Below are 57671 nucleotides of genomic sequence, written 5' to 3' on the forward strand. Positions count from 1 at the left end.
CTTTTCGAACTTTTCGAACACGAGCCTCCAGATCCACATAGCTGAAGAGTTCGCCTGTCCTCACATCGCCGCCACGCATCCATCAGCTCCAAATCGCAATAAAGCGAGTGAATCACGACAGGAGCCTTGCGCCAATGCCTTTTTCAACAGCCTGCTAGAAGGTGGCGGGCAATAAAGCACAGATCGCCGTCCCCTGAGCCGATAACAATCGTCGGTCTCATGGCATACTGTCGCTGTTGTTGTGTTTTGGTACCCCTACAATCTCACGAGAGAGGGTGCGCTTCAAACATTGATGTCCAGCGCTCGATTAAGAAATATTTCTTCGATGTTCACACGACATCTAAGAACGGGACGAAGCAGACGGCACCTGTCGGACATTACGCCTTGGTATCCCCAAGTGCTGGCTTTCCATTGATATGAATGGCCAATGAATTGATTTGTCGTGAAATTGGAGGCTGCAAAGGAGCGGCTGCATAATTTTGTTCTCACCCCGTCCCTCCGGAGAGCCAGATGTGTACCCCTTTGGAAATGCCGAACTTGTCGTCGGAAGAAAGCAGACTGAAGGATGAGGAGCACTGCAATGATCCCCATGTGGCAGCAAAACCCCTACCCTGCGTAACCTGTCGCAACCTCTCCTGTAAAGGACGCAAGGCTCAGCCCCAGCTGGACGGCACCGCCAAAGGCACGGCCCCAACGAATGAGCCCATCGAGTGATAGTGCCGATCATCTTGAGTTTAGTCTTCTCGACATAAGTAACAAGCAAAGGTTGTCGCTCGCCTTTAAAGATTAATCGAAATGCTTGAGAAGGCGGGATTAGCAATTATGCGAGTTGGCAAGAGTAAATATTGACCGCAACCTCAGAGGGATTGTCGTCGGACCTATCATACGCTTCCGACATGGCATTCAATCCATAAGGGCAGGCGGAGAGAACTCATTCAAGCGAAGATCATCTTTGCGGATAACGGCGGCACGGATGCTCATCCAATCATTGCTGCAATCGAAAAGGAGGCGATGGCTGTGTCGGTGGTACACTCCATCCTTCAACTGCGAAGGCATCTCTATCGATCGCAATATGACGCGGTGATCGTCGATGCCGTTTCATCGCCAAACGAAGCAATCGACTTCTGTCGCCAAATCAGGACCAGCAGCGCCATCCCGATCTTCCTTATTGTGGAGCCCTTCAAGGCGGATCTGATCGTGTTGGCGCTAGAAGCCGGGGCCGATGATTGCATGTCACCTCCCGTCTCGATCCCTGAATTTGTCGCCAGGATCAACAACCTTCTGAGACGTGCCTCATACGCCCGCATTCCCACACATCGGCAACCGCTAGCATTCACCTTCGCCGGCTTTCGTCTCAGCGTGCTTGAACGCCAGCTTTGGGGTCCGGACTGCCAGATCGTTGATCTCACCTCTGCAGAATTCGATTTGCTGCTGGCACTGTGCCGGAACCCGGGAAGGCTGATGCGACGCGAAGAGTTGCTGACATCGACGCATGCCGGTGTTGCAGGACCCGTGACGCGCAGCATCGACGTCCACATCAGCCGTCTGCGTCAAAAAATAGAACACGATCCGCCGAACCCTCGCCTGCTCAAGACAGTGAGACTTGGAGGATATGTTTTCACGGCCGACGTGATGGCGGGCTAGGTCATGTCCGCGAAATATTAAGTTTTGTTTCCGGACACCGTTCCAATTGATGCGCGAGAACCATGCAACTAATCGTATGCACGCCTGATCGTCATGGACGGGCTGAAAGCTGGGTTGGCGTCGCGCAGGCGACGACGGGGTTCATTGAATTGCGCAAGGGTGGTCGTCGATATCAGCGTCCACATGGAGCTTTGCGCATCCTGAGGGAGCTTATCGGCTATGAATATGCGCACTCTTTTTCACGAAATGATCGATTCGACCGCGACAACGTCCACGGAGGATTCGCTTCGCGCCGCCGTTGCGAGGATCACCACCAAGCATGGTTTCGAGCGCTTCGCATATCTCAATCTTGACGCCGTAAGCGCCAGGAGCTTTGCCGTATCGAACTATCCGCAGGACTGGCAGGCGATGTATTTCGGCCGCTCATACATGGCGCTGGATCCCGTCGTCACGATGGGCAAACGGATGATGCGGGCTTTTCAGTGGTGCGTCGATGAGCAACGACGACGGGCGACGAAAGACGAGCGCGGTTTCTGGGACGCGGCGTCGCAGTTCGGCATTCGCGCAGGGGTGACTGTGCCGATACGCGTGTGCTTCGGGCAGGTTGCAATGCTGACCCTGGCTTCCTCTCAAAATTTGCGTCCAAGAGAATTCTGCGAAACCGAATGTGCCGTCGCCGCAACCTCGGCAACGTTTCTGCATTCGCGTCTCGTCTCGACGAATTGTCCGACAACCCAGCGTCAGCCAGGATTGTCCGACCGCGAGGCGCTGTGCTTAGGATGGATAGCTGCGGGGAAGTCGATGCAGGACATCGCCGAGATCCTTGGCTTGAACTACCACACCGTTCGCTGGGATCTCGACAACATCCGCGCGAAACTCAACGTGAAGAACCTGAAACAGGCACTTTCCCTGGCGCTGCAACTGGGTTTGATCTGACAGGTCCTATCGAAGAACCTGTTCGGCCATAGTGGCCGAACAGTCGTGTGGCGTCTCTTGATGCCGAGATGAACACATCCCTCAAGTGCGGATGCGCCGGACGCCGATGCAATGTCTGCCTTACGCCACCTTCACCCTTTCGACGAATTCAGAATGGTAGTCGGCGGGACAGATCCGCTCGAAGGTTGCCTGGTCGGCGGCGAGAACACCCGCAACACTTGGCGTTTCGTTGATGAGGCGAGGTTCTCCCAGACGTCTCATCGGCCAACCGGAGCGATTGAGAAGTCGCTCGAGCCGGACATCGGTTACTGTGACGATCTCGTTGTAGCCGTTGAGAAAGGACCATTCCGCAATTGCAGCAAACATGGTCCGGGTCGCCAGATGCAGCGGACGCCCCTCTATTCCGTGACAATGGTCGATGTCGACACAGAAGCGCGAGCTTTCGATCATGGACGCATGAGGGTGGAACGCGTCACCACCCCCAAGCAAGCATGAAAATAGAGTTTGCAGCATCGTTGGGCCACAGGCAGGAAGAAGGCGCGCGCAGCCAACGACATTGCTTTGCTCATCGATTGCCAGAATGTAGGTCGGCTCAAGCGCGTCGAATTCGTCGCACTCGCGCTCGCCCTTACACGCGACCCAGCCTAAGCGTTGCGCAAAGACACGGGCGCGCAGCCGATACATTTGTTCAAGGAGATCTAGGTCACGGGATGTTCGGGGTTGACTGAGTGCGACTGCTTGCATGATCAAAATCCTCCGCAATTTGGGTTACGCAATCAGCGTGAACGGAGGTGACAGAGATTTGAACTCGCAGATTTGCGGGTCGAGACGGACGCCTGCGCCGAGACGGGAATCCGGACGAGCTATCTATAATAGCGGGAACAACTCTGCACAGTCCCGCCAATTGGCGCCGGAGAAGGATCGATGAGCATGGGCACCGACGCGGAGATTTCGTTCCGCTGATGCTTGCCTTGGGTAGCCTTGCCGCCCCAAACTCGTGCATCTCGGTCTGTTCTTTTTGGGATATGGTCTGGGCTGCGGCTTGGCACAGGTGCCTGCGATCGTGCAAAGAACCGGCATCTCCATGGCCTCCGAGCGGTCTGTTCATCGCCACACTCATCGTCGCTCCCCCTGAGAGGCTGGCCGTAGCGGGTGCTGACGGGTAGGCTCGGAGAGATGCTGAGCAATGTCCTGTGGTTCCACAGGCCGCTGCCTGTCGCTCTGGTCATTTATCCCGGCAACGCGCTTGAAGCGACGATCGGGACCTGGCTCTTGAGCCGGGTCTCAAAGCTGCCGGTTCGACTGGAAACCCGAGAGGAAGTCGTCGTCTTCGTCTTGGTATGAGCAGGGATTGCGCCTCTTATCGGCGCGGCCGTTTGAACGAGACCGCCGGGTCGCTCGGCCTTCAGCGGCGCCCTTGGCCGGATCACTATTGAATGCCGCATTACCTTTTGATGAGGCGATCAAACAGGTCACGAAGTGTTAGGGCGTGATCGAAATGGCCGTCGCGAATGAAATTGAGCGCCTGCGCGATGACCAGAGGATTGTTCATCATGAAGGTGTGGCTGGTATGAAGAACGATGTGATCAGCCATGCCTGCCAGTTTGGTGCTTTCCACTGACACCTTTCCGTCGTTGGGGCCGGCGAACACTGCCGAAAGTACAGGATTAACGGACCTGTCTCCTGCTATGATGCCAAGCTCGTAGTCTGCCGCGCCGAGATTATTAGGAATGCTGTCTGCTCCTGTGCCGAGTTGTCGGCCCGCCCGCCCGGCAAGAAACTCGAACAGTGCAAGATCGCCATAAGCATCGACCAACTCCGAACCGCCATTAGGTGGCGCAAGCATAACGACTCTGCCCAGATTTTTCGGCCTATTCTCTGTAAGCCATGCCCGCAGAAGAATACCGCCCATTGAATGCGTAACAAAATGTACATGGCCTCCCGCGGGACACTTCGCCACCGAAGTGCTGACATTCCCGATCAGATCCTGAACGAGGCCCCCCCTAGAGGGATAGCTCTCGTTCACCACCTTGAAGTCCGATGCCAGCAGCACCTCCTCCATCACAGCGAAGGATGATTGGGTCCGCCCCAGGCCGTGGAGCAGAACGACACAATCCCGTGCCGCGGCCACGGATGTCAGAAGCATGAATAGGAACGTCAACAGGTAACGCATCATTGAACCAACCCCAAGGTTGAGCGTCGATGAGCTCTGCGTGTGCGATCCAGAGCACTCCGCTTTCCGGTGCGATGTATCGGCAACCCAAGTCAAGCCTACGATGGAACGAGTCAAGCCCAAAGAAACTACTCGAGGGGACCAAGTCTGACCAGAGGTTGCGATCCGCCAGCGACACCACAAAGAGCCGGAACCGAAACGTGTGCAGATATTCTCCCAAAAGGGCAAGCAGCACTGGTCGCGGTGTGGCGGCCGCCGACCAGACATTGCGCGACCGAGGGCGGGGAAGTCGAACGTCGTAGGGAGCTTTGATCTGTTCCTGATCCCCCTCAATGCCGTCGTCATGGGCAGGTCAACCTACTCGGAAAGCCGGTGGCCGGCGCTAATGCTCGGCGACGCAATCACGCCAATTGCAGAGCGCGTAATCTGGTCGCTCCGGCATCGCCGGGAAATGGTCAAGAGTGACTGGATCAGGTCCGGGCGCGAACGTGATAAACGCTGGGTTCACCGAGTTTCGCTCAATGACTGACCGAAGCTGACTGGCGAGGTTGCATACGATGAACACGAGAAGTCGCAGGACCCCCTTGAGGTGACCCGTCCATGCAGAAAAAGTGGGGATACTGTTCGTCATCGAGAAACACCTGGCTTTGCATTGATGTAATGTGGGACGACCGCCACGTTCCAAAATGCGGCTGAGCTGAACGAAGGACTGAATGACCAACCAACTCGATATGTTTGCTTCGACGCTGGCGGCCAGCGAACTGCAAAGCGAGCGTATTCGCCGAACCGATCGAAAGTCGATCGGTTGGAGTGCAGAGGAAATGGTTGAATGCCTGGAGGCAACCGGGGACTACCGCGTGTTGCGCAGGCTTGCTACCCGTTCCGCTCCTACACTTCGCCGACTGGAATTTGGACGCCTGGGCGTTCTCATCGACACCGAGACGACCGGCCTTGATCACCGCAAGAACGAGATCATCGAGATCGGTGCGGTAAGCTTCACGTTCGATGACGAAGGCCAAATCGGGGACATCGTTGATGTCTATTCTGGACTGCAGCAGCCACAAACCGCGATTCCCCCGGGGATTACCCAGCTGACGGGGATCACCGACGAGATGGTGGCGGGGCAACAGATCGATATGGCGTCGTTGCGGCGGATAATCGAACCGGCAGATCTCATCATTGCCCATAATGCCGGCTTTGACCGCCCTTTCTGTGAGAGGTTTTCTCCGGACTTCAAAGACAAGGCCTGGGCGTGTTCGGTCTCTGAGATCGACTGGAGCGCGCGCGGTTTCGAGGGCACAAAGCTCGGCTACCTTGTCGGTCAGGCAGGCTATTTCCACGTTGGCCATCGCGCCGTTGACGATTGCTTCGCGCTGCTGGAAGTCCTCGACCATCAGAAAGCGGAAGCTGAGAAGCCCTTCGCCGAACTCCTCAGGGCCTCCGAGCGATCGCGCGCTCGCCTGTTTGCCGAACACAGTCCTTTCGACATGAAGGATCACCTCAAAGCGCGGGGATATCGTTGGTCTGACGGGAGCGACGGTCGTCCGAAGTCCTGGTGGATCGAAGTCGATGAGGATCTTCTGGCAGACGAACTTCACTTCCTGCGAACTGAAATTTACCGTTGGGACGATGCCGACCCGCCGGTCCAGCACCTGACTGCGCTGGAAAGGTATAAGGCGTAGGCTTCCACGCCTGGTTTCCTCTACCCGCCAGGCATGCAGCAAAATGCGCATCCCCCAGGATGCGTCAACAGGTTGTTAGGACTTTGTTGACCATAATTGCCTCTCGCATGCCTGGCTTTGCAAACCGTCTGCACGCCTGCCGGGCCAAAGGGTTGAGGTTGGCCATGTCTGATGATCCGGAAAGGAGGTTGACGCCGCGCATCTTCGGCGGTGTCGGCAGAGCGCTATGGTCGATCGCCAGACGCGTTCGGCAAGCGGCGATCGCAACACTCGCCGTTCTCCTATCAGGAATGACCGCCGAGGCAGAGGATCGTGCCTTGAAGCTCTTTTTTACGCATACCGGAGAGCGAACCACGATTACGTTCAAACGCGACGGAAGATTTGATCCGAGAGGGCTCGCGCAGATCAATCGCTTTTTGCGTGACTGGCGGAAAAACGAACCCACGCGGATGGATCCGCGTCTGCTCGATCTCGTCTGGGAGGTCTATCATCGCAGCGGTGCGCGTGACTATATCCACGTTGTATCAGCTTACAGATCTCCGACAACGAACAAGATGCTGCGCTCGCGTTCTCGAAGCTCCGGCGTTGCAAAGACAAGCCAGCATATGCTTGGCAAAGCGATGGACTTCTACATCCCTGGCGTGAAACTGCAGACATTGCGGGCGCTTGCCATGCAGTTGCAGATCGGCGGTGTTGGATACTATCCCCGTTCCGGGTCCCCCTTCGTGCACCTTGACGTCGGTCGAGTAAGGGCGTGGCCGCGGATGTCGCGACAGGAACTCGCAAGCATATTCCCGAATGGCCGCACCATGCATGTCCCGGCTGACGGCAGACCCCTTCCGGGCTACGCGCAGGCTGTCGCCAACCACAACAAGCACATTCAATCGGGCTCGATCGAGAATGCTGCAACAGCCGATGAGGAAGATGCTGTCGAAACCGGCCAGGCGAGCCCTTCGGCCGGCCCCATTGAGGTCGCACTCGTGCCAGTCCCATCCAGCCGCGCCGAGAGGGCCCTTTCCCAGCAGGCAGGCCAAAATTCGGTCACTGCCCGGGCGAACGGCCAGGCGCCAATCGCGGATCTTTCCTTGTATGCCGTTCCGATCCCGAATTTCCGGCCTCCGCAGAAGGCGGTGGGTGCAGCGATTGATCCAACTCAGACGGCATCTATCGGTGTCGCGGAACCGAAGCAAAATACACGAAAGTTCCTCCCCATGCTCAGGGAAGGTCCGACGTCTGGCTTCACGCTTTCCGCACTGTCGGCTGCCTCGTTGCCGATGTCCGGATCGTCCGAACTTCAAGCTGGTATTCGGAGCGTTTCGGCAAGGCGGCTTTTAAGTTGGGCTCTGCATTTGCCGGACAGGGCGCCGGGCCTTTCTGCACCGTATGGTCATCGACGCCTGATCATTCTCGGCTCGGATCGAGGTCCATACAACGCCTCCCTTGCGACTTCACCTTAGTTTGAAAGTGATCGTCCCAAACGTTGGGCTGCCAAGCATTTTCGGCAGCTTTAGCGAACGACGGTCATCATAGATCCCCATTCCGTCGCCCGTCTGATGAGGGCTGAGCGCGCATCGCAGGCGGACGCATTTCCGTTGATGTCAGGCATGCCGTGACGGCGACGATGTAGTCTTCACCACCGTCGATTGGCCAGGCCGACCGACAATGCCGCGGCGATTTCGCCAGGCGTATTGACCAGCCTGTATTTCCAGCGCCGGGCAAGCGTCATGGGCTGCTCCTACGACAGCAACAAGTCCGGGATCGTCACCATTCCATGTTTGACAAGCCGTCAATATCTGCATGTCGAACTCCCGACTACCGTGGTGACACGACGGTGCCGCTGCAACTCATGGATATCCCATGTATTGGCGCGAAGGTGGTTGCCAAGGTGATGTCGCGGAAAGCTGTTAACGAGAGCAGCTTCGCACATAGTTTATCGCGCGTATCTTTTAAAGTTGACGCGCGTTAATTTTGGAAGTATCTGTCCCGCCATCCGCCGACGACAGGAGGCCCGTCTCGCGGATGTGGCTCAACGGCCTTCGTTACACTGGGGAGGATCATGTCTCTTTCTTCTTTCGCAAAATCCCTGCTTGCCGGCGCAACCTTTGCCCTTGCGGCCGCATCTGCGCATGCTGACGGAATTGGTGTGTCACTGCTGACGCAGCAGCATCCGTTTTACAACGAGCTGGCAAAGGCGATTACCGCCGAAGCCAAGGAGAAAAACGTCAACGCCGAAATCGCCATCGCTAACCAGGATCTCAACAAACAGCTGGCAGACATCGAAGACTTTATAGTCAAGGGTGTCGACACGATCATCATGTCGCCGGTCGACAGCAAGGGTGCTTTGGCCGCTGTCATGCGCGCGCAGACCTCGGGCATCAAGGTTGTCACTGTCGACGTTCCCGTCGAAGGTGCCACGGTCGCCTCCTACATTGGCACCGACAACTATGCTGGCGGCGTCAAGGCCGGCGAACTCATGGCCGAGCAGCTAGGCGGCAAGGGCAATGTCGCGATCATTGACTACCCGCTCGTGCAGTCTGTTGTGAATCGCGTTAACGGTTTCAAGGACGCCATTGCCAAGCATCCCGACATCAAGATCGTTTCAATTCAGACCGGCATTACCCGCGCAGAAGCCCTGGCCGTCGCACAGAACATGCTTCAGGCCAATCCCGACATCAATGGCATTTTCGGCTTTGGCGACGATGCGGCACTTGCCGCCTCTGTTGCCGTCAAGTCGGCAGGCCTGACCGGCAAGGTGAAGGTGATCGGCTTTGATGGCATGCCCGAGGCAATCAAGGCGGTCGACAGCGATCCCGATATGGTCGGCGTGATCCAGCAGTTCCCGGACCAGATGGGCAAGCTCGCGGTCGATACCGCGGTAAAATTGAAGGCCGGCGAAACCGTTCCGGGAAGCCAGCCAATCGTCCCGGGCGTCTACGTCAAGAAGTAACCACGCCTCCTCCCGAGACGGCTCTTCCAAAGAAAAGGACCGCTCACTTCCGATGGCCCATGCCTTGCCGTGGGCCATCGTAACGCTCGACCTGAAGGATGACGTCATGGACGCCGCATGCGGTAGAACAATCCTCGAAATCAAGGGTGTGACCAAGGTGTTCGGCGCCGTCTTGGCGTTGAAGGACATGCAGCTCAGCGTACGAAGCGGCCGCGTACACACCATCCTCGGCGAGAATGGAGCCGGAAAATCGACGTTGATGAAGATCCTTGCCGGGGTTTACCAGCCAACGTCGGGTACAATTGTCCTCGACGGTGCCCCCTATCGTCCCGCCAATCCCCAGGATGCGGCCCATGCCGGCTTAACCATCGTCTTTCAGGAACTTAGCCTTTGCAACAACCTGACTGTCGCGGAAAACATCCTCGCCACGCGCGAGCCCACACGCGCCGGCTTCATCAACGACAAGGCGCTCGTGCGCAAGGCCGCCGAGCTCGTAAATGAACTTGGCTTGCCGGTCTCCGTTACCGATAAGGTCGGGGACCTGTCGATCGCCCAGCGCCAGCTTGTCGAGATCGCCAAGGGTCTCAGCATCAACGCCAAGGTCGTCATTCTCGATGAACCGACCTCATCACTCAGCGACAGCGAGGCGGAGATCCTGTTTGAGATCATCGCACGCCTGAAGGCGCAGGGCGTCGCCATCATCTACATCTCCCACCGCATGGAGGAGATCATGCGGCTGAGCGACGACATAACGGTTGTTCGCGACGGCAGCTATATCACCACCCGCGACAAGACCGAGACGACGATCGACGAGCTGATCGCGCTGATGGTCGGTCGCGACATGAACGAGATCTATCCGCCCCGCGCCGTGCCAGCGCCCGCAATCGACGTGGAGCCGGTGCTTGCGGTCAAGGGTCTGTCGCGCGAGGGTGAGTTCCAGGACATTTCCTTCGATGTCAGACCCGGCGAGATTCTTGGTTTCTTCGGCCTGATCGGCTCCGGACGATCCGAGGTGATGAACACGCTGTTTGGCGTGCACCATTCATCGGCAGGCTCCATCGCCATTGACGGTGCGGAGGTGAAAATTGCCTCGCCTGTCGATGCGATCAACAGGCACATCGGCTTCGTCACCGAGAATCGCAAGGAGGAAGGCCTGGTTCTGAGCCACAGCGTTGAAAGCAACATATCGATGGTGGCGCTCGATGAGTTTGCTGGTCGGCTCGGTTTCCTGGCGCGCCGGCGAGAGCGGCTTGCCGCTGCCAGCGAAATTGGCAGGCTCGCGATCAAGACCACCTCGCTTGAGACGATAACTGGCTCACTTTCGGGCGGCAACCAGCAAAAGATTGTGCTCGCCAAGTGGCTTTTGACCAAGCCGAGAATTCTCATCCTTGATGAACCAACACGCGGCGTCGACGTCGGCGCCAAATTTGAAATCTACAAGATCATCCGCCAGCTGGCGGCGGAGGGCACGGCAATCTTGCTTGTCTCCTCCGAACTTTCCGAAGTCATCGGCATGAGCGACCGAACGGTGGTCATGAGTGAAGGCCGCATGACGGCGATCGCAGACAAAAGCCAGATGACGCCGGAACAGATCATGAGCTTTGCGACGGGATTCCTATCATGAATGACAAACTCGCGGCCAACGCCGCCTTCATGCGCGTAATGAAACAATATGGCGGCATCTTCCTGTCGCTGATCGTTCTCTGCGTGATCTTCTCGATCACAAACCAGCGCTTCATGTCGCTGGCGAACTTCCTGAATGTGCTGCAGCAGGTCGCTGTGATCGCCATTGCGGCCTTTGGCATGACCTGGGTGATCCTTCTCGGCGAGATCGATCTTTCGATCGGTTCCATCATCGCGGTTGCCGGGATGGTCGGCGCGCAATGTTTTCTTTTCGGCCTCGGCTTCGTGCCAGCGGTCTTGCTAACGCTGTTCGCCGGCGCGTTTCTCGGTTTTGTGAACGGCGTGCTGACGGCAAAATTTCTTTTGCCGTCCTTCATCGTGACCGTCGCGACCATGGGCATCTATCGCGGCCTCGTCAGCCTGCCGACCAATGGCGCGCCAGCCATGATCATGGATCCGAGCTGGACTGCGATTGGCACCCAGAGCCTTCTTGGCATTCCCCTTGTCATCTGGTTCGTTGCCGTGCTTTTCGTCTTCAACCACATCCTTTTGTCGAAGACGACCTTCGGGCGCCGTGCCTATTTGACCGGCGGCAACCGCGAAGCGGCCCTTTATTCCGGCATCAAGGTGGACCGGCTGAAGATAATCATCTTCATGATCTCGGGGATCATGGCGGCGATCAGTGGCATCCTGCTCTCTTCCCGCCTGTTCTCTGCCCAGACGAATGCCGGCATGAGCTACGAGCTTGATGCAATTGCAGCGGCTGTTCTTGGCGGCACCAGCTTGTCGGGTGGGGTCGGCACCATGATCGGCACACTGATTGGCGCTCTCATCATCGGAGTGCTCAACAACGGCATGAACATGCTATCGGTTCCCTATTTCTACCAGCTCATCGTCAAGGGCCTGGTCATTCTCGTCGCCGTCTATCTCGACGTGCGCGCGAAGCGGGCGAAGCAATAAGAAAAGGGAAGCACCCGGCATGTCCAAGATTCTTACCATTGGCGAAATTCTCGTCGAGATCATCGCTACGCAACGCGGCGATGGCTTCCGCGAGGCTGTTCCACTTATCGGACCCTTTCCGTCCGGCGCACCAGCGATCTTCATCGACCAGGTCGGTAAGCTCGGCCAGGAATGCGCGATCATTTCCCGCGTCGGCGATGACGACTTCGGCTGGGTCAACATCGACCGGCTAGAGGCAGACGGCGTCGACATCTCCGGTATCGAGATCGTGCCGCAGGGCACGACAGGCAGTGCTTTCGTGCGCTATCGCGAGGACGGGAGCCGGGCGTTTGTTTTCAACATCCGTCACAGCGCCTGCGGCACCATCGAGTTGTCGGAGAACACGCTCGCCCTCATCGATACCTGCACCCACATGCATGTGATGGGGACGGCGCTCTATGCTCCAAGCGTCGTCAAGAGCATCCTGATCGCGACCGAACGGGTCAAGGCCCTTGGCGGAACGGTCTCCTTCGATCCAAACCTGCGGCCCGAAATCCTTGATGCGCCTGGCATGCGCGAGGCGCTGCAGGCCGTGCTCGCAAAGACCGACCTCTTCATGCCGAGCGGCGATGAGCTGTTCCTCTTTGCCGAGGCCAAGACAGAGAAGGAGGCCGTGGCCGAACTGCTTGCCAAGGGCATCAAGGCGATCGTCATAAAGCGCGGTGACAAGGGGGCCAGCTATTTCGACAAGGATACGCGGCTCGATCAGTCGGGCTACAAGGTCGAGGAGGTCGATCCGACCGGCGCCGGCGACTGCTTCGGCGCAGCTTTCGTGACCTTCTGGCTCGCCGGCTTGGAATCCGCAGCAGTCCTGCGCTACGCCAACGCGTCCGGTGCACGCGCCGTGACCAAGGCAGGCCCGATGGAGGGCGCCTCGACCCGCGCAGAACTGGACGCGCTCATCCAATCGCAAGGGAATGCCTAACATGCAGAAAAGCTACCTATCCGATATCGCAAAGTGGCGCGGACGCGACGGCGTCAAGGGCATTCCCTCTGTATGTTCTGCGCATCCTGCCGTCATCGAGGCCTCGATGCTGCATGCCAGGCGACGCGGCGTGCATCTGCTTGTCGAAGCGACGTGCAACCAGGTAAATCAGGACGGCGGCTATACAGGAATGACGCCCGCCAACTTTCGCGCTTTCGTCGAGAATATCGCCGCTAGAACGGGCTTTGATCTTGGAAGGCTGATCCTCGGCGGCGACCATCTCGGACCCAATCCGTGGAAACATCTGCCAGCTGACGAAGCAATGGCAAAGGCATGCACGATGATCGAAGCCTATGCGAAGGCCGGCTTCACCAAGCTGCACCTGGACACCAGCATGGGCTGCGCCGGCGAGCCAGTGGCCCTCCCCGACGCGATCACGGCTTCTCGCGCTGCCCGACTTGCCGCCGTTGCCGAAGAGGCATTGGACGGCGTCAACGGCATCAAGCCGGTCTACATCATCGGCACCGAGGTTCCAATTCCTGGCGGTGCGATGGAGGAGCTTGATGTTCTGGACGTGACGAAGCCGGAAGCTGCGCGCGAGACGATCACCGTCCATCGGGATGCCTTTGAGGCGGCCGGTGTCACGGACGCCTTCTCCCGTGTTGTCGGCGCAGTCGTGCAGCCCGGCGTCGAGTTTGGCAACGAGAACGTCATTTCCTATGTTCCGGAACGAGCCGCAGCTCTTAGCGCCGCCCTATCCGATCTTCCGGGTCTGGTGTTCGAGGCGCATTCGACCGACTACCAGACGCAAGATGCTCTGCGTCGCCTTGTGCTTGATGGCTTTGCCATCTTGAAGGTCGGGCCGGGGCTGACCTTTGCACTGCGCGAAGCTTATTACGGGCTGGACCGGATCGCCGAGTTCCTGTTTGCCGGCAAGCGCAAGGAAACGCTCGTGGCCACCATCGAGCGCGTCCTCACAGCCGAGCCGAAGAACTGGGAAAGATACTATCATGGCTCCGAGGCCGACCGGCATATTCAGCGCCATTTCAGCTATTCGGACCGTGTCCGCTATTACTGGCCCCATTCCGAGATAGACGCCGCGGTGACTGCAATGTTCACGCTCCTCGACGGCGTTGATATTCCGGAGACACTGGTCAGCCAGTACCTTCAGGCAACCTACGCTGGGGTGCGCGCAGGCAAGGTCAAGCCGCGGGCGCAAGGTCTGGTTATCGCCGCAATCGATCACGTGCTGGACGACTACTTCGAGGCCTGCCGCGCCTAGCCAGTGCGGCGGTTGCACGACGGGCAGACATCTGCTTGAAGTGTTCCATAGTTTAAATCGATTAAGCATGAACGAGGGTGGGACCGGCTTTGACAAGCAAACCGATCAGGACCATGGAGGATTTCTCCGAATATGTCGGGTTGTCCCGCCCGACGGTATCCAAATATTTCAACGATCCAAACTCGGTCCGCATCAAGACCCGCAACCTCATCGAAGCGGCGTTGAAAGAAAGCGGGTTTCGCCCGAACATCTTCGCTGTCAATCTGAACCGTCGCCGCAGCAACATCATCGGGATCATCATCCCGGACTCAACCGATCCGTTCTACATGGCTTTGACGCGGCGCGTGGAGTTGATCGCAAATGCCAGCGGCTTTCTGGCCTTCATCCTCTCCTCTGACGGCAACCCGGAGCTGGAAGCTCGGGCAATTGAGACGTTGAAGTCGATGAACGTGGCCGGTGCCATCATTGCACCACTTGGTGTTCAGTCTCATCAGGAAACACTGCTGACCCTTGCAGCCGCGATCCCTCTGGTTTTTGTCGACTCTCCACTTGATGACATTTCGCCCTTTGTCGGCACCAACAATCGCAAGAGCTTTCAGCTTATCGTCGACTATCTTTGTCGGTCAGGGGAGCCCCCATGCTACCTCGGAATGCCGCCAGTCAACACCAATGCCCGAACACGTGCAGCGGCCTACGTGGAAGCGATGCGTGAGTTGCAGATGGAGCCCGTCGTCCTGCCCCTTTCCGAGAAGGCGGACTGGGACTTCGAGCGCATCGGTTTCGAGGAGGCGCTACGCTGGATTGACGGGGGCGGGTTTCCAACCAAGACCGTACTTTGCGCAAACGATCGCATCGCTTTCGGCGCTATAGCCGCCGCCTATCAGCGCGGACTGAAGGTCGGCCGAACGGCAGACAGCGATCTCAGAATTGCCGGCCACGACGATCATCCCCTTTCACGCTACGCATGTCCACCGATCACGACCGTCGCCCAGAATTTTAACGAGATCGGCAGACTGGCAACGAAGCTTTTGTTCGAGATGATTGACCTCGACGGCGAATTCGCAGCCACTTCGGACAAAGAGCGGGTACTGCTCAATGCGGATCTCATCCTGCGGAGCTCCGCCTAACGCCTCGGCCCCGTTCAGCTGCGAGCGTCCGATAGTACTGTTCCGGATTTCGGTCCGATTGAGCTCAAACGGTCACACGGCGCGACCATCGTTGCAGCTTGGCAAGATATTCAAGGCCCCTGCCGATGTCCGGCAAATACGCAACAACAATCGATCGAAAAGTGAAGCTAGCGTAGCCGATCAGGATGCAGCTGTTCCTTTTTGCTGTCCGGCGATACCAACGGCAAAGCGCCGTCTAGTTTGAGTGCAAGCGTTTTTCCGTTCTGGCGTCGAACAGATGGATCTTGTCCAGGTCTGGTGCCAGCAGCAGTGAATCGCCCGGACGGACGTCAAGTCGATCCCTTACCGATACGATGACATTGTCGGAGCCGAGCTTGGCCGTGAGCTGCGTTTCGGCCCCTGTGGGTTCAGTCAGGATAACTTTTGCAGCAACCGAACCGACACCGATCGAGAGGTGCTCGGGTCGAACCCCGTAAATGATCTCGGATCCACGCGTCACACTGAGATTTTCGGGCAAAGGCAGCTTTGCACCACCACGAGCGATGAACTCAAGCGGACCCGATGAATTGACTTTGCCGTGGATAAAATTCATCCCCGGGGAGCCGATAAATCCGGCTACGAATAAGTTTGCGGGGCAGTCGTAAAGATCGAGTGGCGAGCCAATTTGTTCAACGGATCCGTCGCGCATGACCACAATGCGGTCGGCCATGGTCATGGCTTCAATCTGATCGTGGGTCACGTAAATAGTCGTTGTCTTTAGCCGCTGGTGCAGTTGCTTGATTTCGGAGCGCATCTGCACTCGCAGCTTCGCGTCCAAGTTCGACAACGGCTCATCAAACAGAAAGACTTGCGGGTTTCTCACGATCGCGCGGCCCATCGCTACACGCTGCCGCTGTCCGCCCGAGAGATTTCGAGGGTATCTTTCCAGTAGTGACTCGAGACCAAGAATTTGTGCCGCTTCCCGAACACGTCTCCTTGTTTCTTCTTTCGGGGCCTTCGCAAGTCTGAGCGAAAACCCCATGTTGGCTTCGACGGTCAAGTGCGGGTAAAGCGCATAGGATTGGAACACCATTGCGATGTCGCGCTCTTTCGGTGCTACGTTGTTCACGATTTTGCTGCCTATGGAGATCCTACCGCCCGAGATCTCTTCAAGCCCCGCAATCATTCGCAGGAGGGTTGATTTGCCGCAGCCGGACGGACCGACAAGAATAACGAACTCGCCATCCTGGATATCAATATCCACCCCGTGCAGCACTTCAAAATGACCATAGCTCTTTCGGGCATTCGCCACTGTTACTGACGCCATCATGTTCTCCGGCAGTTATTTCTGTTCGATAGTCGCCTCGTTCGAGGGTCGGTGCCGTTCGTTACCTGCTCGTTGCCATTGAGTAAGGGGCAAGCGCTGCATCGATCGCTGCCAGGCACAAATCGCGAGCGCTCGCACCGATCCGCTTTGAAACGACATCGGAGTAGACCCGGCCGAGGTATTGGCTGATCAAGGTCTGCGGGATATCGCCTTGAAAACGGCTGAACAACTCGTCTACCGCGGCGCTCGCTCGCGGATCTGGCCAGTAATAGCGAATTCGATCGCTGTAACTGAAATGACGTTGAAGCTTTATTTCTTCGGCGCTTCCACCGTAGTGCCCAGCCCAATTCAGAGGCCGATCCAACATGATGGATTCCATGGATTGGACCAGTGTCGTTTCGCGCTCCGCGCAAATAATCGAGGCAATGGCATCGAGGCCATACAACGCCTCCCGAAGGGCAAAGGTGAGACCAGGCCCAACCTTGAGGATAGCAAACCCGCCGTCAACAAGGGCAGCCAGGCCCTCGGTTGTCTGGTAGTCGGTGGAATGTGCTTCAAACAGCAACCCGGGCATTTCATCCAGGGCCGAAATCAGGCTCTTTGCTCGTTCGGGTTTGTAGAGCACAACATTTGAATTGCCGAATTCGACACCGGGTTGGACCACGATGCCGATAACGCGAGCGATCGCCGTAGCTATTCCTGCTTGCGCAAAGGATGCCTGATGGACCTTCAAAGTCTTAAGAGCGGCGTCACAACGTGTGATGTCGATGTCCGCGATTTCATGGGTTGCTCCACCGGGTGGTGGTACCTCAGTTCCGATGATGTAAACCGGCGGACGACGATTTGAACGAAGAGCAGTTTCCTCGGCTGCCTTGGCCAGCCGAGCCGCGCGTGCAGCGGTCAACTCGTCGTCAAGAGCGATTGGTTCACCCGCGCAACCCATCGATGTGTCTAGATGAATCTTCTCGAAGCCGGCCTCTACATAAGCGACGACCATCGCCTCGGCGCGCGCCATGGCTTCTTCGGCCGCCAGGAATTTCCAGGGGTTTGGGCCAAGATGATCGCCGCCAAGGATGATCCGTTCGGCAGGGAAATCCAGTTTCGCAGCGATGCCCTCGATAAATCGACGAAAGTCCGCCGGTGTCATTCCGGTATATCCACCCTCCTGGTTTACCTGATTGCACGTGGCTTCTATGAGAACCGGTTGCTCTTCCGCCCCGGCGCGCCGAAGCGCGGCCTCGATGACAAGTGGATGCGCCGAGCAAACCGAAGTGATGCCGCGTGGAATAGGAAGCGATCTTCCTCCAAAAAGCTTTCCAAGTGCGGTTTGCCGGTTTTCTTCGATCCGTGTCATGCGAGCTTCACGACTTTGGTCAGGTGTCTGGGAGAAACGGTATCGATTTGGCGAGCCTGAGCGACGCGCTCGCCGAGGATCTGCAACGCTGGAAGAACAAGCAGTCCTGTCAGCGAAAGGTCGACGTCAATGGGCAGCCCAACGTCTCCGGGTCCGCCAATTCCGATGACAGCAGCGCCCTTTTCCCTCAATTCCTCGACCAGCTTCACCTCAGCCTCCTTCTGGTCTGAGCTGTAAAGCATGACCACCGCGGTCTTTTCGTCGACGAGACTGATTGGGCCATGGCGATACTCCAGCGGATGAAACGCCTGTGTCATCGTCTGGCTCATTTCCATGAGTTTGAGCGCACCTTCCAGAGCGACACCAAACAACGGTCCGCCGCCGAGAAAGACGAAATGCGATCGGTCTGCAATGATTGTCGGAAGGACTGCATCGAGTGCATTGGCGAGCTTGCGGGCGGAAGCGCCAATGGAGCCCGGGATTGGCTGCCCAATTGCCTGCATACCGAGGAGGACCATCAGACTTGCCGAAACCGTCATGACGATCCCCTCCTGCGGATGAGTCTCGGATGTCACCAACCGATCGCAGTTCCTTGCGAGCGAACTTTCAGCCTCTACGGTTATGGCCGTCACGAAGGCGCCAGCTTTGCGGCTTTCCTTTGCGGCTGCGACTGTCTCGGTTGTCTCGCCACTGCGCGATAGCGCGATGACGTGTGTCGCTTGCCAATCCGGCCAGAAGGCGGACGGTCGGCTCTGCCATTCCGCGCCGGGCACGGCTATAGCTTTGCGACCTGACATGTTGGCATACGCCGCGAGCGAGAGCGCGAGATTATAAGACGTGCCGCAGCCAACGAACACCAACAACTCTGCACCCTCGACGGATGTGTTGGCGCCAATAGCCTTTTCCCAGTAGGGGAACTGTTCGAATATAACCTTCTCGGTCGTGTTCATGTGGACTCCGATTTATTTGACTGAGCCGGCCAGCAGGCCGCTGACCAGGTAACGATTCAGGAAAATGACGACGAGAGCGGGGATGACGATTGCAATCGATCCGCTTGCTGTGATGAGGCCGTAGTCGATGAAGTTCTTGGTGACGAACTCGGGAATGAGCACAGTCATTGGCTTCGTTGCCTGCGGCGAGAAGATCAGCGGCACCAAATACTGTCCCCACGCGCCAAGGAAGGTCAAAATCGCCGCTGCCGTCAATCCAGGGCCGGCAAGGGGCAGCACGATGTTGAAGAAAATGTAGAGTCGCCCTGCCCCATCGAGTTGGGCTGCTTCTTCAAGCGCAATCGGAAGGGCTTCGAAGACACTGCGAAGGAGCCACAACGACAGGGGCAGAAAGGCAGACACATAGATCAAAGAAACCCCGACATATGTATCAACCAGATGCAGTTTGATCATGATCTGGTAAAGCGGGATCAGAACGGCATAGGCAGGGACCGCCAGGGTCGCAACAACCGCCACAAAGAGAACTTTGCGACCGGGAAACTGTAGTCGTGTGAACGCGTAGGCTCCGAGCGCCGACACCGCCACGCACAGCAAGGTGGCAGCCACCGACGTCACCACGCTGTTGATCAATGCGGCTCGGAATTGTTTGAAGACCTCGACCCCACCGATCCGGGCAATATTAATACCGAGAAGCCTCGAATAGTGATCCAGGGTGAAGTGCTGTGGAAAGAAGCGGATCGGCCGGGTCGAAAAGTCTTCGGTTGGCGTCACAGAACTCGCAACTGTCCAGTAAATCGGTCCGAGGGACCAGAGCAAGAGCGCTGCTACGCCGACCCAAATCATGATGCGGTACTGAATTGTGGGCTTCATCAGTCGAACCGTGTGTTGCGATAGACCCGAAGGACGTAAACGAGGGAGATGAGCAGTGATACAAGCGTGATCACCACAGAAAGTGCCATGCCGTATGAGAAGCGCAGGTTCTGAAAGGTCTCGAGGTAGATCTGGACGAGAATCGGCCTGGTTTCCAGGCTGGCACCGGCGAGTACCCAAGCCTCATCGAAGAGATTGAAGGCGTTGACAGTGGCGTTGGTCATGGCAACGGCGATTGCGCTGCGAACAAGCGGAAGCGTGACCAATCCAAACATTTGTAAGCGAGTGGCCCCGTCGATGCGCGCAGCTTCGTAAAGATGAGCGGGTATGCTCTGCATCGCGGCGAGAACAATCACGACCGTCAATGGCATCATGCGCCACACGTGAACGACGGTCACAGCGATGATGGCACTTGTGCGATCGTTGAACCAGACATGATTTTCGAACGGCAGGCCGAGTGCTGAGAGAATGCCGTTGAGCAGGCCTGCACCAGGCTGATAGATCCAAAGCCATATCACCGAGTTCACGACACCTGGAAGTGCCCAGGGAAGAATGACGGCCGCCAGCACCCACTGGCGCCCCACCTTCACCTGGTTGATCAGCGCTGCGGCAAGGACGCCGAAGACAGTTTCCGCCGCCACCGCAAGGACGACGTACATGAGCGTGTTTGCCCACGTCGTTCCAAGCTGCGCGTCTGACAGCATCCGCGTGTAGTTCTCCAACCCCACGAACGGAGTTCCGGCTTGCATGGGGTTGACCCTGTGCAGGCTGTCCCACACGGTTCGACCCATCGGGTAGAAAACCAGGGCGGCCATCGTGATTGCAATCGGAGCCACCAGTAACAGGCCGAGTGTGGTGTCGGCGTTAAAGCCGACCCCACGCTTGCTGGTCACATCTTGCGATGCAAAAGCGGTCATTGCGCCATGGCCTGCTTGGCGGCATCGGCGATCGCCGCCACCGCTTGATCGACAGTCATCTGGCCCTTTGCTGCACTATTGATCGCGGTATTTACGCCGCTGGAGAACTGCGGGTACCATGGAGGCGTTCCCTGCGGGAACAGTGGCTCAACTGTCTTGGATTGCGCAACAAGTGCAGCTCCGCTGTTCAGCTTTCCAGCATCGTTGAGTTCCGACAGCGCCGAAGTGCGTGTTGGCAGAAACCCGTTCACCACATTCTTCTTTTGGAAGTCCTTGCTGGTAAACCACTTCACGAAGGCGATTGCGGCATCCTTGTTGGCAGAGACGTTCGGTATAGCAAGCGCCTCCGGCAGACCGAAACTGCGTGTCTCACCACTTGCAGTGGGCACCAGGATTGCTTCCACCTGACCGGCAACCTTCGACTGCTTCGGATCATTCATTTGCCCGAGACGACCGGGCTCGCCGGAAATCATGATACTGGTGAGACCCTGCGAGAACATGCTTTCGTTGATCTGACTGTCTTTCAGACCGGTCGATGCCGGATCAACCAGCCCTTCCTTCAGAAGCATCAATTCGAAGGCAAGCGCCTTGTAGCCAGCCGAATCCGGCTTCGTGAAAAGAGGAGTGAAATCCTTGTCGAAGAGTTCGCCACCAAAGGCCTTCGTCAACAGGTACCAGCTGGTCGAGGCGCCCTCCGTCGCGGAGACGGGAAGGCCGATCGGATATTCAGAGATGCCCTTTTCCTTGATTTTCCGGGCGACCGAAACCAATGCGTCAAGCGTCTTCGGCATTTCCGTAATGCCCGCATCGGCGAAGTGCTTCTTGTTGACAAGCATGACGCGGAAGTCGTTGGTATAAGGAACGCCAAGAAGCTTTCCGTCGACCGTGAAGATTTTCGCGACGCCAATATCCTTCACGGTATCTGCATCAATCACGTCGTTCAGAGGCAGGAACCAGCCAGCGGCACTGAACTGCCCCGTCCATGACCAGTCGAATTCGGTCACGTCAGCAGGCGCAGTACCCGCCACCAAAGCAGTGACAAGCTTCGGTCGAATGTCGTCCCACGAAAGTGTCTGGAGATCGACATGGATTCCGGTTTCAGCTTCGAAGTCTGCCGCGATGTTCGGGCCCTGCGGAGAGGGCATCAAAACCGTAATGGACTGGCCGGCGAGTGGCTTGGCGTCATCGGCATGAGCAGGCGTTACGATCGCCAGGGCTGCCGAGGCGAGTAATGGCAAGATAAACTTATGCATGTTCCCATCCTTCATTGTTTTTAATGCTCAGTTTATTCGCAGACGTGCCAACGCTGTCGGCGGTGGCAGCGACTTGCCCGAACCAGCTCTCATCGGGGAACCAGTCGAGAAGTTGGGCGGCGGCAAGTAGCGCGCCACCAATGGGGGGAAGCTTCGAGGGGACCGGGGACTTTCCTATTCGGCGCGCCAGAGATCCCAGGAGCAGCGCACTATTGAAACTGCCTCCGGCATAGGTCCACGATGCGTCGTTGTCACAATGTCCAGAGATTGCACTGTGATGCCTGGCGAGCTCGTCAGCGGCCTGTTCGATCAGCCCGATCGCCACCTCGTCGCCACAACGAGCAGCCTTATCCACCAATGTGGAAATCGCTGCGATACCCGCTCTTCGATTGGGTAGCAGGGTGACCCAGTCACCCAGCGCATTCATCGGATCGTCCGCTTCGATCTGCAATTCATCGAATAGAATCTTGGAAAGTGCTGTCGGGGGAGCGCGACCATCCAGGCTCTTGCTGATTACACTCAGCGCGCTCCTGCCAATCCAGTAACTGCTACCTTCGTCTCCGATTTGATCGCCCCATCCGCCGATCCGTGCAGATTGGCCAGAGGCGTTGCGCGCCCAAGCCATTGACCCCGTCCCCGAGAGGATAAGGATACCGGGCTTTCCGGCGAACGCACCAAGGTGGGCAGCATCGACATCGTTGAGGATGTGTCGGCGCGCGTTTGGAAACAGCCGCTCAATGGCTTGCTGCTGCAGTTCCGACAGGCGTGCAACTTCCCCGAACGCAGGCAGGGCCGCGGCCACTGCGGCCACGTTTTGGTGATAGAGGAACGGGCCAAGTTGCTCTTCCAGTTCCCGCAGCCAATTTGGATTATCCATCGGGTTAACGCCGCGACCGCGAGACGACTTCACAATGCGTCCGGACCTGTCAGCTAACGCGACCAGGACCTTGCTGCCCCCGCCATCAATTCCCAGGACAAACTCGTCACTCATTCCTTCCCCCCAACTCCGCGATTGTGGTCGCGACGCCGAGCTTAGCGAGGTCGTCTCGCCAATGTACCGCTAGTCCGGAGTCAGTGATAACCTGTGCGACATTCAGCGGCGCGACCTTGTAGGTGGCCATTGTCCCGAACTTTGAGGAATCGGCGAGGACGAAGCGATTTGCCGATCTGGCGAGCATGTGGCGGTTCAAGCTCGCCTCGGCGCTATCAACGCTGTAGATCGCGCCATCAGGACTAATGGCGCTGACACCGAGGAAGAGCTGATCGAACCATATGCCGTCCAGCATCGCCTCGGCCTGGGGGCCCACGAGCGAAGCGTTTTCACTCCGTAACTGGCCACCAAGCAAGACCACTTCGAGGTTCGGGATATTCAGAAACTCCTGGGCAACGGTCAGGCCGTTGGTGAAGATCCTCAATGGCAACGGATTAATGCGGATCAGGCGAGCAAGCTGAAGGACGGTCGTGCCCGCATCGAGGAAGATTGCGGATCGCGGATGAAGCAATTCATAGGCGGCCGTCGCGATGACCCGCTTAGCCGAAAGGTGCTGCTTTTCCCGCTCCTGAAATGCAATCTCTACCGACGATCCCTCGGCAATGCGGGCCCCCCCATGCACCCTGTCAATCGCACCTTCTTCCTCAAGGATCTGCAGGTCCCGCCGAACGGTCGCAAGCGATGAACCGGTTGCATCAGCCAGCGCCTGGATCGTCGAAAATCCGTTCGCATACAAATGGCTGCGAATAGCATCCAGACGATCGACCTTAACCCCGATTGGTTGGCTCATTCACATCTCCCAGGATACAATATCAATCACCCTCCCACCGCAATTGATCAGAGTCAATCATATTTTTGATCTTTTCTGATGTTTTTGCGGTGAAAAGCAGAGCAGTGGGAACTGCGTACGGTTAGCCGCTGAGCGGGAATCCCATTCAGTGATATGTCGGCAGGAGGTCTCCGTGTGCCTCGATCAAGTCGTTGACAAGACCCCAGATCTGATCGGGAGAGAGTTCCGCGGAGGTGTGGGGATCAAGCAGGGCCGCCTGGTAGATGCGATCTCGATTTTTTGTCAGCGCGGCTTCAACGGTGAGCTTTTGAACGGAAACGCTCAGGCTCATGACGGCCGCAAGCTGCGAGGGTATCCGCCCTATCCTGATCGGCTGAATTCCATTGCGATCCACATGGCAAGGCACTTCGACAATGCACTCGTTCGGCAGGTTCTCTATCAGTCCGTTGTTTGGAACGTTTCCATATATCAGGGCTGGACTGCCAGTTGTGGCCGCGTGAATGATCCCTGCGGCATACTCATTGCTCCGGCAAACCTCGATCGGCTTGTCGCCTTCAAGGTCCCTGCGCAGTGCGTGCCAATCAGCTATCTGAACTTCACAACGACGGATGTATTCGTCGAGAGGAATGTTGAGTTGATCAACCAGATCGCCCCTTCCTTCCTTGATGTACCAGGATGTGTATTCGGAAAAATGCTCGCTCGACTCTGTTACGAAGTAACCGAGCCGTTTGAGCACGTCGAAGCGAACGCGGTCATCCGCCGGAACACGCCCCTCACCTGCCAGGGATTTGAGGCGTGGGTATAAGTCTTCACGGCGCCCATCTTGATGAACCTTCTCGTAGCGCAGGAAGAACGCGACATGATTTATCCCGGCCGAAACGTAGTTCACGTCTGCGACGTCTTCACCGAGGCATTTCGCCAGGTGTCCGGCGGTGTGCTGGACGCTATGGCACAAACCCACACTTCGGATTTCCGGGGCTATTTCCTTGATCGCCCAGCAATTGATGGCCATGGGATTTACGTATTGCATCAAGATTGCCTGCGGGCAGACCTCTTGCATGTCACGGCAAATCGCTTCCAGCACTGGTATAGTGCGCAGCCCCCGGAAGATGCCACCAACTCCAAGTGTGTCGGCGATCGTCTGCCTTAGTCCATATTTTTTTGGAATTTCGAAATCGGCAACCGTGGCTGGCCGATAGCCGCCAACCTGCATCATCAGGATCACGAAGTCCGATCCGCTCAGCGCCGCCCGCCGATCTAGCGTCGCCTCCACTTTGACCCCGACGAGTTTGAGGGCGTCGCAAATCCGGCGCGCAACAATTTCCGATGTCTTTAAACGTTCTGGATCGATGTCGAACAGGCTGATCGTGAAGTCGCAGCCTTGCGATGAAAGCACGTCTCCAAGGATATTCTGAGCAAAAACGGTGCTGCCGGCACCTACGAGGCAAATCTTCGGCATTGCAATCTCCTTTCAGATCATGCTTCGTAATGCGCTTTAAAATTAGGGATTTCCTCCGTCGAAATGCCAATTTACTCCGAGAATCGAGCGCGAAAGATATTATGAAACGCAGAGGTGAGCGCGGGGAATGGACAGGATCCAGAGGCGCCTTTTTGGTGGAGCGTCATACCGCGGACGCTATGGCTTCCGCTCACTGGCACGACCACTTGGAAGTTAATCTGCTGTTGGAAGGGCAAATGACCTACCTTTTCAATGGGCGACAGGAAGTGGTTGAGGCGGGCAGAATGGTTCTCTTCTGGGCCGCTATTCCGCACCAGACGATATTGGTCAGCGATAACGCGCCGCTTGTTTGCGCTTATCTTCCGCTCGTTGATTTTCTCGCTCTGCCGATAGACAAGGACGCCAGACGATTGATCATGCAGGGGAGATTTCTCGCAGATCAGCTATCGGATGGGTCAGATGCGATCGCCTTTCCGCGGTGGGAACGCGAATGGCAAAATGCCGATGCTGTTCGGCAAAGATTGATTGTGGACGAGGTGAAAGTCCGAATTCGGCGATTGATATTGGATAATGCGGACGCGGCGACTTCGACCCGACATACTGTCGGCACTACCACGAAGGGACACGCGGTTCGGCACGTTGAGATACTGAGCGACCTGATCAATTCGCAGTTTTCAAATGCAATCAGCGTGCCGGACCTCACGAAGATCGCGGGTATGCATGAGACCACGGCCAACCGGGCGTTTCGGGATGTTCTCGGGATGTCCGTCAACGAATATCTGACCCGCTACCGCATCGCCCGGGCGATGCAACTTCTCACTGATACGGACCGGTCAGTTTTGCAAATTGCGTTTGATTGCGGATTCGGCTCGAGCAGCCGGTTTTACGAAACCTTCAAAGAGCGCACTGGGACGACTCCCCGTCAGTTCCGAATATCGATGACCCCGATAAGTCCCCCTGATCGCTTGAGCAATGTCGGGGAGCGATCCTTCTGACCGCTGGGAGCTCAGCGATCTTCCAGGCGAATTTGTGGCCGTAGGCCCGACGGGGTCACACTCTTCCAAATCGCACGAGGCTTCGCCCGCGTGCGAAAGATAGGATAGTGAAATTCACAATGCCAGCGGACAGGTCAGGCCGCGCATCAGCGAGCGCGCCGACACCGGATTGGCCGACCCGGCGAAGGACATCTGCAGATAGGCGCGCGCGCCCTTGGCACGCACATCGATCAGGAACCGCCGGCCGGCGTCGCGGGGTCGCAACCGTGATCCGTCCAGGAACCGCAGGAGGCCCCATGGTCCGGCTTCGCCCTTCTTGTCGACTGCAATGCCGTTATCGAAGGATATCTCAAATCCGCGCGCTGGTGACGCTCCTGGCCATTTCAAGGTTACTGCCTCCCCCGAAGTGACGACCGGAGCATGAGCGCCGCCGATTGAGACGGTCGCAGCTCCTCGTTGGGCGAGCGCCTCCAGCACGATCGGGACATTGGGCGGTGTTCCCTGTTGGAACAGAGCCTGCCCAAGGGCCACTGCCCGCTGCAAGAATGCTGCGCTTTCCGGTGTATAGCCGGAAAGCCGCGCCTCCGGTCTCCAACGCCAGGGTGTCGTCGACGTGTCCATCAAATTTGCCAGTTGCGCCCGAAAATACTTTTCTATCGTGCCCTCCGGCGCGAAGATCCGTGCGACCTCGGCCATGTCCGCGTCAGGGCCATCGAAGAACGGATAATGGCCATTCACGGCGGCCCGGCAGGCGGCAGAAACCTGGGAACCCCAAGATGACTGGGACTGGGGCTGGGACCGGGGCTGGGACGGGGGTTGCGGCACCTCGTTTGCAACATGATCCGTTGCAACGTCCGGCGCCTGATCCAAAGCAGGTTCGGCGGCCCTCGGGGCAGCCGTCTGGGAAATCACATCCTCGACGATTTGCACGACCAGAAGAGGTGCTTGCTGCAAGGCAACGATGGAGTTCGCACGCTCCTGTGCGTCCATGAGGGATTTCTTGCCGATCTGTGCATCTGCATCGAGAACAGCAAGAGCGACGTTCAACGATACGAAAAGCTGCGAGATTTCCGACATCCGCCCCTGCTCGACGAACTGGATCGCCGGGCCCAACGCCGCCGCGATCCGAAGCTGATTGGCGTGGCTTCGGCCACGATCCGTCCCGCCCGACTGGCGCCAGGCCTCGCGGATAAGTGCCGAGAGCGGCGAGTTGCGTGCGCTTAGCGCACCGCTGATCACGACCGCCGTTGGCTGGTCGGTGAACGGCCTGACGCGCAGCTCACCCAGATACTCCGTCCATACGGCAAGGGTACGCTTTTGAAGCAGATCCATCACCGCGTCTTCGGTCGTCGTGCCATTGGAGGCAATAAGCGTAGCGGCCTCGGACCTTGCCTTGCGGATCGCCTCGCTTGCACCGTCGGACCGCGCGTAGCTCCATCCAGCCTCCGTGTAGAGGCCGGCGATACCGCGCCCGATCGGTATGCCTGACCGGTGGATCAGGATCGTCTCGAGACCTGGCACTGCCTGGGAAAGAGACCAGGCAGGAAGTGCTGCGGCCTTTTCGGCACGGGTCAGTTCAAGCAATGCGCGCTCGCTTGCCGAGCCTTCAGCAGCGAACTGCCGTGCCTGGGCGACCGTTTCGGGATCCGGAGATGGAAGTCTCGGCTGTGGCCCGGACATGGCGGCGACATGCTCGGCCAGCAAGGCAAGTTCGGGAAAGGCCTCGGCTCGGTCGGCGACCCAACCAGCAAGAAACCGAGGCTGCCAGTCAGAGGTGCCCTTCAGGATCGACCAGGCGCGCAGGGAATCGTAGAGTGCATTGGCCTCGCCTTCGGTGGCAAGCGCAACACCGAGTGCCTCGCCGAGTGGCTCGGCAACAAGGGCTTCGGCAGCCTCGCCATAGCGACGACGTGCAGCCGCTGCCGGGTCGAGCATCTCAACATGATGAATCAGGCCAAGCGGAGACTGGCCCGCGTCCTGCTCGACAAGCCGGACGGCAGCCAGGAACGCATCGAGCTGGGCCGCCCGCGCAGCCGGCGTAGCGTCCTTGCCAGCTTCTACAACGCTTCCAACGGCTGGCAATTGCGCCAACAACCGCTCGCGAAACCGCCATTCCGCCCATCCAGCCCAGCCCAGGAGCATCGAAAAAAAAAGCACAATCGCAAGAAGGACGAGTCCACGGTCTGCGCGCGTTCTATGTTGCTCCGCCTTCGACTGCGCGGCTTGCACTGCCTCATTGCAATGCCCGAGAAAGCGGGCCAGATCGCGCCGCGCCAAGCCTCCTTTCGCGGCCTGGGCAACGCGTTCGGCGAGCCCATCGGCGCCAATCATGTGGCCAATTGGAAGGGCGGCCGCAAGAGCACGTTCCCATCGCTTGGCCGGCAGCGCCGGATTGCTGCGAGCCCGCACGTCAAGCAGCGCGACGAGCGCGTCGCGCGCATCCAGGAGCCAGTCAGGAGGAACGTTCCTGCGGCGTCCCTCTTTCTCGAACTCGGCCACAAGGAGGCGGGCAGTCGCTGCCAGCTCCTGCGGATCGGGCCGCTTCTCGCTTTCGGCGCGCTTGGCGAGGCTCAAAAGCGGCTCGGCCAATGCGGGAAGCATGTCCGCTCCCGTGACATCCCGACCCGGCGGTTGGCCATGGTCGCTCACAGCTTGCCCTCCGCAGCCCATTTGCGCAGCAGCGCCTCGCCGACTTCAAAGTGCATGGAATCTTCGCGACTATAGCCGGCACCCCAGTACCAGCCGGCATCGTTGAAAAACTCCGCAAGCACAACAAGTCCGAACTGCGTGTTGTCATCGCCCATCCGGTCGAGGTTCTTCTTGAGTGTAAGGTCGACGGCCGCCCCCCAGGCGTGCGAGGAGACAGATTTCGTGGAGCCGCGCACATAACGCGCGCAAAGCGCACCGGCCGTTCCGATCGCGGCGTAGATGTCTGGCTCTTCCTTTCGCAGACGCTCCATGACCTGCCCAAGCGAATCGAGCGCAGGCCTGATCATCGTCAGGCGGAAATGCCCTATGTCCCGGCTTTCCAGGGTTCTCAGTAATTTTGGGTTGGTGACCGGCTGGCAGCTTGTGGAATAGACACTTCGTGGCTCGCCAAGGACCTCGCGTAACACTGCCGGGGTCGGGCGTATGACACGCTCGTTGAAGCGCTTCTTCGCCAATTGCATGGGCTCTGTCATGTTTTCGGTTTCTTCCGGCGGCGCAATGCCACCGAACTGATCGATCGAAAACGACTGCGGGCTCACAGGTTCGCCGGGCGGCGGTGAAACCGCAGAGCTGGGCGGGACGGGTTCGGGGCGAGGCGCCTCTGCCAGTTCCTTCACCTTTCCTTCTAGATCGGTCACCCTTCGCTTAAATGAGTTCAGTTCAGCGCGCAGGTCCTGGATTTCCGCATCCTGTTTGGCAAGCTGTTGCGTTGCCCGATCAATCCTTCCCACATTCGGATCAAGCTCGGTATTTCGCAGCAAGTCTCCAACCAACGCGAACGCGACCGCCGCAAGAATGATGCTCATTCCAATGACGACGGCTGCAATCGGATCTAGTGGCCTCAAGGCGCTGCAGCTCCGTCAATCCGAACGACCACCACAGAGACGTTATCCGGAGCGCCATTATGGAGAGCGGCGGCTATCAGTCGCTGGCAGGCGACGTCGGGGTTTGGCGCGCTCAATTGTGCGATGATCTCCGGCTCGGCAACACAGTCAGTCAATCCGTCGGAACAAAGAAGCAAATAATCCCCCGGCTTGAGAGGGACATCGACAGAGTCGACATCGAGCCGTTCGGCGGCACCGATCGCGCGGGTAACAACGTGCGCTTGCGGATGCTGCCAGACGGCGTCAGGCGTCAAACGTCCATCATCGACAAGCTCCTGCACGACCGAATGATCGCGCGTGAGCTGCAACAAATCCCCTGCTCGCAAACGGTAGGCCCGGCTATCGCCCACCCACGCGATTGTCGCTGTTCCACCATCAATAAGTGCGACCACCACTGTTGCGCCCATCTGCGCGACATTGGCCGACGCCGCCCAACGACGGATGGCGGCATTGGCTGATTGCAGTGCAGCGACGAGGTGAGCGCCGGATATGGGAGCATGCGGAAGGAGGGCGAGCTGTTCGATGACCAGGTCTGCCGCGACATCGCCGTGGCCGTATCCGCCCATCCCGTCAGTGACCGCCCAAAGTGCGCCTGAGGGGTCAATGAGAATGGCGTCTTCGTTGTTTGTGCGCACATGCCCGGTATGGCTCAGTCCCGCTCCTTGCGGCCTGGACGGCCAGCGCGTCGAAGGATTGTCCCGAGAATCCGGGGTCATGATCGGATAACCCCATTGATCGATCCGTCGTGAGCGCAACTGCCGGATCGGTTGCAGCCACAGTGATCCTATAGTATTTTCAAGGGGGGCGAAACCTTTTTGCCAAGGAGCCTGAGATGAAGCGCCTGATGACCACGAAGCTGACGGTGTTTCTCGCTCTGTTCTTCGTGACACAAGGTGGTTTGGGTGCACAGGAACTGAACGATTCCGTGCTCAAGGAACGATTCCAACGACAGATCGACTTGTTCAAGGCGGCACGCCTCGGAGCGACGCGCGGCCTGGTTCTTACCAACGGCAACGCAGCGCCCAACGCCCAAGCCGTCCCGGTGACAATTGCAACGCCCGAGACTGAACCGGCCAAGACCGCTCCAGCTCCCTCTCCCCATGCAACCGTTGAGTCCCAAGGCACCCAGACTGCTCCAGCGGCCCCCAATACAGCTCAGCCATCTGCCCCGAAGCCGACGGCGACATCGTCGGCAACGGCAGCGTCCGCGTCCGCGGCCGCGGCGACGACAGACCCACAGACATACTGGAAGCTCCCGCCTGATGACCAGATCAATGTCCGGGTGAATTTTGCATTTGATTCTGCGGCGATCGCTTCGGAGCAAAGACCAATGCTGAGGCAGCTTTGCGAAGTCGTAAAGGACATGGACATCAAACTCGTCCGTATCATCGGTCACACGGATTCTGTCGGAGGCGCGAGCTACAACCAGCATCTGTCGGTTCTGCGAGCGAAGGAAGTTGCGCGGTTTTTCACGGATGATTGCCATATCGCGCGCGAGCGGCTCGAAGCGGTTGGTGTCGGCGAGCAGTTTCTTCTAAACCAGGGAAACCCGAAGGCCGACGAAAACAGACGCGTGGAATTCCAGGCGGTGAGCTGACGGCGCTCCCCGGCAGCTGCGATCGACAGCCACGCCTATTCGAATGCGTAAGTGAAGCCTTCCGGGGATGTTCCGATCCTGGCCTTGGTGAGGCGTTTACCCTCGAGGGACCAGTTCAGAAGACCCTGGCTGAGGGTCGGCAGAAGTGTGTTGGTCAGGATCGCGTCTATCATGCGCCCCCCCGATTCGACCTCCGTACACCGTGCCTTTATCAACTCCAGGACCCCGTCTCCGATCACCAGCTCGGCGTCATGGTTGGCGCGAAGCCGGCGCGCGATCTTCGCGAAATGATGTTGTGTGATCGCCTCAATCATTGAATCCGAGAGCGGATAATAGGGAACGACAATCACACGTCCGAGGAAGGCTGGCGGGAACACTTTCAACAGTGGTGACCGTAGTGCGCGTTCGAGCTCCTCGGGCGGCGGCCTTCTCTTGCCGCCGTCGGCAAGCTTCATGATAACATCCGAACCGACATTCGACGTCAGCAGAATGAGACTGTTCCTGAAGTCGATCCGCCGGCCCTCGCTGTCGTCCATCATTCCTTTGTCGAAAACCTGGAAGAAGATTTCGTGCACATCGGGATGCGCCTTCTCCACTTCATCGAGCAAAATGACGGAATAAGGCCGCCGACGCACGGCCTCGGTCAGCACACCCCCCTTGCCATAGCCGACATAGCCGGGAGGCGCGCCCTTAAGGGTCGAGACCGTATGGGCCTCCTGGAACTCCGACATGTTGATGGAGATCAGGTTCTGCTCGCCGCCATAGAGGGTTTCGGCGAGAGCCAGCGCCGTTTCTGTCTTGCCGACGCCCGACGGACCGCATAGCAGGAACACGCCCACCGGCTTTTCGGGAGAGGCCAGGCCCGCACGGCTGGTTTGCACACGCCGGGCGATCGATTCCATTGCGTCCTCCTGGCCGACGACACGCTCGCCCAGAACCGCGGCAAGCTTTAGCGCCTTTTCGGTCTGGCTGGTCAGCATCCGACCGACAGGAATGCCCGTCCAGTCCTTTACGACAGAGGCAACAGCGTTCTTGTCGACGGAAAGGAGGACCAGCGGTGCCTCGCCCTGAAGTCCGGCAAGCTCCGCCGTCCGGGCCTTGAGCCGTTCAAGCTCGACGCGTTGATCCGTTGCATCGGCGGCCTTCCGCCCGGCAAGCTCTCCGTCGGCGCCTGGCAATTCCCCGCCTGGCTCCGCTTCAGCAAGCGCGGCATCGAGCGCAACTCCTCTTCCTCGCAGGCTAGCTCGCAAACCAAGGATCTCGTCAACCATCGACTGTTCGCTTTCCCAGCGAGCTTTTGCAGCAAGCAACGCGGACTCTATTTCGGCGAGAGCGGCTTCAACTTTGGACTGGCGCTCGGTGACTTCAATGCCGATCGCCGCTTCTCGCCCGATAATGCCCTGCTCGACCTCAAGGGACTGTTTGCGCCTCAGAAGGTCTTCAACTTCGGCCGGAGTCGCGTGCTGCGAAACCGCCACCCGCGCGCAGGCCGTATCGAGCAGGCTGACTGCCTTGTCCGGAAGTTGGCGGGCGGGAATATAGCGATGTGACAGGCCAACGGCCGTCTCGATCGCTTCGTCCAGGATCTGCACCTGATGGTGTTTCTCCAATACACCGGCCACCCCACGCAGCATCAGGATGGCAGCTTCCTCATCAGGTTCTTCAATCTTGACCACCTGGAACCGGCGGGTCAACGCCGGGTCTTTTTCGATATGCTGCTTGTACTCTGCCCATGTCGTTGCGGCGATTGTGCGAAGCTCGCCACGCGCCAAGGCTGGCTTGAGAAGGTTCGCAGCATCTCCCGTTCCCGCTGCCCCGCCTGCCCCGATCAAAGTATGAGCTTCGTCGATGAAGAGGATGATCGGCGTCTCCGATGCCTGAACTTCGTCGATGACCATCTTTAGCCGCTTTTCGAACTCACCCTTGACGCTTGCCCCCGCCTGCATCAATCCGATGTCAAGCATGTGTAGCGCCACGCCCTTCAGCGGAGGCGGAACATCTTCTGCTGCAAGGCGAAGCGCAAAACCCTCGACCACAGCTGTCTTGCCCACTCCGGCTTCACCGGTCAGGATCGGGTTGTTTTGTCGCCGTCGCATGAGAATGTCGACAATCTGGCGGACCTCGGGATCGCGGCCGACGACCGGGTCGATTTTCCCATCGCGCGCTCGACGGGTGAGGTCCGTCGCATACTTCGCCAATGCGGAGTCACCGCCTGCCGGGCGTTTTTTCCGGGGCTGTTCTTGGATCTCGGCCTTGCCGGCATTTTCAAGTGATCCGGCAAGCAGGTCATCCAGCCGGGGAAGTATCGAATCCGCCTCGATCCGATCGAATTCGGCGCTGATCTTCAACAGAAGGCCGTCAAGCACCGCGACCTTTCTGCATGCCAGGAGCACATAAGCCCCGCGGACTTCTTCGGATCCAAACTGCAGGCTTGCCAGGCTCCAGGCTTCCTGGATGGCATGAAATATGTGATCGGAAAACTCCTCGATAGAGGTCGCGCCATAAGGCAGCTTGTCTATTGCCCTTGCCATGTCGGCAGCAAGCCGGCCAAGATCGATGCCGGCATCGGCAAAGAGAAGCTGAAAATCCGCACGGTCCACCAGAGCCAGCTGTTCGACCCAGTGAACAAGTTCGACGTAGGGATTGCCGCGAAGCTTGGCCGCGTCCGCCGCCGCCTTGAACGCGCGCAGGCAAACGGGATTAAGTTTTCCGACCAGTTCCTTGCGCTTGAAGCTCTGCGAAGACATGTTCTGCTCCATGTCGATCAGCTCCTGCCCAGGTGATCTTAAAGAGGTCCCGAGCCTCGTCTTTGATCGCTGGTCACAGCGTGCCACATTAGAGTATTCTTGACAAATATTCAGGGCCACGTGTTCCTGGTGAACAGTCTCGCGTAATTTCCACTGGGTGCGCTGGGAGGCTCCAGATGATCGATCCGCTGCCTGGCGACATCTTTCGCAAAGCTCAGGTGCTTAACAACACCTACGAGATCGAGGGTATCCTCGGCCGCGGCGGCACAGGTGAGGTCTACAGGGCAAGCAACCGGATCACAGGCCGTGTGGTGGCGCTAAAGGCGCTGAAACGCGAGCTATCGGGAAACGCCGGATATCTGGAGCTCATGAAGCGTGAGGAGGAGATGCGCAACATCTCCCACGATGCGGTTGTGCGCTACACCGACTGCAGCCAGACCGCAGACGGCCACGTCTATCTGGTGATGGATTACGTCGCCGGCACACCTCTCAGCGAGTGGCTCGAACGTGGCGGGGCGTCGCCTCGGGATCTGCTGGTCGTGGCCCACAGAGTGGCCGAAGGCCTTGTCGCGACGCACGAGCGCAAGATCGTCCATCGCGACCTTTCCCCCGACAATATCATCCTGCGCGACGGCAGGCCGGAGGAAGCCGTTATCATCGACTTCGGCATCGCGAAGGACAGCAAGACAGGGGCCCGTACAATTGTCGGCAAGGAATTTGCGGGCAAATACGAATATGCAGCGCCGGAACAGCTGCATGGGCAGGCGGAGCCACGCTCTGACCTTTATGCCCTGGGCGCTTCGCTGCTTGCCACCTTTCGAGGAAGGATTCCTGACGTGGGAACCAGCCCCGGCGAGGTTGTCCGTCACAAGGAACGGCGACTTGATTCCTCGGGTGTTCCTGAACCGTTGAAGACGCTGATCGACGATCTCACCAGGCCGGACCCTGCCCAACGCCCTCCGAGTGCTGCCGCAGTCGTCAAGGAAATCGGCAGATTGCTGCAGCCTGGTCTCGCCAAGATACGGCGGGAGACCGGGCATCAAGCGGGGCGCAGGTGGCAGCCATGGCTGGCGATCCTGCCCCTGGTGGCGCTGGCGGCAATCGCCGGGCTCTGGTTTTTCGGGGTTTTTGAGCATTTGTCCCCGACTGCGCTTCCGATCGCAACCCCTTACAAACTCACGGCCGGGGTGGATGCCCAAAGCCGGCCGATGCTTGCGGGTTTTGCTCCGGATGCGGAGCAGCAACAGGCAATCCTGTCGACCTTCAACCGAACGGTCGGGCTTCCTCCGCCCAATGGCGCCCTGACGCTTGCCCAGGGTGCTCCATCCGAACGGTGGGCGCAGGACATTGACGCCTTGTTTAAAGCCGCCGCTCCACTCGTCGAGTGGAAGCTCGAAGTCGCCGATCGGACAGCTCGCCTCACCGGTCTGGCGGCGGACAAAGCTGCACGCGAAGATGCGGTCGCCCACTTTGAAGCTGCGGCAAAAGCGACCGGTTATCAGAGTATCGTGCGGATCGCGGCCGGTCCGCGGGACCTGTCGTCTGACCAGTTGAAACCCCTTCTCGTGCCACTTCAAACCTGCGGTCCGCTCCTCGTTCAACCTCCGGCGAGCGGCAGCTTTCCCCTCGGCTCGACGGTGGTCGTCCGTGGAAATGTTGCGTCCGGCGATGACGTCGAAGCTTTGAAAAAGACGCTCGCCCCTCGGGTCGGAGATCGCGAGCTACGCTTCGACGCCACAGTGCTCAACAGCCAACTGTGCGTTGTTCAAGAACTGCTGCCAGATGCACCGCAAGGTCAAATGTCGATCGTTCTCGGCTACGGCGACAGGACCGAACCGAACATGGCAGGCGTCTATTCGGTCGGCGACAACCCGGTCATTGACGTAATTGCGCCGGCCTCGCTCGACAAGGGATACCTGTGGGTCGTTATCGCCGACGTCACCGGCAATCTTTTCAATGTTCTTCCGAACATAAAGAGGCCCGATCACGCCCTTGCCCGAATTGGGTCCGTGTCGGGTGGCATGCGCACTATCCGTGTTGCCTACCCTGCCGCAGAGGGTGCAGCCGATCCTTCCAAGCTCTCCTTTTCCGTCGACGCCACGTTCGGCAGAAGTCTGATAATTGTCATGCAGACCGACCAGCCACTTTTCCCACAGCTTCGACCAACGACGGAGTCCACCAAGTCGTTTGCCGAAGATTTACGCGCTGCGATAGCTAATGGGCACCTGTCAATTCTCTCGATGAGCACCCGGCTGATCGACACCCGCAATTAATTAGAAGCCGGACATACACGGCATTAGTATAGACCGGTAAGTTGTGGTAAAAAGCAAATTGCAAGGGAATACTAGTCGGTTAACGGGGGTTCGGTTGTTCGACTCTGCTCTCTGGTTAAGTCCGCTGGACGGTGTGAACCCGTCAGGTGAAAGCTTGCGGAATGACGGACGGTTTCACGAGCTCGAGCGCCTCGTGCAACCGCAGATAGAAATTAGCCGTGACGAGCGCAATAACCCCGTTTCACGGACCGAGGTCCCGGTCGACTGGTCGACAGTCCTTCGAAAATCTGAAGAGTTGCGCCCCCATGGCCGGGATCTGAGGCTCCTGGTGATCGTGACGCGCGCGCTTGCCAACGAACAGGGTCTTGCCGGGCTCGCTGACGGGCTGAACCTGATCACTGGAACCTTCGACATGCATTGGAAAACGATGCATCCAGAACTTCGCGAGGGCTTGCCACTGCGCGACGCCGCCCTACGTCGGATCAACGCTCTTCTACAGCTTCAGAACGACAAGGATGGCTTGCTCGGCGATCTTCGCAAGATGACCTTTTTTTCGCCGCGGGGCGTCGGCCCTGTCACAGGGCGCGATCTGGATCGAGGGGCGATCGACACCCGAACCGTTCTCAGCGAGGCCGCACCCGGACTGAGCGAAGCCGAGAAGGCGTCGCTTGTAAGCGCCCATGACCAGTTGCTGAACCGTGTAAGGATCGGTTGCGTTGCCTTTGCAGAACAAACCCCCGACGAGGCGATTGCGCTTTTCGAGAGCGCAAAGGCTGCGGCGGCTGCAATGGAGGCGCTTGAAACATCGCTCAATCGGCAAATCGGGGAGGATGTACGTGTCACATTGCCGGATTTGAGCCGGTTCCTGCAGCGAGCGGTTTCCACGCTTGAACGAGTAAAGCCGAGCCCCAGGCAGGAAACCGCAAACGATGAAGTCCTCGACCGCGAGGGTGCGCCTGCAATAGCCACCGCCGCCGCCACTCCGACTTACATCGGAGCACCGGCAGTCTTTCCGTCACGGCTTACATCACGGGAGGATGTCACAAAGTGCATCGACCTGATCATCGCCTTTTACGACCGTACTGAACCGTCGAGCCCCATCCCCCATCTGGCGCGCAGGATCAAACGCATGGTGCCGATGGATTTTCTGGAACTCATGGAGGACCTGGCGCCCTCCGGTTTGAAGGAATTCCGGCTTCTGGCCGGCGTGCCGGAAAGCAAGAAACCTGTCCCTGGGACGAAAGGTGAGCATCAATGAGCGAAACTAAGGCCAAGGTAATTGAAAGAAACCGGGCGCCTCGCGTCCAGATAGCTTACGAAGTCGAAACCTACGGCAGCCCGACAACCATTGAATTGCCGTTTGTAATGGGCGTGATGGCCGATCTCGCAGGGGCCTCCCAGACGCCGGAGGCCAGCAAGTCCGTCCGGGACCGTGCCTTTGTCGAAACGGACGCAAACAGGTTTGGCCGCTTCATGGAAGCGCTCAGTCCACGTGTGAAAGCTCGCGTGAAGAACACCCTTCCCCAACCCGAGGGTGAAGAGCGCGATGAAGAGCTTGCAATCGACCTGACCTTTACCAGCATGGCTGATTTCGCGCCCGATCGTGTGGCCGAACAAGTCCCGCAGCTTGCAGAACTCTTGAGAATGCGCCGCCAACTCGAAGAATTGCTCGGCTTCATGGATGGACGCGTCGACGCTGAAAAACGCATCGCGCAACTTTTGAACAATGAGCCTCTGCTAGCAAAGATCGCCGACCAGGCGCTCGACGATAGCAGCAAGTCGGAGGGCTGAGCCATGGCCGAACAGGAAAAAGCCGCTACCGCTGGTGTCGCGGAAGCCGAGGGAGTCGACCTTCAGGAATTCAGCGGACTTCTAGAGAAGGACTTCAAGGTCAAGAAGGATGACAGCGACAAGCTTCAAACCTTGGTCAGGAACCTGGCGCTTGCTGCCCGCGCCCGAGCGGAATCGACCGTCATCTCATCGAACGCGATCAAATCGATCAAGTCCTTGATCGGTGGCATCGACAAGCTGCTGACCGAGCAGACCAACGAAATTCTGCATGCGCCTGAAGTGCTCCAGATGGAAGGGACATGGCGTGGGCTGTGGTACCTCGTCAACAATACCGAGACGGATCAGAAGCTGAAGATCCGCGTCATGAACATTTCGAAGGAGCAGCTGGCTGATACGCTTGAGGATTACGAAGGTCAGATGTGGGATCAAAGTCCCATATTCAAAAAGGTCTACACCGACGAATACTCGATGCTTGGGGGTAATCCGTTCGGCTGCCTGATCGGCGCCTATGAATTCTCGAACCACCCGAAGGATGTCGGTCTGCTTCGCAACATGTCCGGCATCTGCGCCTCGGCGCACACACCGTTCATAGCAGCAGCCGCCCCACGTCTCTTCCGCATGGAAAGCTGGCAGGAATTGCCGAACCCGCAAGACCTCCAACAGATTGTCTCGTCGCCGGCCTATGCCTCATGGCAGTCGCTGCGCGAGAGCGAGGATGCCCGTTACATAGGCCTGACGATGCCGCGTGTGCTGGCAAGGCTGCCTTACGGAGCAGAAACGGTTCCGGTGAAGGGCTTTGCATTTGAGGAAGAAGTCCAGGGCGATCATCATAAGTATGTCTGGATGAACGCGGCCTTTCCGATGGGCGTCAACATCAACCGCAGCCACAAGCTGTTCGGCTGGGGCACGCAGATCCGCGGTGTCGAGAACGGCGGGGCAGTGATCAATCTGCCTGTCCACAATTTTCCGACCGACGATGGCACGGTGGCGATGAAATGCCCGACCGAGGTCGCCATTGACGATCGGCGAGAGGCCGAGCTCGCCAAGCTGGGGCTGATGCCGATCCTCCATCGCAAGAACACCGATATTGCCGCCTTCATAGGCGCCCATTCACTGCAGGACGACGAAACGAGGGCCGGCCGGCTGGTCGACCCGGATGCGCAGGCCAACGAGAGATTGAGTGCAAACCTGCCTTACCTGTTCCCGGTTTCGCGGTTCGCCCATTACCTGAAGGCGATCGCCCGGGACAAGATCGGCTCGTTCAAGGAACGTGCCGACATGCAGATCTGGCTGACGGAGTGGATCAACCGCTACGTTCTCGCCAACCCTGTCTTTGCCGACGAAAAGGCCCGCGCAAAACGTCCCCTTGCTGCCGCCGAGGTCCAGGTTGACAGCGTGGAGGGCCGACCCGGCTGGTACAATGCCCGGTTCTATCTGCGGCCCCACTACCAGTTGGAAGGTATCAACGCTTCGCTCCGGCTGGTTTCGGAGCTGCCGTCCATGAAGTCATGAGGAACAGATAGCTGATGGGAGGTTATTCATGAAAATTGACGGATTTCTCAAAGTACCTGATATCACGGGACCCAGCGTTCGCGATGGCCACGAGGAAGAAATCGAGGTCTACGGAGTGGAGTTTGAGATGGTGGCTCCCTTCGACCCCAATTCATTGTCGCGCAGAGGCCGCGTCAGCTTGGGAATGGTCAACTTCATCAAGCATTACGACAAGTCCTCGCCCTATCTGAAGAAGGCTCTCTTCGACAACACGCCTCTGGACGAGGTCAAGTTTTCGGCGCGCAGAACGATCGAAGGCGAAACGAGCGACTACCTGGTCATCACGCTGAAGGAAGCTTCGGTGACCAGCTACCACATGAAGCCGAGTGCCGATGAGCCAGACGTGCTCGAGGAGCGGATCGGTTTTGCCTACAAGAACATCACGTTCAACTATGACGACAAGGACGAGGTCGAAATGGATGTCTATGTCGGCAAGTGACAGCTGGCAAAAAGGATTGGGACGGGAGGCAAGACCGCCCGGAGGTCACCCGCGGGCAACTCGCGAAGCGATCCAGCCGTCCCTGTGGGATCGCCTTGTGAACGACCTGCCGGGGCTCAGTTCGGAAGTCCATCAACTCCGGCAGGCGATCCAGAACGAAATGGACGAGGAACGTCTCAACGCGCTGATTGCGGGAGGCCTCCATCAGATCGACGCTGCCACGGATATCAGTTCCGAACAGAAGAAAAACATCCACCGTCTGCTCTCTCTGGAGCGACGGCAGGCGGAACTCGAAAGCCGTGGCGTCGTCGTCTCGATCAATGTGCTGCGCGAAGCAGTGCGACGCGACATAGAGGCGCTTTTTAACGCGCAACGCTTCGAATCCTCGCCACTCTTGACCGACTTCGAAGCCGATCAGGCAGGAGACGACCCGCCATCGCTCGAGGACTTCCCGGAGGTGCGCCGAAGCGTGATCAATTATGGCGTCCCGCCTTTTTCCGGCCGTTCCTCGCGTGACTTCGACCGCGATGAACTGGCCAAAGAGATCCGAAGCGTGCTCGCTGCATTTGAACCCCGGCTCAAGGAAAGCGCGACGAAAGTCACCGTCAGTCTTGGCGACAGGGCAGCCGGTCTCAGGATCGACATCGACGCGCTGCTGCTTACCTCCCCCGCACCAGAGCGGCTGCTGCTGCGCACAATACTCAACCTCGATAACGGTTCGGCGCGGACTGAGCTGAAGGACACCTGACCATGGACCGGGTCTTCCTGGAGTATTACGAGGAAGAACTCACCCACATTCGGGCACTCGCCTCCGAGTTTGCGGGCATGCACCCCTCAATCGCGCGCAACCTCTCCCTGGACACGATCCCGTGTCCCGACCCCTTCGTCGAACGCCTTCTTGACGGTGTGGCCTATCTTGCTGCGCGCACTCGCCAGAAGGTCGATGCCGAGAGCTCGCGTTTCGCACGAAGCGTGCTCGAAAATTTCTATCCGGACCTGATCGCGCCTGCCCCCGCAACCGCCATGGCTTTGCTGAAGCCGGGCCAACAGGTCCAGACGATGCTTGCAGGGCACCTGGTAAAGCGGGGAACCCGACTGGTCTCGAGCGTCCGCCCTGGAGTGCCCACCCGGTGCATTTATACGACGGCCCAGGACGTAACCCTTTGGCCGCTCGCGATAAGCTCGGTCTCTTACAGTCAGGATCGAAGCGCGCTTGCAGCGGCCGGGATAGCCCCAATTGAAGGGGCCAGCGGTTCGGCGGCGCTGAGCGTCATCGTCAATCGAACCGGCAAAGGCAAACTCAGCGAGTTGTCGCTCGACTGCCTGGATCTGCATTTTGGCGACAAGAGCAAGGCGCCCCTGCTTTTCGATACGCTCTTTGGCGCTTGCGCGGCCGTCGGTGCCCGTCCTGAAGGGCGCGATAACATTCTGAGCGCACTTCCGGATCCAGAGATGGTCGGGATCCGCGACGACGAAGCACTGATGCCGCGCACGCGCCAAACATTCGAAGGCTACAGGCTTTTGCGCGAATACTTCATGGCGCCGGAAAGATTTCACTATGTACGCGTGAGAAGCCTGAAACCGGTCGTCCGGCGCTGCGCGAGCGGCCTGGAATTGGTCTTTCTGTTACGGCGTCCCGTTCCAGAGCTTGCGAATATCACGGCAAAGGATTTCGAACTCTTCGTAACGCCAATCATCAATCTGTTCGAGCGCAGCTGCAACGTCATTGAACTCGATACACGCCGGACCCGGCAAGTGCTTCACGCTGATCGCACGCGCCCACGAGACTTCGAAATCTATCGCACAATCGGCGTCGAAGACGCCGACGCCGAAGGCCCTGATGCCGAGATACCGGCACTCTTTAGCTTGGGCCAGAACCGTGGAAACGGCTGGGTCTATTTCGCCGAGCGCCGTCCGCGGCGGCCGGGCGAGGACGAATTGCGCCAAGGACAAACTCGGACATCCTATACCGGCGACGATGTCTTCCTCACGCTTTCGCGCCCTGCCAAGTCAACAGCCGCCCGGCAACTGAAGCGAATTGAGGTTACGGCGCTTTGTACCAATCGCGATCTGCCTATCCTGGACGACACACCGTCCCTTTCGCTCGAAAGCGGCGACCCGGTCGAGACCGTCCAGCTCCTCGGGGCGCTGCGGCCGCCGTGGCCTTCGATTCCAGCGACGCTTCCGGCTGGGGCGGTGGAAGGCTCGAGGGCCGATGAACTCGCCTGGCGGCTCATCGCGCAACTTTCGCTGAACTTTCTCAGCCTGGCGGAAGAAGGTCGCGGCGTGGATCCGCTTCATGCGCTGCTTGAACTTTACGCGCACCGCGGGGATCCAAGCCTGAGCAGGCACGTTCGTGCGATCGCCCGCGTCGAGGCGCGGCCCGTGATCGAGCGGCTGGCAATTGCCGGGCCGATGTGCTTTGCGCGCGGCACTGAGGTTACGCTTCACATCGATCAATCTGTGCTTGCCGGGCACAGCACCTTGTTGCTTCCAGCGCTGCTGTCGAAGCTTTTTGCGCGCTATTCGGCAATCAACGCATTCGTGCGCACCCGCACGCGCATCATACAGAAACAGGAGGATGTGCTATGGCCGATAGCGCCGGGCAACCGCTTCCTGATATGACGAAGGAAGCCACTCCATCCCTTGAGGCATTCGACTTCTTCGAGCTCCTGCGACACCTCGAAGACGACGGGCAGCTCTTTGGCCAGGCCGGGCGACCGGACCGGGAGCCGGCCCGGCTCGGACAGCACGTGCGGCTTGGTTTTGCCGTACAGGATGTCGCAAAGGTCGAGCCGGCCACGGAAAATGCGCCGGCCCGTGTCACGGTGGCAAATATCGGGTTGCTCGGGCCAGAAGGCCCGATGCCCCTCCATCTGACGCGCTGGGTGCTGGACCGACTTTCGCAGCGGTGGTTCGCAAGGGCGGACATGCGGGAGGTCTCCGATACAACATTCGTCGATTTCGTGAACATTCTTCAGCATCGCATGATCGCACTCTTTTATCGGGCCTGGGCCGACGCTCATCCGCCGGTTCAGGTCACACGCAAAGACGGCGGCCGCATTCGCGCGATGTCGGCAGCCCTGGCGGGTCTCGGCTTGTGCGGAACGGGGCCCGGTGAGCCCTCGCAAATCGACGCCACCAAGATCTCCCACGCATCGGCCCTCGCCCATCAGGTGGATGGACCAGAGAGACTTACGCTGTTCCTCGCCGACCTGCTGAAAGTGCCGGTTCGGCTTCGCGAATTTGTCGGCTCCTGGACGTCAATACCGCCAGAGCTTCAGTCACGGATTGGCGGCGGTCATGGGCAACTCGGACGAAGCGCCACGATTGGACCGAGGTCGTTCCAGCGACAGCAGAGGATAGAGCTCTCGATCGGCCCGCTGACGTTTACCGACTATGTCGCTTTTCTGCCGGGCGGTGAACGGCGCGAAACCCTGCAATCCGCTGTCCACGATCTGGTCGGAGACGGGCTCGACGTCGATGTAAGGCTGGTGCTCAAGCGGGACGACGTTCCCGCGGCCAGGATCGGAGCCATGCGGATCGGACACATCGCATGGCTTGCTCGACCGAAAGACCGCGGTGACGCGGATGACTTGTGCATGCGCACCATCATTGGCTGGCGGCCAAAAATGCCGGAGGCCGCGGCATGAGCCTGATCCTCACCCTTGAACACTCACCCCGACCCCAGGCTGTTCGCCAGATGCGGCTTGTTGATGGCGAGCTCGTCATCGGCCGCAGCGCAGACGCTGGCTGGCGGATCGACGACCCCGACATGTATATCTCACGCGCTCACTGCACCATCGGTTTCGTTCGCGGCCGGTATGTGGTGACCGACACCTCCAGCGGTGGGCTTTTCATCGACGGCTCGCGCACGCCGCTTGGACTGGGGAATTCCGCCCCGCTGCATGACGGAGCGCGCCTGCAGCTTGGAAATTACGTTGTCCGGGTTGAGTTCCAGGCAACACCGTCGGAGCGAGCGTCCGAACAGACGGATCCTCTGCCACAGGGTGGGCTCGAGCGGGATGACTTCTTCGCCGAGCGCAAGGAGCCGACAGTTCCTACCCCGCGGCCGGTTGGACTACCGGACCCGTTCGAACAGCCAGCCCCCGGTGCGTTTGTCGCGTCGGACAGGGGCGAGACAGCAAAGAGGGCGCCGATATTCGACGATCCCTTCAGCCTCGATCCTCTGCCAGCATCAGACCAGGGCAAACCCGCCTGGGATTTTTCCTTGCCCAGCACGCCACCGCAGCCCGTCTCCGAGCCCCCGCCCGAACCTCGTTCTTCCCCAGTACCGCAGGCGACGCCGACGCCGAAAGCGACCGGACAACCCGAAACCGTCTTGCGCGAAGCCTTTCTGCGCGGACTGGGGCTTGGCGCTGAAGAGTTTGCCACATCCGATCCGGTTGCCCAGATGGAGAATTTCGGTCGCGAATACCGGATGATGCTGGAAGGACTGATGCATCTCTTGCGCAAACGAGCCGAAGAAAAGGGCGAAGCAAGAATCGCCCAGACTGTGGTTGGCGCATCCGAGGTCAACCCTCTCAAATTCCTTCCCACGGTGGATGATGTAATCGCAACCTTCCTGGCTCAGCGCAACGCAGGCTTTCTTTCTCCGCAGGCCGCCATCGGCAATTCCATCCGCGATCTCGCCCACCACCATGTGCGAACGTGGCGTGGCGTCCAGGCAGCGCTTGCCAGGATGATAGACCGCTTCGACCCGGCGGCGCTCGAAAGCGAACTGAAGTCGCACTCAGCGTTGGATGCCCTGTTTGCCGGTGGACGGCGGGCGAAGCTCTGGGAGCTCTATGAGAACCGCTATCGCGAAATCGCCAAGAGCGCGTCGACGCGCTTCCTCGGCGAAATCGGGAGCGACTTTCGGGATGGCTATGAAGAGAGGGAGGACAATTGATGCTTAACCGACGCGGTTTTCTCATTGTGACCGGCGCGACAGGCCTGCTTTCCGCTTGCATGGGCGGTCCACCCAAATCCTCGACCGTAATCGTCAGGGCGACGGGACAGGCCGGAATGAATGCTGCCGCCGGAGGCGGGGAGCGTCCCGTAACCCTGCTCGTTCTCCGGCTGAAGGATGTCGGGAAATTCAACTCGGCTGACATTTTTGCCCTTCAGTCAGATCCGGCCGGTGCGCTCGGCGCAGACCTCGTCGGATCCGAGCAATTGACGGTCGCTCCCGGTGCAACCGCGTCAAAGACGGTGGCGTTCCCGCCGGAGGCCACTTTCCTCGGGGTTGTCGCGCTGTTCCGGGAACCCGGCAGCCGTACGTGGCGAAGGAGTGTCCCGATCAGGCCGGAATCGACGGTGACGGCGAATGTCGTACTCAGCCGCGGCGGTATGACGCTCGCGCTCGCCTGAATGGAGGGCGTTTAGCATGACGGATACCAACAAGGTTCTTTGGTCCGAGGGGCTCTTTCTGCGAACGCAGCATTTCCAGCAGCAGGACCGCTATACGGAAGCGCTGATGCGCGGCTCGCTGCAGGCTGGACGGTTGCAGACCTTCGGCTTCAAGTCCCTGATGCTGGATGCCGCGCAGTTGGAAACCGGACGGATAGCGGTGACGTCGGCCCGTGGCATTTTCCCGGATGGCACCCCGTTCGCAATACCCGAAACGATGGACGCCCCCACCCCATTGACAATCACCAACGACATGGGCGCTGGCGCTGTTCAGCTCGCCCTGCCGCTCGAACCTCCGGGAGGTGCCAGCTTCGATCCTGCCCACCGAGATCCCAGCGGTGCGAGGTATAGAGGAAGGATCGAGTGGGTTCGCGATGCCGTGCATGGCGGCGCTGATCCCGAAGAGATCGAGATCGCCCGTCCGCAAGCCCTGCTCCTTTCCCCGGCGCAGGCGACCGGTGGCTACACCGCAATGCCCGTGACCAACGTTACCGGGCTCCTGTCCGATGGCAGGGTGGCGATCTCCGAAAACTTCCTGCCGCCCGCACTCGCAACCGGTACCGTGCTGTTTTATGGCCAACTCCTGCAGGAGGTCATCACTGGGCTTGACCGCATAGCTGAAGCCCATGGCAAGATGGTGCTCGGCGGCCCTGGCCGCAGCGTAGAAAATCTGCTGGTGCTCGATCTTGCCAACAGCGCCCGCGCCCGATTGGCGCATATGCTTCCTCAGGAGGTTTTTCATCCGGCCGAGCTCTTTCTGGAGCTCAGCGGACTGGCTGGCCGAATGGCGACCTACGGGTCGGGCTCTCGGCGACTGAGCGAGCTTCCCATCTATGAGCACATGGCGCCTGGACCAGCTTTTGCTGCACTCGCCGACACATTGCGCTCACTGATCCTGAGCCTGCGCTATGTCGAGCCGAAGTCGCGGGCGCTGCCTGTTTTGAAACACGCCACCAATGTCTGGAAGGTCCGCATCGACAATCCCGAACTTCTGACGGCCAGCCGCATTGTCGTGCGGGTCGGATGCGACATGTCCGACGAGGCGCTGCGCAAAATCTTCGTCAACCAGGTTACTGTGGGTGCCGCGGACGAATTCGAGGCGCTGTGGAAGTCTCGACTCCCCGGTATCGGCCTCAAACCGCTTCACTCTCAGCCCCGCGAAATTCCCTACGACGGAGATCGCCTCTGCCTCGAACTCGATCAACGCAGCGAGCACTGGGAGTCGCTTCTACGCTCGCCCGGTTTTGTGATTGGAGTCTCCGGTGTTTTGCCCAACGAACCACAGATCGACTGCTACTCGGTAAACAGGTAGTACCATGGCAAGTGGTGAGGATCCATTCGGCCTATCGGAAGATCAGGGTCGTACGCGTATCCGCCCCGTTCCCCCGGGTGCAATGCCTGTCATTGCCACCGGCACACTGGCTCGACGCGCCCGATCCCATCCTAATCCATTGGTCAATGCCTTCGCCAGGTTGTTCGAATTTGCCCCCGAACTCGAGAATGCATTGCCACCCGGCAATCCGGAAGCATTGCGAACCAGGCTGATGGAGGAACTCGTTTCGGCACGCGATGCGGCCGTGACGTCTGGCGAAAGCCTGGCCCGCGCTGATGCAGCCGCCTGGGCTGTCGCCGCACTGCTCGACGATCTGGCGCTGAACACGCCTTGGGGTGGATCCAGCGCATGGCCGCGCCAGCCGCTGGTCGTCATGCTACGCGGCGATGTGGATGCCGGGGAGCAGTTCTTCGCCAGGCTGGAGGAACTGGAACGCCATCCCGGTCGCGATCGTGAATTGCTGGAGCTGCAGTATATGTGCCTGGCGCTTGGGTTCCGCGGCAAATACAGGGTGCCGGGGCGTGCAGGCGATCGCTCCATTAACGCCGTTCGCGCTGCGGCCGCGCGCGTCTTGCGGGACGTGGATGCCGAGGGTGCGCCACTTTCGCCGAGGTGGGAGGGCGTGACGGCGAAAGACGAGCCTTCCGGCTTTGCCATTCCGATCTGGGTACTCGCTGTCGTGGCGGTCGCACTCGCGACTGCGATCTACGTGCTGTTGTCGACGCGGTTGGGCTCCAAGGCGGAAGAGCTTGCGACGCTCGTTCGGGCGCTACCACCGCCGGAGCGCGCCGAAATTTATCGCCCGGAGAAACGCACACCGCCGCCGGGCGCGCCGCCAGTCGAACCCGTCGTCCTTGCGCTTTTACCAGAATTCCGTGCCGCCGCGCCTCCTGCGCTTCTTCCGGCTTTGAAAGGCAATGAAAACGCCTCTCGGGTCACACTCCTGCTTCAGTCGAGCACTCCGGAGCTTTTCCCGTCTGCCCGCGCCGAATTGACAAAAAGCTTCGAACCCCTCGTCGCTTCGATTGCGGCTGTGCTCAAGGACAACGCCGAGCTGATCAGAAGTGTCACGATCGTCGGACACACCGACAATGTTCCGCTCCAGGCCACCAATCCCCTGTCCAACAATCAGCGCCTCTCGGAGGCGCGCGCTGGAACGATTGCCGCCTTGTTGCGTGCCAGCGGCCTGCCGCCGGATCGCCTGAGGTCGGAAGGACGTGCAGCAACGCAGCCTCTGGCCGGAAACGACACTCGCGAAGGCCGGGCTGCCAACCGCCGCATCGAGCTCCTGATCGAAAAGGGGCTCTGAGATGGCGGTCTTCCGATTCTTCTGGGCAATCCTCACCTCGCGCTGGCTCTGGACCTTCATCGGGCTCGTGCTGCTGTCCCTGATCATCTGGATCTTCGGCCCAATCATCAGTGTCGCAGAAAGCGCGCCATTGGCTTCTGAGACGGTCCGACTGGTTGTCATCGGCCTTCTCGTCGTCCTCTTTCTCATCTGGTGGATCGCGGCGCAACGCCGGGCGATCAAGGCCAATCGCATTTTCGTTTCCGAGATCGCCCCTCCACCGGAAGCGCCGCCAAGCCCGGCGGAAGAAGGGGTCGCCTCTGTCGGCGCAAAGTTCCGGGAGGTGATGGCGGAGCTGAAACGCCAGAAAGTCGGCGGCCGAAAACTTCTACGGGAGATGCCGTGGTACGTCATCATCGGCCCGCCGGCAACCGGCAAGACAACCGCACTGCGGCAGTCTGGGCTGAGTTTTCCCATTGATCTGTCGGATGATTTGCATGGGGTCGGTGGGACGCGCAACTGCGACTGGTTCTTTACTGAAGAGGCTGTGCTGATCGACACTGCAGGCCGCTACGTTCAACAGGAAAGCCAGCCCGACGTCGATGCAGCCGAATGGCTCGGCTTCCTCGATCTTCTGAAAAAGCACCGGGGCCGCCGAGCCCTGAACGGCGTCATCGTGGCACTCGCCATTGACACACTGGCGGAAGGTGACGCGGCCATTCGGGCACATGGCCGCCAGATCCGAAAACGGCTCACCGAACTGCAGGAGAGGCTGGAAATTCGTCTGCCCGTTTATCTGATGCTGACCAAGGCCGATCTCATCAAGGGGTTCGAGACTTTCTTCGCAGGCCTGTCGACGGCGGGACGCGAGCAGGTCTGGGGAACAACCTTCTCACCCGGCGCTCGCATCGACGGCAGCGAAGTCACGCGGGAACTCGAAGCACTGGCTGGCGTGCTTGAACGACGCCTCATTCCCCGTCTGGAAAGCGAGGAAAACCTTAACGCCCGCGCGGAGATCTTCCGCTTCCCGGCGCAGGTCGAGAGCCTTTCCGAGCCTATTCGCGTGTTGGTGGAGACCATTTTCGGTGAAAGCCGCTATGCAGAGAGCGCCTGGCTGCGCGGTATCTATCTGACCTCCGCCACTCAGGAAGGCACCGCAATTGACCGGCTGACAGCAGCACTCTCTTCTTCTTTCGGCCTCCCCGCACAGCCCGCCACCCCAATGCCGCGGGTTGAAACGCGCAGCTTCTTCCTGAAGGACCTGCTCACGAAAGTGATCTTCAAGGAAGCAGGTCTCGGTACGTTTGATCCCGCGGCGGAGGAACGGCGAATATGGATATGGCGCGGTGCGGCAGTGGCCGCGGCGGCGTTGGTTGTCGTGGCCGGCCTGTTCTTTACGATCTCCTACCGGAAAAACAGCGCCGCGCTTGCCGCACAGGCCGAGCAGCTCGAAGCCCTACAGATTCCGCTCACTCCGATTGCTGCGCGTCAGGCGCCACTCGAACCGCTCGATCTGGATGTGGCGCTCGAAGCTGCAACCGAAGTCTTGAATGCCCGTACCGAGCCGCCAGGCGGCATGGCTGCCTTGATTGGCCCTTCTGCGGCAACCGAGATCAGACAGGCGCAGACCGACGCCTACGATCGCTCGCTGCGCAACATATTGGAACCACGTATGGTCGCGCTGCTCGAAGCGACCATGTGGCGTCAGATCCGCGACCCCGAATACCTGCTCGGAGCGCTGAAGACATATCGCATGATGACGGGCTTATCGCCGATGGATCCCGAATTCGCCAAGCAATGGTGGACCGAGCGGCTGCCCGAATTTGCACCGGTTCCACCGTTCCGCACCGACATGGCCACCGATCATCAACTTGCGGCAATCGACAACATGGCGGCGGAGCAGGCCCTTATTCAACCCGATGAGGCGTTGGTGAGCGAAGCCCTGCGCGCCATCTGTTCAATTCCGCTTCCAGTGCGTGCCTATAATGCACTGCTGTCCGACCCGGACGTCAGGGCGCTCAAGGAATGGGTGCCGGCAGATCATGTCGGCCCGAATGGCCTCAAGGTACTCGCTCGGCGCTCGGACAAGACGCTTCGGGTAGGCATCAGCGGCACCTTTACCTATGACGGCTTCCACAACGTGGTTCTTGCGCGACTGGAAGACGTCGCCACGCAGGCTGCGCTCGACCGCTCTGTTTTTGCGGGCGGTTGCTCGGAAAGCGCCACCCCTTCTGTCGCCGCGCTGTCGCAGGACATCCTCAAGCTTTACTACGACGATTACATTGCCAAGTGGGACAGCTTCCTGCGCGACGTGAGGCTCGCTCCACTGACCGACCTGCAGACGGCAAGCGAAAATCTCAAGGATCTCTCCAGCGCAGACTCTGCCATGAAACGGCTTCTGGACGCCGTCGTGCATGAGACGGAACTGACCCGTCCCGAAGATGAGGGGGGCGGCAAAGTCCCTCCTGCGGCAACCTCCAAGCTCCTGTCCAAGCTAGGCAAGATCGGCAAGCTTGCCAAGACGGGCGTGAAGTTGATGCCCGCCGGCTCCAAAGCCGAAGTGGACCTTTCGGGCGCGCCGGTCGCCGAGCACTTCAAATCCATCAAGGGCGCAATTGCCGAGGTCGATGGCCAGCCTCCGGCACTCAATGATGCCGTGGCCGCGATGACTGCGCTTTCGAACATGCTGCAGACAGTATCGGCGAGCCCCGACGCCCAGGATGCCATAAAGCGGCAAGGAGGCTTGGCCGAGCTCACCGGGGCAGTGGCAAAACAGGCCATAACCCTGCCCGATCCACTGGACGACTGGCTGGCCGGCATCGCTGGCGATACAAGCGGCATTGCGACGAAAGCCGTGACCTCTGAACTCAACGCCATCTGGCGCGCTGATGTATTGCCCTTCTGCCAGGCAGCGCTCGCGAACCGCTATCCATTCATCGCTGACAGCGCAATCGATGTGAACGTCGTCGACTTTGCACGGGTCTTTGGCCCGAACGGGCTGATTGACAGCTTCATCAACAATCACCTGATCAACTACATTGACGTGACCCGCCACCCGTGGAAATGGCGAGCGGACATCCGTCTCGATTCATCGTCTTTGGCAGCGTTGGAACAGGCCCGGCTGATCCGCGACAACCTTTTTCCTGGCGGCGCCGGACCGATCCTGACCTTTACGCTCGAACCGAAGGATCTCTCTCCGACCGTCGGCCGTGTGACGTTAAACGTCGACGGCCAGAGCCTCACCTATTTCAACAACCCGACCCGCCCGCAGCCAATGACCTGGCCAGGCAAGGACGGAACCGGTGTGATTACCCTTGCCTTCCAACCGCTCGACGGCTCACCGGAAGTGATGGTCAGCGAAACCGGAAGCTGGGCTTTCCTGCGAATGTTGCGTGCCGGTCGTCTGAGCGGAACGGATCTACCCGAACTTTACAAGTTGCGGCTTGCCGCTCAGGGGCACTACGCCGATTTCGAGCTGCGGGCCGCGAGCGTGGCCAATCCCTACGATCTGAAAATGTTTGCGAGGTTCTCATGCCCGACGAGGCTTTGATCTTGCCAGGCTTCTTTGGAAAGCTGCCCGCGATGGGGGATTTCGTGACGCGCGGTCTGCCGGCAGTTTTCGTTGGCCCGTGGGATCGCTGGATCAGCCGGTATCTGGTTCATCGATTTTCTAAAGGTTCAGTGACCTCTCATCCGGTGTTGCGGTTTATCCTCGGATCCGAGGCCTTTGGCCCCATGACGGGCATCGTGATGGCAAGTTCCGACCGCGCAGGCCGCCGGTTTCCCTTGACCATCGCGGCAGTGCCGCCGACCCCAACCAAAGAAATCGCCGTCTTCGCCGCAGGCTGGTTCGATGCATTGGATGCCGCAGGAAGATCTGCGCGCGACGGCGCGATGGATGGCGATGGGCTCGCTGCCCTTCTTGCGACCCTGCCCTATCCCGCGATCAAGATATCAGGCGGCGTGGTCCGAGGCATGGCATTGTGGATACAGCCTGGCGAGTCAATCGAGATTGATCGTTGTGCACCTGAACCAGCGCTTCGCCACCTCTTCCCCGAAAGTCTGGAGACGAGCTGATGCAGATCTGGAACCAGACAGGCTTCCCGACCGAATTCACGATGGGGATGGACAAGGAGGGCCGCGAGTACATCGCCATCGTCGTCAAGGGAACCTTCGACTTTCCCGAGACGCCAGGTGCCCCCGTGCAAAAATCATCCGTGCAGACACCGCTGGTGATGGCCGACACATACACGGGTGAACCCGGTTTTTCGGGCACCCTCTGGGAAACCGACTTCGCCTTTCGCAAACCGCGCTGCGACGTCATCGCTAACGGATGTGCCTATGCCCCCGGCGGGCGTCCAGTCGACCGCGTCAGTGTCGGGATCAAGGTCGGCAACTGGTCGAAGGTCTTCGACGTGTTCGGGCATCGCGAATGGCGCGCCCGCGGACCGATCTTCGTCGTTACCAGCCCGCAACCCTTCCTTCGCCAGCCTTTCTCCTACGACACGGCGTGGGGCGGTACGGACCGCCTCGACCCGGAGGACAAGCTTCCGGCGAGCTATCGCCTCAACCCCGTCGGCACGGGGTGGGCGCGCCCGAAGAACCAGCATCTGATCCCCGGCCTCCGGCTTCCCAACACCCAGGCTCTCGGCGAGGACATCCGCTCGCCGTTCGGCGACTACCGGCCGATGAGCTTCGGCCCTTACGGCCGAGGCTGGCCGGGCAGGATTGAATTCGGGGGCACCTACGACCAGAACTGGATCGACAACATCTTCCCATTCCTGCCGCCGGACTTCGACGAGCGCTATTTCCAGATGGCACCGCCCGACCAGCAGATAGAGCATCCGAAGGGCGGCGAGGAGGTGGTGCTCGTCAATCTGACGCCAGCCGGGCGCGAGAACTTCCGACTGCCAGCCACCAGCCTTCCGTTGACCTTGTTCAAGGGGCGCGAGAAARCCTTCGAGAGAGCGATACCGCCCGACACCGTTTTGTTAGATCCTGAGAACCGGCGCTTTTCGCTGGTCTGGCGCGTGTCGCAGCGCATCCACCGTACGATCCTCGACTTCAACGAGTGCTGGGTCGGACCGCCGACGAGGGGAATGCTGCAGGCACGAGCAACTGGCAAGCGTTACATCCGCACCTTCGATCTCCCCGCTCGTTTTGACGAGGAGGCAAATGCCGCATGAGCGCTGGTCTGGACATCGTCTCCATTGGAATGGTCACGGCAGTCGGCCTCGACGCTCCGTCATCCTGCGCCGCGATGCGGGCGAGGCTCGACGGCTTTCAGGAGACGCGGTTCGTTGGCTCAAGCAGTGAGTGGATTGTTGGAGCCCCAGTGCCACTCCCGCGCAACTGGATCGGTGAAGAGCGGATGGCACGCATGGCCGCCGCGGCGATCTCTGAAGTCTTCGAGCCGGTGCCTGACGCGCGCGCTCACGCTGCCCTGATCCTCTGCCTCGCAGAGGATGATAGGCCAGGTCGCCCATACCAAGAAGGTTCGGCTTTGCTGCGCCGAATAACGGAAATCAGCAAGTTCGAACCGCAAATCAGTTCGCAGATCGTCGCTCGGGGCCGCCCGTCGGGGCAAGTCGCGCTCGGTCTTGCTCGCAAGATCCTCACCTCCAGCATTGCACCCTTCGTGGTGATTGCCGGGATTGACAGCTATTTGAACAAAGTAGCTGTCCCCCACTATCTCGGCGAGGGACGGTTGCTGACGCCGGACAACCCAAACGGCTTCATTCCCGGCGAGTCGGCCGCCGCGGTATTGTGCCGGAAGGAAAACAACGGCGTCTTCAGCCTTTTAGGCCTGGGCCTCACCCGTGAGTACGCCTCGATCTATAATACTGGTGATCTGCCACTGCACGCCGACGGGATGACTGACGCGTACCGCCGCGCGCTCGAAGAGACTAAAATCGACATGAATCACCTCGGTTACCGCATCTCCGACTTGATAGGCGAGCAATACTGGTTCAAGCAGAGCGCGCTAGCGAGCCTACGCCTGCTACGCGGGCGACACGAATTCCAGGACCTTTGGTCTCCAGCCGAGTCACTCGGCAACATCGGTGCAGCAGTCGTACCGGTGATGCTTGGCATGGCCTGGATGGCCGCCAGGAAGGGTTATGCCCCCGGTAACCCGGTCCTCATCGAAGCATCCAGTGATGCCGGCGTCTGCGGCGCAGCGGTACTCGCCTCGAGGACTGCTCGATGACAGTGTTTGCGAACGGTCTCGAAGTGGCGTGCAAGGCGCAGGCGAACAAGGTGATTGCTGCATTTCCCTATGTATGCTTCACACCGCCCCAGACTCCAGCTACTCCGCCCGGCGTACCCGTCCCGTATCCGACCTTTGGGATGGATAATGATACAGAGAACGGTACTTCCACGGTCAAGATCGGCGGTCAAACAGTCACGCAGAAGAACAAGTCCTACTACACTAAATGCAGCGGCAATGAAGCGGGATGCGCGCCCAAAAAAAACCTCATCACCTCTGTCAACACCGGAAAGGAATATGCCCACGCCTGGTCAGGCAACGTCCGGATGGATGGCGAGCCGATTAGTCGATTTACTGACATCTCGAGCAACGATCACGCCTCCCCTACGGGGGGAGGCCCGCCTTGGCCGAAAATTGCCAGCCTTGATCTCGGGCTAGGAAACTGCGTCGCCATACTACAAAACATAGGCCTTAACGTTCACAAGCACGGACACAAGGGCAAGGCGTGCAATCCCCAAGGCCGGGATCCACCATTGAGACAATCCGATCACATTATGCAGAACCGCTGCTTCACGTCCGGTGGTCGCACGGGTTACCTTTCGAACTGGCCAAATTACACCGAGTATTCTGCGCCTTGCGTCTGCCTGAATGACGGGACATCGCCTACTTCCGAACACGGGCGCAAATCGCAGAAGCAGAAAGCCTATGCCGCGCGCTGGCGTAGTGGCGGCAAAACGACGGTGAAATTCTCTACAGTGAAAAAGAACAACATGGACGCCATGAAATCCGCCTGTAAACGCCTTGCTACGAACCAAGCCGCGCTTGATTGCCTATCGGAAATAATCGACATTTACTTCATGCATGCAGCCGGCGTTTCCACGAAGGAAGAGCTAAACGCAATGGACTGCGCTGTACCAGGCTAAGACGATGCCCAACCCCGATCTCACGACAACAGTGACAGCCATTGAGTTGCTCGACAGAGAGACGCTCCATGTACTGGTCACGACGAATGACATCCGTGACAACTATGTCTCGGAGCTGCGGCGACTGAGCGGCCCTCGTTTTGAGATTGCAGAGGTTCTCTTTCGCCGACCCGAATGGCTCACTGGGTTCACCAGCCCCAGCCCCGACTTGAGCTACGTCGCACGCTGGGACAACATGATCTATGTTGTTGCAGCTGGGAACCAAACACCTGTTGGGCGTCCTTGTGAAGCCATCACCAGGGTCGTAAGCGGCTCTGATGGCCAAGTCTTCGCTACCTGCTATTGGGGACTTCTCCAGTGGTTCCGAAATGGTCAGTGGGATTTTGTCGACTTTCGCCGTGAAGTAGACCTCTTTCATGTGCTGTCGACAGCACGGGATGAGTTTTATGTCTGTGGAACAGAGGGTACTTTGAGCCATTGGGTGAATGGTAGCATCACCTTTTTTGATCTCCCGACCGACGCGCCGCTGTTCGCACTTGCGCAGGACGCAAATCGCGAGATCATCGTCGGTGGCGAGGGTGTTCTCTTCAGGGGTGGCGGCGCAACCTGGGACATGATCGATGCAGGTGAGACGACCTTCCACCATGCCCGCCGCCACGGTCATGCTATCAACCTTGGTGGAGGTGAGAGCGGCTTATACAGACTTACTGATCGCCACCTCGTGCATGTCAATGGCGACGTTTTCGCCTACTACCTTGCCGATCACGGTGACCGTATAGCAACATGCGGAGCCAACAAGGTCTGGATCATTGACCGCGACGACACCTACGCAATCACGTTCGACCATCTTTTCTAACGCGGCCGATGATGTCTGGCGGTCAGGGAGTCTGTTTTGGAGCGAGCCCATTCGCCGCTAGATAGGCTCGCACCCTCCGAGGATCTAGCTCCGCGATCCGTGGCGCCTCCTTCACCGACAGCATACGCACCACGAACAACTCCCCGGCCTCGGGATACTCGGCGTACCGCTCCTTCGCGATTTCCACCCCCGCCTCCCCCGCCACCCGCAGCCCGTCGAGATGCGCCTCAAGCCGCTCGACCAGCCGCGCAAGCCGCTCCTCGTCCATGTCGGGGTTCTCGTCCGGATGGAGCAGGTGGTGGTCGTAGACGGTCCACAGGAATGCCGCCATCTCGGCATGCTGGCGGACGATTTCGCGAAGAACAGGTGCGGTGGGCATCAGTTGAGGTTCACCGATCCGCCACGAATGCGGTTCGCGGCGCTGGCGTGGCTGGTCACATAGGTGCCGCGGATGGTGATGTGTCCGTCCTTCTCCATTATGATCGTCGCCTTGCCGCAACGAAGCTCAATGCGCTCCTCAGCGGTGATCCGCACGCGCTCGCCATCACGAATGACATTCGGCGTTGAAGACCTGCGCGCCGGCTCCACGATTCGGCCGACGATCAGCGGCCGCGTCGCGTCTCCGCCCTCGAAGAGCAGCGCGACCTCTGCACCAATGATTGCTGATGTGAGGTCGGCCAAGCTCCGCGCAGGTAATGCAGTATCCCGAGGGTTGCCGGGAAAGACCACCAACGGCACGCCCGCCTCGAAACCTAGCAACACGCCGATCACAACTCCGTCGATACGTTCCCGTGTGTCGGACATCCGAATGCCTCTCAATTATGACTGATCTTGCTGCCCTTCCAAACGACCTCGCCCGAAGCCTTGCCGTTGAACTTGCCCTTGGCGTTGATCGAAACATCCTTGCCTTCAATCGAGATCGTGCCGTCCTTCTTCATTGCAATGGCCGCCGAGCCGCACTTGATGACAACAGAGTCGCCGGCTTCAATCAGCAGATCCTTTCCGATCTTGATCAACCCGTCCTCACCGATCTCGACGGCGCTGCCCTTGCTGACCTTTACCACCCGGGCGCCGCTAATCTCCGTCCTATCGTCCTCGCCGATCTTCGCACTTCGGCTCTTGCCGATGGTGCTTGTCTGTCCGCTGCCAATCTCGACGCTCTGGTCAGTGCCGATACTCCAGCTGTCGGATGTACCGATGTCATGGCTCTGGCTGATGCCGACGCTGACCGACCTGGTCGCGCCGATAGTGCTCATCTGTGCCGCCCCAACCGTTCTGGTCTCTGCTGCCCCCACGGTATCGATCCGCGCCGCACCCACCGTCACCGTTTGGATGATGCCGACTGTCTGCGTGTGGTTGGAGCCGATCGTCTCGGTGGAATTTGCGCCGATGCCGATCGTCTCGTCGGCGCCGACCGTGAGAGAGCGGTTAATGCCG

Annotated in this window: 49 protein-coding genes (1 of these 49 running past the window's edge); 31 read left to right on the forward strand and 18 right to left on the reverse strand. The window is 59.1% G+C overall.

The window, feature by feature from the left end:
- The first annotated feature begins 1011 nt into the window (after window positions 1-1011).
- Together AC1DPR_RS15520 and AC1DPR_RS15525 are read left to right on the forward strand one after the other, a co-directional pair.
- Window positions 1012-1644, forward strand: a complete 633-nt coding sequence (locus AC1DPR_RS15520; protein WP_018856393.1) for a response regulator transcription factor — start codon at window positions 1012-1014, stop codon at window positions 1642-1644.
- Between the two features lie 219 nt (window positions 1645-1863).
- Window positions 1864-2580: an autoinducer binding domain-containing protein gene (locus AC1DPR_RS15525; RefSeq protein ID WP_112646439.1), complete on the forward strand. Its 717-nt coding sequence runs from the start codon at window positions 1864-1866 to the stop codon at window positions 2578-2580.
- Window positions 2581-2700: 120 nt separating this feature from the next.
- Here the strand turns inward: AC1DPR_RS15525 and traI are convergent, their stop codons facing one another.
- Window positions 2701-3324, reverse strand: a complete 624-nt coding sequence (traI, locus tag AC1DPR_RS15530) for an acyl-homoserine-lactone synthase (RefSeq protein WP_477816620.1) — start codon at window positions 3322-3324, stop codon at window positions 2701-2703.
- Between the two features lie 432 nt (window positions 3325-3756).
- Here traI and AC1DPR_RS15535 point away from each other — a divergent pair, with 432 nt between their 5' ends.
- Complete coding sequence (locus AC1DPR_RS15535) at window positions 3757-3924, forward strand: hypothetical protein (protein WP_477816621.1); 168 nt, start codon at window positions 3757-3759, stop codon at window positions 3922-3924.
- Between the two features lie 100 nt (window positions 3925-4024).
- Here the strand turns inward: AC1DPR_RS15535 and AC1DPR_RS15540 are convergent, their stop codons facing one another.
- Entirely contained in the window at window positions 4025-4756 is a 732-nt protein-coding gene (locus AC1DPR_RS15540) for an esterase/lipase family protein (RefSeq protein ID WP_477816622.1), read from the reverse strand.
- 710 nt (window positions 4757-5466) lie between these two features.
- Between AC1DPR_RS15540 and AC1DPR_RS15545 the strand changes: the two genes are divergently transcribed.
- From AC1DPR_RS15545 to AC1DPR_RS15580, 8 genes are all read left to right on the forward strand, one after another.
- A complete protein-coding gene (locus AC1DPR_RS15545; protein WP_477816623.1) occupies window positions 5467-6435 on the forward strand; it encodes a 3'-5' exonuclease in 969 nt (322 codons plus the stop codon).
- A gap of 164 nt (window positions 6436-6599) precedes the next feature.
- Window positions 6600-7892 carry a peptidoglycan L,D-endopeptidase MepK gene (locus tag AC1DPR_RS15550; RefSeq protein ID WP_477816624.1) on the forward strand — a complete coding sequence of 431 codons (1293 nt, stop codon included), beginning with the start codon at window positions 6600-6602 and terminating at the stop codon, window positions 7890-7892.
- 599 nt (window positions 7893-8491) lie between these two features.
- A complete protein-coding gene (locus AC1DPR_RS15555) occupies window positions 8492-9382 on the forward strand; it encodes a substrate-binding domain-containing protein (RefSeq protein WP_477816625.1) in 891 nt (296 codons plus the stop codon).
- A gap of 106 nt (window positions 9383-9488) precedes the next feature.
- Window positions 9489-11006: a sugar ABC transporter ATP-binding protein gene (locus AC1DPR_RS15560; protein ID WP_477816683.1), complete on the forward strand. Its 1518-nt coding sequence runs from the start codon at window positions 9489-9491 to the stop codon at window positions 11004-11006.
- Window positions 11003-11965, forward strand: a complete 963-nt coding sequence (locus tag AC1DPR_RS15565) for an ABC transporter permease (RefSeq protein WP_112824131.1) — start codon at window positions 11003-11005, stop codon at window positions 11963-11965. The genes AC1DPR_RS15560 and AC1DPR_RS15565 overlap by 4 nt, the downstream gene beginning before the upstream one ends.
- A 19-nt stretch (window positions 11966-11984) precedes the next feature.
- Complete coding sequence (locus AC1DPR_RS15570) at window positions 11985-12929, forward strand: tagatose kinase (protein WP_477816626.1); 945 nt, start codon at window positions 11985-11987, stop codon at window positions 12927-12929.
- A 1-nt stretch (window position 12930) separates the two neighbouring features.
- Window positions 12931-14211, forward strand: a complete 1281-nt coding sequence (locus AC1DPR_RS15575; RefSeq protein WP_477816627.1) for a D-tagatose-bisphosphate aldolase, class II, non-catalytic subunit — start codon at window positions 12931-12933, stop codon at window positions 14209-14211.
- Between the two features lie 113 nt (window positions 14212-14324).
- Window positions 14325-15338 (forward strand): LacI family DNA-binding transcriptional regulator, encoded by a 1014-nt coding sequence (locus AC1DPR_RS15580; protein WP_477816684.1) that lies wholly within the window; start codon window positions 14325-14327, stop codon window positions 15336-15338.
- A 235-nt stretch (window positions 15339-15573) separates the two neighbouring features.
- On the opposite strand, the gene AC1DPR_RS15585 is transcribed toward AC1DPR_RS15580, so the two are convergent.
- The 9 genes from AC1DPR_RS15585 to melA all read right to left on the reverse strand — a co-directional run bounded on the left by AC1DPR_RS15585 (window position 15574) and on the right by melA (window position 25228).
- On the reverse strand, window positions 15574-16644 hold the full coding sequence (locus tag AC1DPR_RS15585) for an ABC transporter ATP-binding protein (RefSeq protein ID WP_477816628.1): 1071 nt from the start codon (window positions 16642-16644) through the stop codon (window positions 15574-15576).
- Between the two features lie 61 nt (window positions 16645-16705).
- The gene (locus tag AC1DPR_RS15590) at window positions 16706-17998 is read right to left on the reverse strand and encodes a D-tagatose-bisphosphate aldolase, class II, non-catalytic subunit (protein ID WP_477816629.1); all 1293 of its coding nucleotides are present in this window, start codon (window positions 17996-17998) and stop codon (window positions 16706-16708) included.
- On the reverse strand, window positions 17995-18948 hold the full coding sequence (locus AC1DPR_RS15595; RefSeq protein ID WP_112646462.1) for an SIS domain-containing protein: 954 nt from the start codon (window positions 18946-18948) through the stop codon (window positions 17995-17997). Before AC1DPR_RS15595 ends, AC1DPR_RS15590 begins: the two co-directional genes overlap by 4 nt.
- Window positions 18949-18960: 12 nt before the next feature.
- Window positions 18961-19818: a carbohydrate ABC transporter permease gene (locus AC1DPR_RS15600; protein WP_037215255.1), complete on the reverse strand. Its 858-nt coding sequence runs from the start codon at window positions 19816-19818 to the stop codon at window positions 18961-18963.
- The gene (locus AC1DPR_RS15605; RefSeq protein ID WP_025659171.1) at window positions 19818-20735 is read right to left on the reverse strand and encodes a carbohydrate ABC transporter permease; all 918 of its coding nucleotides are present in this window, start codon (window positions 20733-20735) and stop codon (window positions 19818-19820) included. Before AC1DPR_RS15605 ends, AC1DPR_RS15600 begins: the two co-directional genes overlap by 1 nt.
- Window positions 20732-21988 carry an ABC transporter substrate-binding protein gene (locus AC1DPR_RS15610; protein ID WP_477816630.1) on the reverse strand — a complete coding sequence of 419 codons (1257 nt, stop codon included), beginning with the start codon at window positions 21986-21988 and terminating at the stop codon, window positions 20732-20734. The genes AC1DPR_RS15605 and AC1DPR_RS15610 overlap by 4 nt, the downstream gene beginning before the upstream one ends.
- Window positions 21981-22979 carry an N-acetylglucosamine kinase gene (locus AC1DPR_RS15615; protein WP_477816631.1) on the reverse strand — a complete coding sequence of 333 codons (999 nt, stop codon included), beginning with the start codon at window positions 22977-22979 and terminating at the stop codon, window positions 21981-21983. Before AC1DPR_RS15615 ends, AC1DPR_RS15610 begins: the two co-directional genes overlap by 8 nt.
- Entirely contained in the window at window positions 22972-23769 is a 798-nt protein-coding gene (locus AC1DPR_RS15620) for a DeoR/GlpR family DNA-binding transcription regulator (RefSeq protein ID WP_025659174.1), read from the reverse strand. The genes AC1DPR_RS15615 and AC1DPR_RS15620 overlap by 8 nt, the downstream gene beginning before the upstream one ends.
- A gap of 145 nt (window positions 23770-23914) precedes the next feature.
- Window positions 23915-25228 carry an alpha-galactosidase gene (gene melA, locus AC1DPR_RS15625; protein ID WP_477816632.1) on the reverse strand — a complete coding sequence of 438 codons (1314 nt, stop codon included), beginning with the start codon at window positions 25226-25228 and terminating at the stop codon, window positions 23915-23917.
- Window positions 25229-25329: 101 nt separating this feature from the next.
- Between melA and AC1DPR_RS15630 the strand changes: the two genes are divergently transcribed.
- The gene (locus AC1DPR_RS15630; RefSeq protein ID WP_477816633.1) at window positions 25330-26223 is read left to right on the forward strand and encodes a helix-turn-helix domain-containing protein; all 894 of its coding nucleotides are present in this window, start codon (window positions 25330-25332) and stop codon (window positions 26221-26223) included.
- Between the two features lie 114 nt (window positions 26224-26337).
- Here AC1DPR_RS15630 and AC1DPR_RS15635 read toward each other — a convergent pair whose 3' ends face one another.
- The 3 genes from AC1DPR_RS15635 to AC1DPR_RS15645 are packed head-to-tail and all read right to left on the reverse strand — an operon-like array spanning window position 26338 to window position 30532.
- Window positions 26338-28824 carry an ImcF-related family protein gene (locus AC1DPR_RS15635; RefSeq protein WP_477816634.1) on the reverse strand — a complete coding sequence of 829 codons (2487 nt, stop codon included), beginning with the start codon at window positions 28822-28824 and terminating at the stop codon, window positions 26338-26340.
- Window positions 28825-28868: 44 nt separating this feature from the next.
- Window positions 28869-29777 (reverse strand): M15 family metallopeptidase, encoded by a 909-nt coding sequence (locus AC1DPR_RS15640; RefSeq protein WP_477816635.1) that lies wholly within the window; start codon window positions 29775-29777, stop codon window positions 28869-28871.
- A complete protein-coding gene (locus AC1DPR_RS15645; protein WP_477816636.1) occupies window positions 29774-30532 on the reverse strand; it encodes a PP2C family protein-serine/threonine phosphatase in 759 nt (252 codons plus the stop codon). The genes AC1DPR_RS15640 and AC1DPR_RS15645 overlap by 4 nt, the downstream gene beginning before the upstream one ends.
- A 116-nt stretch (window positions 30533-30648) precedes the next feature.
- Between AC1DPR_RS15645 and AC1DPR_RS15650 the strand changes: the two genes are divergently transcribed.
- Complete coding sequence (locus tag AC1DPR_RS15650) at window positions 30649-31413, forward strand: OmpA family protein (protein ID WP_477816637.1); 765 nt, start codon at window positions 30649-30651, stop codon at window positions 31411-31413.
- Between the two features lie 35 nt (window positions 31414-31448).
- Here AC1DPR_RS15650 and tssH read toward each other — a convergent pair whose 3' ends face one another.
- A complete protein-coding gene (gene tssH / locus AC1DPR_RS15655) occupies window positions 31449-34172 on the reverse strand; it encodes a type VI secretion system ATPase TssH (protein WP_477816638.1) in 2724 nt (907 codons plus the stop codon).
- Window positions 34173-34336: 164 nt separating this feature from the next.
- Between tssH and AC1DPR_RS15660 the strand changes: the two genes are divergently transcribed.
- From AC1DPR_RS15660 to AC1DPR_RS15745, 18 genes are all read left to right on the forward strand, one after another.
- On the forward strand, window positions 34337-36433 hold the full coding sequence (locus AC1DPR_RS15660; protein WP_477816639.1) for a serine/threonine protein kinase: 2097 nt from the start codon (window positions 34337-34339) through the stop codon (window positions 36431-36433).
- Between the two features lie 94 nt (window positions 36434-36527).
- The gene (locus AC1DPR_RS15665) at window positions 36528-37691 is read left to right on the forward strand and encodes a type VI secretion system ImpA family N-terminal domain-containing protein (protein ID WP_113470361.1); all 1164 of its coding nucleotides are present in this window, start codon (window positions 36528-36530) and stop codon (window positions 37689-37691) included.
- Window positions 37688-38224 carry a type VI secretion system contractile sheath small subunit gene (gene tssB / locus AC1DPR_RS15670; protein ID WP_113581045.1) on the forward strand — a complete coding sequence of 179 codons (537 nt, stop codon included), beginning with the start codon at window positions 37688-37690 and terminating at the stop codon, window positions 38222-38224. Before AC1DPR_RS15665 ends, tssB begins: the two co-directional genes overlap by 4 nt.
- 3 nt (window positions 38225-38227) lie before the next feature.
- Window positions 38228-39736, forward strand: coding sequence for a type VI secretion system contractile sheath large subunit (tssC, locus tag AC1DPR_RS15675; protein ID WP_018856377.1), 1509 nt, complete (start codon window positions 38228-38230; stop codon window positions 39734-39736).
- Between the two features lie 28 nt (window positions 39737-39764).
- A complete protein-coding gene (locus AC1DPR_RS15680; protein WP_018856376.1) occupies window positions 39765-40214 on the forward strand; it encodes an Hcp family type VI secretion system effector in 450 nt (149 codons plus the stop codon).
- A complete protein-coding gene (tssE, locus tag AC1DPR_RS15685; RefSeq protein WP_113161855.1) occupies window positions 40201-40962 on the forward strand; it encodes a type VI secretion system baseplate subunit TssE in 762 nt (253 codons plus the stop codon). Before AC1DPR_RS15680 ends, tssE begins: the two co-directional genes overlap by 14 nt.
- A 2-nt stretch (window positions 40963-40964) precedes the next feature.
- Window positions 40965-42839, forward strand: a complete 1875-nt coding sequence (gene tssF, locus AC1DPR_RS15690) for a type VI secretion system baseplate subunit TssF (protein ID WP_477816640.1) — start codon at window positions 40965-40967, stop codon at window positions 42837-42839.
- Window positions 42803-43867, forward strand: coding sequence for a type VI secretion system baseplate subunit TssG (gene tssG, locus AC1DPR_RS15695; protein ID WP_113470394.1), 1065 nt, complete (start codon window positions 42803-42805; stop codon window positions 43865-43867). The genes tssF and tssG overlap by 37 nt, the downstream gene beginning before the upstream one ends.
- The gene (gene tagH, locus AC1DPR_RS15700) at window positions 43864-45126 is read left to right on the forward strand and encodes a type VI secretion system-associated FHA domain protein TagH (protein ID WP_113470395.1); all 1263 of its coding nucleotides are present in this window, start codon (window positions 43864-43866) and stop codon (window positions 45124-45126) included. The genes tssG and tagH overlap by 4 nt, the downstream gene beginning before the upstream one ends.
- Window positions 45126-45587 carry a type VI secretion system lipoprotein TssJ gene (tssJ, locus tag AC1DPR_RS15705; RefSeq protein ID WP_018856371.1) on the forward strand — a complete coding sequence of 154 codons (462 nt, stop codon included), beginning with the start codon at window positions 45126-45128 and terminating at the stop codon, window positions 45585-45587. The genes tagH and tssJ overlap by 1 nt, the downstream gene beginning before the upstream one ends.
- A gap of 16 nt (window positions 45588-45603) precedes the next feature.
- The gene (tssK, locus tag AC1DPR_RS15710) at window positions 45604-46938 is read left to right on the forward strand and encodes a type VI secretion system baseplate subunit TssK (protein WP_113161857.1); all 1335 of its coding nucleotides are present in this window, start codon (window positions 45604-45606) and stop codon (window positions 46936-46938) included.
- A gap of 4 nt (window positions 46939-46942) precedes the next feature.
- Window positions 46943-48268 carry a type IVB secretion system protein IcmH/DotU gene (icmH, locus tag AC1DPR_RS15715; protein ID WP_477816641.1) on the forward strand — a complete coding sequence of 442 codons (1326 nt, stop codon included), beginning with the start codon at window positions 46943-46945 and terminating at the stop codon, window positions 48266-48268.
- A 1-nt stretch (window position 48269) separates the two neighbouring features.
- On the forward strand, window positions 48270-51797 hold the full coding sequence (gene tssM, locus AC1DPR_RS15720) for a type VI secretion system membrane subunit TssM (protein ID WP_477816642.1): 3528 nt from the start codon (window positions 48270-48272) through the stop codon (window positions 51795-51797).
- Window positions 51779-52324 (forward strand): type VI secretion system-associated protein TagF, encoded by a 546-nt coding sequence (tagF, locus tag AC1DPR_RS15725; protein WP_477816643.1) that lies wholly within the window; start codon window positions 51779-51781, stop codon window positions 52322-52324. Before tssM ends, tagF begins: the two co-directional genes overlap by 19 nt.
- Window positions 52324-53433 carry a DUF2169 family type VI secretion system accessory protein gene (locus AC1DPR_RS15730; RefSeq protein WP_477816644.1) on the forward strand — a complete coding sequence of 370 codons (1110 nt, stop codon included), beginning with the start codon at window positions 52324-52326 and terminating at the stop codon, window positions 53431-53433. The genes tagF and AC1DPR_RS15730 overlap by 1 nt, the downstream gene beginning before the upstream one ends.
- Window positions 53430-54455: a 3-oxoacyl-ACP synthase gene (locus AC1DPR_RS15735; RefSeq protein WP_477816645.1), complete on the forward strand. Its 1026-nt coding sequence runs from the start codon at window positions 53430-53432 to the stop codon at window positions 54453-54455. The genes AC1DPR_RS15730 and AC1DPR_RS15735 overlap by 4 nt, the downstream gene beginning before the upstream one ends.
- Window positions 54452-55378 carry a PAAR-like domain-containing protein gene (locus tag AC1DPR_RS15740; protein ID WP_477816646.1) on the forward strand — a complete coding sequence of 309 codons (927 nt, stop codon included), beginning with the start codon at window positions 54452-54454 and terminating at the stop codon, window positions 55376-55378. Before AC1DPR_RS15735 ends, AC1DPR_RS15740 begins: the two co-directional genes overlap by 4 nt.
- A 4-nt stretch (window positions 55379-55382) precedes the next feature.
- Window positions 55383-56234: a beta propeller repeat protein gene (locus tag AC1DPR_RS15745; RefSeq protein ID WP_477816647.1), complete on the forward strand. Its 852-nt coding sequence runs from the start codon at window positions 55383-55385 to the stop codon at window positions 56232-56234.
- A gap of 22 nt (window positions 56235-56256) precedes the next feature.
- On the opposite strand, the gene AC1DPR_RS15750 is transcribed toward AC1DPR_RS15745, so the two are convergent.
- The 3 genes in view from AC1DPR_RS15750 to AC1DPR_RS15760 are tightly spaced (at most 11 nt apart) and all read right to left on the reverse strand, a layout consistent with a single transcriptional unit that may run on beyond the window.
- Entirely contained in the window at window positions 56257-56613 is a 357-nt protein-coding gene (locus AC1DPR_RS15750; RefSeq protein WP_477816648.1) for a hypothetical protein, read from the reverse strand.
- Window positions 56613-57038: a DUF6484 domain-containing protein gene (locus AC1DPR_RS15755; protein WP_477816649.1), complete on the reverse strand. Its 426-nt coding sequence runs from the start codon at window positions 57036-57038 to the stop codon at window positions 56613-56615. Before AC1DPR_RS15755 ends, AC1DPR_RS15750 begins: the two co-directional genes overlap by 1 nt.
- Before the next feature lie 11 nt (window positions 57039-57049).
- Window positions 57050-57671, reverse strand: the final stretch of a protein-coding gene (locus AC1DPR_RS15760) for a type VI secretion system Vgr family protein (protein WP_477816650.1). The gene runs 1685 nt beyond the window's last position; the window shows 622 of its 2307 coding nt (coding positions 1686-2307); its start codon lies off the right edge, out of view; its stop codon occupies window positions 57050-57052.

The organism is Rhizobium sp. 01T417 (genome assembly GCF_056398905.1).

Bases quoted from the DNA above. Each gene is read 5' to 3' on its own strand.
- AC1DPR_RS15610 (WP_477816630.1), bottom strand. From the start codon at position 21,988: ATGCATAAGTTTATCTTGCCATTACTCGCCTCGGCAGCCCTGGCGATC.
- AC1DPR_RS15680 (WP_018856376.1), top strand. From the start codon at position 39,765: ATGAAAATTGACGGATTTCTCAAAGTACCTGATATCACGGGACCCAGC.
- AC1DPR_RS15630 (WP_477816633.1), top strand. From the start codon at position 25,330: ATGAAACGCAGAGGTGAGCGCGGGGAATGGACAGGATCCAGAGGCGCC.
- AC1DPR_RS15575 (WP_477816627.1), top strand. From the start codon at position 12,931: ATGCAGAAAAGCTACCTATCCGATATCGCAAAGTGGCGCGGACGCGAC.
- melA (WP_477816632.1), bottom strand. From the start codon at position 25,228: ATGCCGAAGATTTGCCTCGTAGGTGCCGGCAGCACCGTTTTTGCTCAG.
- AC1DPR_RS15660 (WP_477816639.1), top strand. From the start codon at position 34,337: ATGATCGATCCGCTGCCTGGCGACATCTTTCGCAAAGCTCAGGTGCTT.
- tagF (WP_477816643.1), top strand. From the start codon at position 51,779: ATGCCCGACGAGGCTTTGATCTTGCCAGGCTTCTTTGGAAAGCTGCCC.
- tssH (WP_477816638.1), bottom strand. From the start codon at position 34,172: ATGGAGCAGAACATGTCTTCGCAGAGCTTCAAGCGCAAGGAACTGGTC.
- AC1DPR_RS15645 (WP_477816636.1), bottom strand. From the start codon at position 30,532: ATGACCCCGGATTCTCGGGACAATCCTTCGACGCGCTGGCCGTCCAGG.
- traI (WP_477816620.1), bottom strand. From the start codon at position 3,324: ATGCAAGCAGTCGCACTCAGTCAACCCCGAACATCCCGTGACCTAGAT.
- tssF (WP_477816640.1), top strand. From the start codon at position 40,965: ATGGACCGGGTCTTCCTGGAGTATTACGAGGAAGAACTCACCCACATT.
- AC1DPR_RS15750 (WP_477816648.1), bottom strand. From the start codon at position 56,613: ATGCCCACCGCACCTGTTCTTCGCGAAATCGTCCGCCAGCATGCCGAG.
- AC1DPR_RS15590 (WP_477816629.1), bottom strand. From the start codon at position 17,998: ATGACACGGATCGAAGAAAACCGGCAAACCGCACTTGGAAAGCTTTTT.
- AC1DPR_RS15620 (WP_025659174.1), bottom strand. From the start codon at position 23,769: ATGAGCCAACCAATCGGGGTTAAGGTCGATCGTCTGGATGCTATTCGC.
- AC1DPR_RS15565 (WP_112824131.1), top strand. From the start codon at position 11,003: ATGAATGACAAACTCGCGGCCAACGCCGCCTTCATGCGCGTAATGAAA.
- tssM (WP_477816642.1), top strand. From the start codon at position 48,270: ATGGCGGTCTTCCGATTCTTCTGGGCAATCCTCACCTCGCGCTGGCTC.
- AC1DPR_RS15615 (WP_477816631.1), bottom strand. From the start codon at position 22,979: ATGAGTGACGAGTTTGTCCTGGGAATTGATGGCGGGGGCAGCAAGGTC.
- AC1DPR_RS15740 (WP_477816646.1), top strand. From the start codon at position 54,452: ATGACAGTGTTTGCGAACGGTCTCGAAGTGGCGTGCAAGGCGCAGGCG.
- AC1DPR_RS15755 (WP_477816649.1), bottom strand. From the start codon at position 57,038: ATGTCCGACACACGGGAACGTATCGACGGAGTTGTGATCGGCGTGTTG.
- tssJ (WP_018856371.1), top strand. From the start codon at position 45,126: ATGCTTAACCGACGCGGTTTTCTCATTGTGACCGGCGCGACAGGCCTG.
- AC1DPR_RS15520 (WP_018856393.1), top strand. From the start codon at position 1,012: ATGGCTGTGTCGGTGGTACACTCCATCCTTCAACTGCGAAGGCATCTC.
- AC1DPR_RS15635 (WP_477816634.1), bottom strand. From the start codon at position 28,824: ATGCTTCCCGCATTGGCCGAGCCGCTTTTGAGCCTCGCCAAGCGCGCC.
- AC1DPR_RS15595 (WP_112646462.1), bottom strand. From the start codon at position 18,948: ATGAACACGACCGAGAAGGTTATATTCGAACAGTTCCCCTACTGGGAA.
- tssB (WP_113581045.1), top strand. From the start codon at position 37,688: ATGAGCGAAACTAAGGCCAAGGTAATTGAAAGAAACCGGGCGCCTCGC.
- tagH (WP_113470395.1), top strand. From the start codon at position 43,864: ATGAGCCTGATCCTCACCCTTGAACACTCACCCCGACCCCAGGCTGTT.
- tssG (WP_113470394.1), top strand. From the start codon at position 42,803: ATGGCCGATAGCGCCGGGCAACCGCTTCCTGATATGACGAAGGAAGCC.
- AC1DPR_RS15605 (WP_025659171.1), bottom strand. From the start codon at position 20,735: ATGACCGCTTTTGCATCGCAAGATGTGACCAGCAAGCGTGGGGTCGGC.
- AC1DPR_RS15535 (WP_477816621.1), top strand. From the start codon at position 3,757: ATGCTGAGCAATGTCCTGTGGTTCCACAGGCCGCTGCCTGTCGCTCTG.
- AC1DPR_RS15735 (WP_477816645.1), top strand. From the start codon at position 53,430: ATGAGCGCTGGTCTGGACATCGTCTCCATTGGAATGGTCACGGCAGTC.
- AC1DPR_RS15540 (WP_477816622.1), bottom strand. From the start codon at position 4,756: ATGATGCGTTACCTGTTGACGTTCCTATTCATGCTTCTGACATCCGTG.
- AC1DPR_RS15600 (WP_037215255.1), bottom strand. From the start codon at position 19,818: ATGAAGCCCACAATTCAGTACCGCATCATGATTTGGGTCGGCGTAGCA.
- AC1DPR_RS15560 (WP_477816683.1), top strand. From the start codon at position 9,489: ATGGACGCCGCATGCGGTAGAACAATCCTCGAAATCAAGGGTGTGACC.
- AC1DPR_RS15585 (WP_477816628.1), bottom strand. From the start codon at position 16,644: ATGGCGTCAGTAACAGTGGCGAATGCCCGAAAGAGCTATGGTCATTTT.
- AC1DPR_RS15545 (WP_477816623.1), top strand. From the start codon at position 5,467: ATGACCAACCAACTCGATATGTTTGCTTCGACGCTGGCGGCCAGCGAA.
- AC1DPR_RS15525 (WP_112646439.1), top strand. From the start codon at position 1,864: ATGAATATGCGCACTCTTTTTCACGAAATGATCGATTCGACCGCGACA.
- AC1DPR_RS15555 (WP_477816625.1), top strand. From the start codon at position 8,492: ATGTCTCTTTCTTCTTTCGCAAAATCCCTGCTTGCCGGCGCAACCTTT.
- tssK (WP_113161857.1), top strand. From the start codon at position 45,604: ATGACGGATACCAACAAGGTTCTTTGGTCCGAGGGGCTCTTTCTGCGA.
- AC1DPR_RS15570 (WP_477816626.1), top strand. From the start codon at position 11,985: ATGTCCAAGATTCTTACCATTGGCGAAATTCTCGTCGAGATCATCGCT.
- AC1DPR_RS15550 (WP_477816624.1), top strand. From the start codon at position 6,600: ATGTCTGATGATCCGGAAAGGAGGTTGACGCCGCGCATCTTCGGCGGT.
- tssC (WP_018856377.1), top strand. From the start codon at position 38,228: ATGGCCGAACAGGAAAAAGCCGCTACCGCTGGTGTCGCGGAAGCCGAG.
- AC1DPR_RS15580 (WP_477816684.1), top strand. From the start codon at position 14,325: ATGGAGGATTTCTCCGAATATGTCGGGTTGTCCCGCCCGACGGTATCC.
- icmH (WP_477816641.1), top strand. From the start codon at position 46,943: ATGGCAAGTGGTGAGGATCCATTCGGCCTATCGGAAGATCAGGGTCGT.
- AC1DPR_RS15745 (WP_477816647.1), top strand. From the start codon at position 55,383: ATGCCCAACCCCGATCTCACGACAACAGTGACAGCCATTGAGTTGCTC.
- AC1DPR_RS15650 (WP_477816637.1), top strand. From the start codon at position 30,649: ATGAAGCGCCTGATGACCACGAAGCTGACGGTGTTTCTCGCTCTGTTC.
- tssE (WP_113161855.1), top strand. From the start codon at position 40,201: ATGTCGGCAAGTGACAGCTGGCAAAAAGGATTGGGACGGGAGGCAAGA.